The sequence below is a fragment of the Modicisalibacter muralis genome (assembly GCF_900102945.1).
GTDB classification, from domain to species: Bacteria; Pseudomonadota; Gammaproteobacteria; order Pseudomonadales; family Halomonadaceae; genus Modicisalibacter; species Modicisalibacter muralis.
Map to the genome: position 1 here is coordinate 228,485 of NZ_FNGI01000003.1, position 56,127 is coordinate 284,611.

Here is a 56,127-nt window from a genome sequence, read left to right on the forward strand (position 1 = left end):
TACGCCGATCAGCGGTCGCCCGAGACCGAATGCCAGCCCCTGAGCCACCCCGGCGGCAATACGCAGGCCGGTGAAGGAACCCGGCCCACGACCATAGGCCAGCGCATCGAGATCGGCGGGGACCAGCCCGGCCTCGGTCAGCACCTCGTCGATCATCGGCATCAACCGACGAGTGTGCTCGCGGGGAGTCAGGGCAAAACGGGAGAATACCTCGCCATCGCGCCATACAGCGCAGGAACAGGCACTCGAGGAGGCATCCAGGGCCAGCAGCGTCGGCATGGGCGCTCATGGTTAATGAAGTGAAGCGCGGATTATACGACCGCCGCCGGTCTGGCAAAAGCCCTGCCAACCAATGCCAGCGGTTCGGATCGCGCAGCCCGAGTCATGGGTACTCGGGCGTCATGGATCGTTCGATCAGCCTTCCAGCGCTGCGATCACCTGGGCGCGAATGTCGCTGACGCTGCCCACGCCTTCGATGCGATGGCAGGCCGGAGCGGCTGCCGGCTCCTGCTCGGCCCACTGGCGATAGTACTCGACCAGCGGCGCGGTCTGCTCATGGTAGACCGACAAGCGGTTGCGCACCGTCGACTCGCGGTCGTCGTCGCGCTGAATCAGCGCCTCGCCGGTGACATCGTCCTTGCCCTCTTCCTTGGGCGGGTTGTATTCGACGTGGTAGACCCGCCCCGAGCCGGGATGCACGCGACGCCCCGCCAGACGCTTGACGATCTCTTCGTCGTCGACGGCGATTTCGAGCACGTGGTCGAGCTTGACGTTGGCTTCCTTCATGGCATCGGCCTGAGGAAGGGTGCGCGGGAAGCCGTCGAACAGGAAGCCGTTGGCACAATCGCGGAGGCTGATGCGTTCCTTGACCAGGGCGATGATGATGTCATCGGAGACCAGCCCACCGCTGGTCATGATCTCATTGACCTTGAGGCCCAACTCGCTGCCTTCCTTGACCGCCGCGCGCAACATATCGCCGGTGGAAATCTGCGGGATGCCGAAACGCTCGCAGATGAACTGAGCCTGAGTGCCCTTGCCGGCACCGGGGGCGCCCAACAGAATCAAACGCATCTGTGCTGCTCCTTGAAGTTCGAGTCGTTGCTTATTATCGAATTTTAATAGTATTAAGCGGACGCGGGGCCGCCCATCGCAAAAAATGAATGGCCTGAGACGATACCTGTGGCGCCCAGGTCAGACAAGCCGCTAAATCGTCGCGCGCGTCACGATGCCGCATGTCATTCACTGTAACGGTCAACACCGGGCATGCCATTAACCCTTGGTCTGGCACCGCGTAACTCGCAGCGACCCGCGCTGGATGCGAGCCCGGCGAAGAAAAAAGGCGGCCCCGCGAGGCCGCCTTGCTTGCACTGCCGGTGTGCCGCTTACATCAGCATCCTTCTGACATCGCTCAGCACCTGGGAGAGGAGCGCCGTGAAGCGCGCCGCGTCGGCACCGTTGACCGCGCGGTGATCGTAGGACAGGCACAGCGGCATCATCAGCCGTGGCACGAAGTCGCTACCATCCCATACCGGTTTCATCTGCGCCTTGGAGATACCCAGAATGGCGACCTCCGGGGCGTTGACGATGGGCGTAAAGGCGGTGCCACCAATCGAGCCCAGGCTCGAGATGGTGAAGCAGCCACCCTGCATCTCCTCGCGCTTGAGCTTCTTGGTCTGGGCCTTCTTGGCCAGCTCCACCGATTCCTTGGCCAACTCGATCAGCGACTTCTTATCGGCATCGCGGATCACCGGCACCATCAACCCGTTCGGGGTATCCACGGCGACACCGATATGCACGTATTTCTTCCATACCAGGGTCTCGCCGTCGGGGTGCAGGCTGACGTTGAACTGCGGGAACTTGCGCAGCGCGAAGGCGCAGGCCTTGACCAGGAACGGCAGCGGGGTGAGCTTGGCGCCCTCGGCTTCCGCCTCGGCCTTCATCGACTTGCGGAAGGCTTCCAGGTCGGTGATGTCGGCCTCGTCGAATTGCGTGACGTGCGGCACGTTCAGCCAACTGCGATGCAGGTTGGTGGCCCCCATCTTGAGCAGGCGCCCCATCGGCTGCTCCTCGACCTCGCCGAACTGGCTGAAGTCGACCGCCGGGATCGGCGGAATGCCGGCGCCACCGGTGGCTGTCGCGGCTTGCTCCGGCGCTGCCGAACGCTGCTGCATCGCCTGCTTGACGAAGGCGTGAACGTCTTCCTTGAGCACACGATCCTTGGGGCCACTGGGCTTGACCTGAGCCAGATCGACACCCAGCTCGCGCGCCAGCATGCGCACCGCCGGACCGGCATGCACCAGCTTGCCTTCGCGTGGCTTGTGCGCGGCCATCTGCGCCTCGGGGCTCGGCTTGGCCTCGGCCTGCTTGTCGGCGGATTTCTTCTCGCCGCTCGGCGCCGCTTCGCGCTTCGGCGCCTCGGCGTTTTTCGGCTTGGCGGCGCCAGCCACCTCTACATAGCCGATCAGGTCGCCTTCGGAGACGGTGTCGCCTTCCTTCACGCTGAGCCCGACAAGCTTGCCCTTGAACGGGCTGGGCACGTCCATCGAGGCCTTGTCGGATTCCAGGGTGATCAGCGCATCTTCCTCGTCGATCTCGTCACCCTCGGCGACGGCGACCTCGATGATCGGCACGTTCTCGCTACCGCCGATATCGGGAACGCGAATCTCCTTGCGCTCCGGCTCACCGCTGGCGGCTTCGTCACCTTCCTTGTCGCTGTCAGAGTCACCGTCGTCGGCAGGCGCTGCGTCGGAGGATTCGTCCGATGCCTCGTCGCCCTCGGGTTCGTCCTCGCCACCCTCGCCGGCAATTTCCATGCTACCGATAACGTCGCCCTCGGAGACGGTATCGCCCTCCTTGACCGCCAGCGAAACGAGCTTGCCGCTATGCGGGCTGGGCACGTCCATCGAGGCCTTGTCGGACTCCAGGGTGATCAGGGCATCCTCGGCATCGATTTCGTCGCCCTCGGCCACCGCGATCTCGATGATCTCCACATCGGTGCTGCCACCGATGTCGGGAACCTTGATCTCCACGGTGCGCTTGCCGCCGCCCGAGGCTTTTTCCTTCGCCGGTTTGGCGTCGTCGCTCTTCTGCTGCTTGGCGGGCTGCTGGTCGGCTTCTTTCTCGTCATCCGCTGCGCCGTCGTCTTTCTCGGCGTCGTCCTCGCCGCCGCCCTCGGCTTCCAACTCGAGGATATCGTCGCCCTCGGAGACGGTATCGCCCTCCTTGACCAGCACCTTGACGACCTTGCCGCCCTTGGGCGCCGGCACATCCATGCTGGCCTTGTCGGATTCGAGGGTGATCATGGTGTCTTCCGGCGCGATCACGTCGCCTTCACTCACCGTGACTTCGATGATTTCGACATCGGTGCTACCGCCGATGTCTGGGACTTTGATGATTTCGCTACTCAAGGTCGCGCTCCTTTCAAATCGTGCTTGCCGCAGGCGCAAATCGTGCTGGGGCGGGCAGGCTACATCCAAGCGTAGCCTGCCTTGCCGCCTCGCCAGCAGTCATCGCGCCCTCAGGAGACCAGCGGATTAGGCTTGTTCGGGTCGATGCCATACTTCTCGATGGCATCCGCGACGACCTTGCGGTCGATCTCGCCACGCTCGGCCAACGCCTTGAGCGCCGCCACGGTGACGAAGTAGCGGTCGACTTCGAAGAAGTAGCGCAGCTTCTCGCGGGTATCCGAACGGCCGTAACCGTCGGTGCCGAGTACGTGATAGTCGCTGGGCACCCAGGCCCGCACCTGATCGGCATAAAGCTTCATGTAATCGGTAGCGGCGATGACCGGACCCTTGCGACCTTCCAGGCACTGCGTCACATGCGCCTTGGCTGGCTCGTCCTGCGGCTTGAGGAATGCCTGGCGATCGAGTCCGAGCGCCTCGCGCCGCAACTCGTTGAAGCTGGTCACGCTCCAGATATCGGAGCCGATACCGTACTCCTCCTTGAGCATCGCGGCAGCGGCCTCGACCTCGCGCAGGATGGTGCCCGAACCCAGCAGTTGCACATGGCCCTTGCCTCGCTTGCCCTTCTCTTCGCGCAGCAGATACATGCCCTTGATGATGTCGTCCTCGACCCCCTCCGGCATTTCCGGGTGTGGGTAGTTCTCGTTCATCACGGTCAGGTAGTAGAAGCAGTTTTCCTTGTCCTGATACATCCGCTTCAGGCCGTCCTGGACGATGACCGCCAACTCATGCGCATAGGCCGGATCGTAGCTACGGCAGTTGGGGATGGTCGACGCCTGGATATGGCTGTGACCGTCCTGGTGCTGCAGGCCTTCGCCGTTGAGCGGCGTGCGCCCCGCGGTACCGCCGACCATGAAGCCACGCGCCTGCATGTCGCCGGCCAGCCAGGCCAGGTCGCCGATACGCTGGAAGCCGAACATCGAGTAGTAGATGTAGAACGGCAGCAACGGCAGGTGATGGTTGGCATACGAGGTCGCCGCGGCGATCCACGCCGACATGGCCCCGGCTTCGGTGATGCCTTCCTCGAGGATCTGGCCCTGCTTGTCCTCGCGGTAGAACATGATCTGGCCGGAATCCATCGGCTCGTACTTCTGGCCTTCGGAGGTATAGATGCCGAGCTGGCGGAACATGCCCTCCATGCCGAAGGTGCGCGCCTCGTCGGGAATGATCGGCACGACCTGCTTGCCGAAGGTCTTGTTCTTGACCAGGCCATTGAGAATGCGCACGAAAGCCATGGTGGTCGAGATTTCGCGATCGCCCGAGCCCTTGGTCTGACTGGCGAACATCTTGTCGTCGAGGCCGGGAATCTTGATGGCCTCGAAATCGCTCTTGCGTGCCGGCAGGTAACCGCCGAGCTGCTCGCGACGCATGTGCAGGTACTTGATCTCGGGGCTGTCGTCGGCCGGCTTGAAATACGGCATGTCGCCGCTGTCGAGCTGCTCGTCGGTCACCGGGATGCCGAAGCGATCGCGGAATACCTTGAGCGCCTCGGTATCCATCGACTTGATCTGGTGCGCTTCCATGTCGGCTTCGCCGGAACCGCCGCCCATGCCATAGCCCTTGACGGTATGCGCGAGGATCACCGTGGGGCGGCCGTTGGCATTATTGAACGCCTCGTGGTAGGCCGCATAGACCTTGTAGGGATCGTGGCCGCCACGGTTGAGCTTCCAGACGTCCTCGTCGGACATGTCCTTGACCATCGCTTCGGTTTCCGGGTACTTGCCGAAGAAATGCTCGCGCGTGTAGGCGCCGCCGTTGGCCTTGCAGTTCTGGTACTCGCCATCGACGGTCTCGTCCATGAGCTTCTGCAGCACGCCCTTGGTGTCCTGCTCGAACAGCGGATCCCAGAAACGCCCCCAGACCACCTTGAGCACGTTCCAGCCGGCGCCACGGAACACCCCTTCGAGCTCATCCATGATCCGCGAGTTGCCGCGTACCGGGCCGTCGAGACGCTGCAGGTTGCAATTGACGACGAAGATCAGGTTGTCGAGCTTCTCGCGGCTGGCCAGGTGCAGCGCGCCCAGCGATTCCGGCTCGTCGCACTCGCCATCGCCGAGGAAGGCCCAGACCTTGCGGTCGTGCATCGGCTGCAGCTCACGCGCATCGAGGTACTTCATGACGTGGGCTTGATAGATCGCGGTGATCGGACCCAGGCCCATGGAAACCGTCGGGAACTGCCAGTAATCCGGCATCAACCAGGGGTGCGGGTAAGACGAAAGACCGTTGCCATCGACTTCCTGGCGGAAGTTGTCCATCTGCTCTTCGGTCAACCGGCCTTCGAGGAAGGAGCGCGCGTAAATGCCCGGGGCCACATGGCCCTGGATATACAGCAGATCGCCCTTGAAATCACCATCGGCGGCGCGGAAGAAGTGGTTGAAGCCGACCTCGTAGAGGGTCGCACTCGACATGTAGCTGGCCAGGTGGCCGCCGAGGCCCTTGTGCTTCTTGTTGGCACGAATGACCTGCGCGGCCATGTTCCAACGAATCAGCGAACGGATGCGCCGCTCCATGAACAGATCGCCGGGCATGCGCGCTTCGCGATGCACCGGGATGCTGTTGCGATGGGGTGTCGTCACCGAGAAGGGCACCTGCATGCCATCGCGACGGAACCGGTCGGCCAGTCGGCTCATCAGGTACTGGGCGCGCTCTTCGCCCTCACGATCCAACACCGATTCCAAGGATTCCAACCATTCCGTGGTTTCGGTCGGATCGAGATCTTCTCTTGCCTCCAGACTCATAGACGTCTCTCCGGGTGAAGATATTGTGTCAGTCTGCCCTCCACCTCGGGCGGAGGGGCATGTGGCGCTCTTCAGTGCGGGCGCGACCTTCTATGGGTCGTGTCTCCGAAAACAACCAGGTAATTTCTTTACAAACAGTCGCTCGATACGCAGCGATTCTGGCCACGAAGATACCGTAAACGCTGCCCGCTGCCAATCGGACCATACGTGAAAATTATTTCCACAACAGTTGTCGCGGCGCAGCATCAACGCCCTCCACGGTATCGGGCACGCCAATTGGCCAAGGCGGCGGCCTGTTGTAGTTCAACTACACGATCATCGATATCACGCGGGTTTTTCCGCAAGCAGGCATTGACGAAGATAGGCCCAGTCGAAGGCCGGTCCCGGGTCGCTCTTGCGCAGCGGCGCGATGCGGGCATGACTGGTGATGCGCTCCTGAGTCAGTGCCGGATAAGCCGCCATTAACGCATGAATGGCCTTGGCCAGCGTACGATATTGGCGGTCCTCGTAGGGGTGAATTTCGTCCCCCTCCAACTCGATGCCGATGCTGAAGTCGTTGAGCTCGACACGCTCACGCCGGCCATCGAACCAGCGCGAGCGTCCGGCATGCCAGGCGCGCCCTTCAAAGGGCACGAACTGCACCGCCTCGCCGTCGCGACGAATCAATAAATGCGCACAAACCCGCAAACCGCTAAGGCTAGCGAAGTAGGGATGCGCGGCGGGGTCGAGGGTGTTGGTGAACAGACGCTCGATGGCATCGCCATCGAAACGGCCCGGCGGCAGGCTGATGCTGTGTAGTACCAGCGCCGAAATCTCGTCATCGGGACGGGCGTTCGCATTGGTCGACGGCACCCGCCTGGCGCCTTCCAGCCAGCCCTCTTTCACTTGCATGCCACAGCCTCCCTGCCGAATCCTGCCGGTATTCTCTATAATGAGCGCATTGTCGCACATACCGGAGCCAGGACCGCATGCACTATTACGAAGCCCTCGCCGAAGACATTCGCACCAGCGCCGCGCGCCTGCTGGCCGAGGACGTTGGCCCCGGCGACATCACCGCGCAACTGATTCCCGAGCGTCAATGGGCTACCGCGCAGGTGATTAGCCGGGAAGACGCCGTATTGTGCGGCGTGGCCTGGGTCGATGAACTGTTCCGCCGCCTCGATGCCCGGGTCAACCTGACCTGGCATGCCGCCGATGGCAATGCGCTGAGCGCCGGCGAGGTGTTCCTCGAACTGGAAGGTCCGGCACGCAGCCTGCTCACCGGCGAGCGCGCCGCGCTCAATCTGTTGCAGACGCTATCCGGCACCGCCACCCGCGCGCGCCACTACGCCGAGCGGGTCGCCGACACCGGCGTACGCCTGCTGGACACGCGCAAGACCCTGCCGGGCATGCGCCTGGCGCAGAAATACGCGGTCACCTGTGGCGGCTGCCACAATCATCGCATCGGCCTGTACGACGCCTTCCTGATCAAGGAAAACCATATTGCCGCCTGCGGTGGCATCGCGGCAGCGGTCAAGGAAGCGCGCAAGATCGCCCGCGACCTGCCGGTGGAAGTGGAGGTGGAAAATCTCGAGGAGTTGGCCCAGGCCCTCGAGGCCAAGGCCGATACCGTGATGCTCGACAATTTCTCGCTCGACGACCTGCGCGAAGCGGTGCGCATTACCGCCAAGCGAGCCACCCTCGAGGCGTCGGGCAATGTCAGTGAGACTACGCTCGAGACCATCGCCGCCACCGGCGTCGATTGCATCTCGATCGGTGCGTTGACCAAGGATGTACAAGCCATCGACCTGTCGATGCGCGTGACACACAGCGATTCACGCTAACGCGGATTGCCGACGCCCGTTCAGGGCGTCAGGCGCTTCTCCAGACGCTTTTCAAGACATACGCGCGCCAGGCGTTCACCCTGTCGTTCGACCCACTCGTCGCCGAGCCGCCGCCAACCGCGACTCTCGAGCCCCGCGGCCAGCATCAGGCTGGCTTCGATGCGCAGCGTGCCGACCCCCTGCTCGTGCATCGCCGTTTCGGCATAGTCGAGCAGCCGCAAACCGATACCTTGTCGGGCAAGCGATGGCCAGACGTAAAGCGTTTCGATGCGCTTGCCGCTGACATCGAGTTCGATGAAGCCCACGCAGCGTCCATCGCAGGCCGCCACCAAGGTCGGATAAAGTGCCTGGCGCGCCGCCCAGGCGCTGGCCTCGCGGGGCAATGCGCAGGCCCAGGCCTCGCGTTGCGCCAGGCTGTAATGGCCGGCGGCACCCTTCATCACCGCGTGATGAAACACTTCGGCCTGATCCGCGGCGTCGCGCGGCAGCGCGCCGCGGTAACACACGCGTTCAATCATCGGGAAAACGCACCGCATCGAAGCTGGCGGCGACGGGATGATCGCCCGTGATCATCCCGGAATCACGCGCCAACTGCACCGTATGGAAACCCGCCGCCGCCGCCGCGTCGAGTTCGGCGAGCGCATCCGATAGAAACAGGATCTCATGGCCGGCCAGCCCCAGGTGGGCGGCGATTCGCCGGTAGCTATCGGCCTCCTGCTTGGGACCGGTGGTGGTATCGAAGTAGCCGGCAAACAGCGGCGTCAGGTCACCGACATCGGAATGGCCGAACAGCAGTTTCTGCGCCTGTATCGAGCCGGATGAGTAAACGTAAAGTGCCAGCCCGGCTGCTTGCCAGGCCGCGAGATGCTGAACGACGTCGGAATAGACATGGCCGGTGAAGTCACCGCGCCGATAGCCGGTCTCCCAGATCATGCCCTGCAGCGCCTTGAGCGGCGTGGCCTTGCGGTCGGCATCGAGCCAGCCTTCGAGAATCGCGATCACGCGCTCGCGATCGGCTTCTGGCTCACCGGCCAATTCACGCACGGCTTCGAGTTGCTCGGCGAACGCCGGCTCATTGCCCCGTTGGCGCACGAAATCGCTCAGCCGCTCACGCGCGTAGGGGAACAGCACCTCATGGACGAAGCCGATCGAGCCGGTGGTACCTTCGATATCGGTGACGATGGCGCGAATCATGCGGCGCGGCTCCCGTGCAGCGCCTCGAAGCGCGGAAAGCGCGACGCAATCGGGCTGCCGGTCATGTTCGCCACCCAGCCTTCGGTATTGGTGAACAGACGAATGGCGGTGAAATCCGGCGCGGGCCCCATGTCGAACCAATGCGGGGTACCCGCCGGCACCGACATCAAGTCGCCCGTGGCACAGCCGATCACGTAGACCCGCGTGCCCAGGTGCAGGTAAAAGATGCCCTCGCCACGCACGAAGAAGCGCACTTCGTCCTCACTGTGGCGATGCTCGTCGAGAAACTTTCGGCGCAGGACTTCGCGGTCGGGATGATCCGGCGTCAGACCGATGACATCGGCGGTGGCAAAGCCCGATTCGGCCTTGAGACGCGCCACATCGTCGGCGTAGGCAGCCAGCACCGCGTCCTGATCGGCATCGGTATCGAGCGCCGCCGGCGTCGCCCAACGCTCGAAGCGCACGCCGTGGGCGCTTAATTCGGCGGCAATGCGCTCGCCATCGTGGGTCGACAGGAGCGGCTGCTCGCCGTCCGCTTCGTGGTAGACGTGTAGAAAGCTCATGACAGGCCCCTCCTCAACTCCAGCTCACAATCGAACAGAAAATCCAGCGCCTCGACATGCCGCAGGCAGGCATTCATGTCGCGCGCCCAGGTATACAGCCCATGACCGCGGATCAGGTAAGCGCAGCAGGCCTGCTCGTCAAGCCGCTGGCGCACCGCGTCGGCGAGTGCCGCGATGTCCTGGGTGTTGTCGAAGATCGGCACCGCCACCCGCGCGTCGTGGCTGGCCACTCCCTCCAGTGCCTTCTGCAACTCATAACCGCTCAACCACAGCGTATCGCTCCGTTCGACCCGCGAAAGCAGCGTCGCCGACTTCGAATGCGTATGCAAAACGGCCCCGGCCAGCGACAGGTCCTCGTAGAGTTGACCGTGCAGACGCGCCTCGTCGGACGGTTTCAGCGAGCTGCCCAGTGGGCGGGTCGCGAAATCGGTGACCATGATATCGGCAACGCTCAGGCGCCCCTTGTGGCGACCCGATGCGGTCACCGCCATATGGCTGCCATCGAGGCGTACCGAGAAGTTACCGCCGGTCGCCGGCACCTGCCCGGCGGCGTAAAGCTGTCGCCCGGCCTCGACGATGGCCTGCTGGGCGCGGGCCAGTTGTTCCAGATCGATCAACCTAAAATGCCTCGCCTCGATTAACGATTCGACTCGTGAAAACCCCAGTGCAGCCTACACATGTCAGCCAGACGAAGGCCAGCCTCGCTCCTGGCCGCCAAGCTCGGCATAATGCCGCCATGAGCGAGCACACACCAGCCCCGCCGTCAGCCACCGATTTCACGCTCAGCGCCGTGGGCCGCATCGTCAGCGACTACCCCGACAAGTTCGGCGTGCCTCGTCAGCCCGGGCTGGCGCCGGCCGGGCGCGCGGTGCTGCATCTATTGCCGCCGTTCGATGATCCGCACGCGGTACGCGGTCTCGACCGGGTCAGCCACCTGTGGCTGACCTTCATCTTTCATCGTAGCCCCGAACGCTGGACCGCGCTGGTGCGCCCACCCCGCCTGGGGGGCAACGCCCGGCTCGGCGTGTTCGCCACCCGCAGCACGCACCGCCCCAATCGTCTGGGGCTGTCGCTGGTCGAGTTGGAGAGAATCGAAACCAACGGCGGGGTACGTCTGCATCTACGCGGTCACGATCTCATCGACGGCACGCCGGTGCTGGATATCAAACCCTATTTGCCCTGGGCCGAGGCACGCCCCGATGCCCGCGCCGGTTTCGCACCCGAGGCGCCACCGCGTTATGCGGTTCGCTTCGCCTCGCAAGCCAGGGCGGTGCTGGCGCAACGCAGCGATGGCGACTCGCTACGCGAACTGATCGAGCAGGTCGTGGCACAGGATCCCCGCCCGGCGTATCGACAGGGAGCGCAGGCGCGTATTTATGGCGTGGCGCTGCGCGATGTGGATGTGCGCTTTCGTGCAGAGAAGAGCGAAAATAGCGAGGTAACCATGCGAGTCATCGAGCTGGTAGCCATCGCCTAGAAGACGAGGTCACCACCACGTTAACTAAACGGTATTGGAAGACGCGAGGCTTCAGGCGCTTGTAGCTAAACCGAAGCGAGTCGCATAGTGCAGTTTTGTCATTGAGACAGCTCTCTCCAGCGACGCACAATACCCAACTCGATATCGAAAAGATCCAGTATACGACCAAGACTGTGATTCACGATATCATCCAGGATTTCAGGCTTGGCGTAAAAGGCGGGTACGGGTGGCGCAATAATGGCGCCGACTTCAGATAGCGCCGTCATGTTACGCAGATGATTGGTGTGCAATGGCGTCTCACGCACCATTAGTACCAGTCGGCGGCGCTCTTTCAAGACGACATCTGCCGCCCTGGCCAGCAGCGAGGAAGTCGTGCCGACGGCAATTTCCGACATTGAGCAGATCGAACAGGGCGCGATGACCATTCCCATGGTCCTGAAGGAGCCGCTGGATATGGCAGCGCCGATGTCCCTGTTCGAGTGACAAGTGCTCGCCAGCGATTTGACGTACTCCAGTTTGTACTGGGTTTCATGTGCCAATGTCACCACAGCTGAATCAGTGATCACCAAATGGGTCTCAATTGGCGTGTCCTGAAGCAATTCGAGCAGCCGGATGCCATAGATCACACCTGAAGCTCCGGAAATACCTACCACGAGCCGCTGTGATTTATCCGATTTTACTACATTCATTTTCATCTCTTCTGGGGGTCATCGCGCCTGGAGAAAAACGTTAGCACCCTTGTAGAACTCGATCGCCTCGATCGTGGCCAGCATGTTCTTGCTGATGCTTTCGACAAACAGGCGCGCTGCCGGACTCAGTGGACAGCGGTGCGAATGGACGCAAGCTACATGACGGCTGATACCGGGCGACTCGAGTGAATGTACATGCAGCACACCGGCCTTGAGGCCATCATGGATAGCGATTGCCGGTAGAATAGAAACCCAGTCACTGTGCCGCACGAACTCCTCGATGGCCAAGAGATCATCAATTTCGAGCCGCGGCTTCAGGGAAAGTCCGCAGGCCGCGAAGGCTTGATCAATCAGGGTACGTAAACCGTGACGCCGGGATGGCAGCACGAGCTTCATCCGCTGCAGATCCTGAAATCTGACATTCGCGATTTCATCCGATAGCCGGCTGGGCCCCCCAGTGACGACAAAAAGCGATTCATCGGCCACGCCAGTGCTGGCGAGTGAATCCAGCTGCCGATTCTGGTTGATAACTGCTAAATCCAGAGTGCCACTCAGGACACTGTCGATCAGATCCTGGGTGTAGCCTGTCGTCACATAGATCTCCACCTCGGGATGGTTTTGAGTAAAGAACTGCAGCACATCCGGCAGCGCCGTCGTTGTGGCAGAAGCGATCAAGCCAACCGATACCCGGCCGGTAATCTCTCCGGCGAGATTGATCATGCCGTGGCGGGCTTCGAGAAGCTTGCTCAGCAAGGGCTGAAAGGTTCTGTAAGCCTGGTTGCCGGCATCGGTTGGCTTCATGCCCTTTGGAGTACGCTCGAACAGCACTTGGCCGAACTCTTCCTCGAGTTTGGCGATCTGAGCGCTCAGGGCCGGCTGCACGATATTCAGACGCTGCGCCGCACGGGTCACCGAGCCCTCCTCATACAAGCAGATAAAATATTTCAGCTGTCTGAGTTCCATTACGCCCCCTGGCCTGGCTCTTACCTGGCAGTCTTCATGGTTATCAGCGGCGGTTCGGTCTGTGACCTGCCAGCGATCGCCAGGCCGAGCAAATAGGAATCATGTGATCAATGCATTACCGAGCCGCCGTCCACCACCAGAGTCTCACCGGTCATGAAAGCGCTGTCATCAGAGGCGAGGAACAAGAGTGGAGTGATAAGGTCCTCGGGCAATTGGTCACGTTTGATTGCCCGGCTGGCAATTACAGGCGCGGTCAGCCGATCGCGTAGTTCCGCATTTTCGATCACACCCTCACTAAGTACCAGACCGGGCGCCAACGTATTGACACAGATACCGTGGTCACCGAGCTCACGAGCCAGCGCGCGCGTCAAGGTCAAGATGGCCCCTTTGGATGTGACATAGTGAAGAAGGTTAGGCGTGCCCTTGAAGGGCGTGCCAGAGGAGATATTGACGATGCGTCCGTAGCCGTTGCGCTTCATATATGGAACGACTGCCTTGGCACAAACGAAAGGGCCACGCACGTTGACCGCCATCACCTTGTCCCACTCCGCGACGTCTATTTCTTCGAAGGGTTTCAAGTTCAGCGAGGCATAGATAGCTGCGTTGTTGATCAGCACGTCGATACGGCCGAAGCGCTGGGTGACGGCAGTCGCCATCGCCGCCGCAGAGGTTTCATCGGCGACATCGGTCTTGATAGCGATGGCCTTGCCACCTTTCGCCTCGATCTCACGCACGACGCTCGTCCCATCCAGGATGTCGGCAATAACGATATCGGCCCCCTCCTCGGCCAGTGCCTTAGCATAAGTCGCGCCTATCCCCTGGGCAGCGCCTGTGATAATCACAACTTTGTCTTTCATTCGGCTCATAACAATATCTCTTGGGTAATGCCCGGGTAGCATGCCCGGGGCAGGTCTCAGCTAATTAGGGCCTAATCGGAAATGAGCCACGTTGCCAGGCCAGGCTGCCAAGCGATCAACACCATGATCAATATGGTCGACAGCAGGAAGGGCATCAATGGCCGGAGAATCTGACCGGGGCTGCAGCCAGTAACGCGGGAGGCGACAAAGAGGGCCGCGCCGACAGGAGGGGTGAAAAGACCCAAGGTCAGATTGATACACATAAGGACCCCCAGGTGGTAGGGGTTTATGCCGTAGACGCTCTCAGCCACGGGTAGCAGTATTGGCACCAGCAGAATCAAAGCTGCAATCCCGTCAATAACCATGCCCACTACCAGCAGCAGAGCCATCAGCAGCAGCAAGTAGACAAACGGATCCGACGTCATGCTCAGCATCAACTCGCTGAGTTGCTGCGGTATCATCTCGTAGACGATAACCCAGCCAAATACGGCAGCAGCAGCGACCATGGCCAGAACCACGCCGGTATTGATACCGACCCGTAGCAGCATTCCTCCCATGCGCTCGAATTTCATCTCTTTATGCCAGAACCGGCCCACGCCGGCCGCCATTGCCGCACCCACAGCGGCGGATTCGGTAGGCGTGGTGAAGCCGCCGAGGATACCGCCGATCATCACTACCGGTACGCTGAGCGACGGCATGCCAGCCAGGATATTTTTCAGCTTCTGCGCGCGGCTGAGATGCTCGCTGGCAGGATACTGATACCGCAGGCCGAGCAGTGCGATGAGGACAATGAAGCTGGCGGCCATCAACAGACCCGGGACGATACCGGCCAGAAAGAGATCGCCGATGGAAATCTGAGCCAACACCCCGAAGATGATGAACAACATGGACGGCGGGATCACCGGCGCAAGTAGGGCACCGGCTGCGGTAGTCGCTGTCGCGAAGCCACGGTCGTAGCCTTGCCTGTCCATCTCGGGCACCATTACCTGCCCCATCACGGCAACCTGGGCGTTCGCGGAGCCGACGATTGATGCCATCATCATGTTAGCGATGATGTTAATGTAGGCAAGCCCGCCACGGACCGCTCCGAGAAAGACTGATGCGAAAGCGACCAGGCGCCGGGTAATACCGCCCTCGTTCATCAGCTCCCCCACCAGCATAAACAATGGAATCGCCAGCAGGCCATAATTCTCCAGCCCGCCAAAGAACTGCTGAGGGTAGGAAAGAAAGAGCACGCTGTTGTCGCTCAGATAGATGTAAATCATTGCGGTGATCGCGAGCACGAGCGCGATCGGCAGACCTATGAAAAGCAATACAATAAAGCTGATGGCAACCATGGGCTCAACCTCCGGATTCGATGCTTTCATGACCTAGTGGCTTGGTCATGGGAACTGCCAGTGTCTGCAGGAGATTCGCCAAGGCGTGAATACTGCTGGTCAAAGCCGTAAGCGGAAGAATCGACCAAAACCATACTTTGGGGATCCCAAGAGTCGCGGTAGGGGCGCCATAGATGAAGTTGAAGGACTTCGAAGAGAACTGCTCAATATCGAAACCGGTGCTGATCAACAAAATAGGGTCAAACCACAGGTAGCAAAGCACAAAAAGGGCCACCGTGAACACAAGGACAAGAAGATCGCTGATACACCGAAGAGCCTTCTTTGCAGCCAGGGGCACGGCATCCTGTAGTAGCGTGACCGAGACAGCGTCACGGGACTTCAGGGTTAATGAAAGGCCTATCATGGCGAGCCAGACCATAGACAGTACGGCCAGTTCATCGAGCCAGAAGATCGGCGCTCCTAGGGCACGGCCAGCGACGTTGGTCAGGACCATTACCGGAAGAGCTAGTACCAATGCCCGCAGCACGCCCCGCTCGCACCGGTTCACCACATCGCTCAAAGCTTGGATTGAATGGATCATAGAGCCCCCTTGGAATTATTCGGTGTGGGCAGCCGGGCCGGCGGGCGTATGAGCCTGCCCCCATGGAGAACTCAGCTATTCTAGCTTGTCGGCTTCGCGGCGTAGGTCTGCCAAAACCGAGCTCTTCTTAAGCCAGATATCCTCCCACTGCTTCAGTTTCCCCTCAAAGAATTCGGGGCCGGCCTCGATCACATTGATCTCGGTCTTCTGGATCTTCGCTAGCATCCGGGCTTCGATCTCAGTGTACTGGTCAAACAATCTGTTCAGGTGCTTTTTCGCCACCTCCGCGATTAGGGCACGGTCCTCCTCGCTCAGTTGAGCCCAGAGACGGCCCGAGATTAGTCCGACGACCGGGAACATCATATGTCGTGAATACAGTAGCGTTTCTCCGCGTTCGTAGAGCTTCAGTTTCCAGACCAATTCCAAATCCGCATCTATTCCGTCAACCTGCCCATTGGCTAACGCGTCGTAGACAGCAGGCAATGGCATGGGTGTTGGAGCAGCTCCGAGTACCTGATAGAAGTCCTGTACTGGTGCAAACGGAGTGACCCTTATTTTCCGGCCGTTAAGCGAGTCCACATTATCCACAGGAAACGCCGTAAGCATTAATCGCATTGCAGCGATGCCATAGCCCAAGCCCACGGTGCCAGTTTCCCTTGGCAGCCTGTTGAGTAGGCTCTGTGCAGTCGGACCGCTTAGCAGCTCGCCGGCCTGCTCGACATTCGTCACAAGATACGGGGCGAACAGAGCGCCAAAATCGGTGATGCGGTTAGTAAGTTCGGCCGCAGTCAGAAAGGCCATGTCCAAGGCACCAGTCTGCAGTTGCTGCATCATCTGTGCCTCGCTGCCGAGTTGGCCTGCTGGGAAGATCGATACGCTGAACTTGCCATCGGAGCGTTCTTCCAACTCCTCTCCCATAGACGTTGCGGCGATTGACCATGCGTGGGAACCCGGCACAATAAGACCAAGCCGAAGTTCTTTCGCGCTTGCTATTGAGCTAAAGGCAACTGTAGCAGCAAGCAATGTACCGATGATTCTTGTTCTTAACTTCATCGCGATTTCCTCTTTCAATCAGTTAGGACGTTATTATTCTTCAGCCAATTTTTTTGTTTCTCTTTCTCCCCGTGGTGGCCATGGGTCACGTGCGCCTTTTCCTCTGTAGAAATTCTCATATCGCTTGCGATCTTCTTCGCGCATGCCCTCATGCTTGGCGCCATTAAACATGGTTCGCCAAAACCCGTGTTCCAAGTCACTTGTACCAAATATCGCATCACATATAGGAAAAGTAAGATTGAAGTTCCGTTGCTGCATGAGGCCCGGATGGTGATGGATAACATGCATCCTTCTGACCGTGTTGACCAGCGGAATATTATCAAGAAATCTACTGTTTTCCACATGAGATAGTGTATGGAGTCCTTCATACATAAGATAATATCCAGCCATAAATATAACCGCGATATATGCTGCGTTGGCTGACCACACGGCTCCCAGTACCAGCGCTATCGGAACAACGCTTAGCACGAACATCACTGGAGCGAATGGTGGGAACAATAGCGCTCTCCAATCCTTCTGGTCCTGAAAAGATAAGTCGTCATGGGTAAAGAATCTATGATGAGAATTTACATGACGCTGGTAAACCATTCGTAGCCCCTTAATGGGACGGTGAAGAATATAGCGGTGAGCCGCCCACTCAATATAGTTTCCAAAAAGGAACATCGGAATAATTAGCATCCACTCCCAGGCAGTAGGGGATTGTAACTGGCCCCAACAGTAGTAAATGGTGCCAATCGTGAATATGAGAGTGAACCCGAGATGCAATTCACCGCGGTACCAGCCCGGGGTAGAATCGCGGTATTCCTGACGATATGTCTTTTGTTTTTCTAACATTGACCTCTCTCCTTCGCGGCGTAATTAAAACCTCCCAGGCAGGACAATCTGCCCGAGAGAGGCTACTTAACCAGCCCACAATTCTGATAAAAATGTTTCACTTCAGTAAAATCATTCAACGCATCATAACCGTGCAAGCGTCCGATGCCACTTTGCCGGTAGCCGCCCGTCTCGGCTTCGGCAAACAGCTTATTGTGGTCGTTGAGCCAGACGGTACCGTTAGCCAAGGCCCGAGCAACACGCAGCCCACGGGCCCCCTGCTCGGTCCACACACTGGCGGAAAGCCCGAATCGCGTATTGTTCGCCTTGGCGATCGCTTCGGCTTCGGATGTGAAGCTCTCCAGAATCAGCAGCGGACCAAATATTTCTTCCTGGCAGAAAAAAGCGTTGTCATCGCCGTGAGCAATAAGGCCAGGCATCAGGTAGGCACCTTCTGCCAATCTCCCCCTGGGTATCTGGCCTCGCAGCACCACCTCATCGCTAAGTTCGTAGGCTTCGGCCATCTGCTGTGCCACCCGGTCGCGAGCCTGCCAGTCAATCAACGGTCCCATCTGACTGGACGGATTCAACCCAGGACCAACCTCCAACTGATCCAGCGCCTGGCCCAGCAGATACTTCATCTCCTTGAACCGGCTCTCATGCACCAGCACCCGACGCGCAGCCGTGCACTGCTGACCGGAAATAATGGTCGCAGCGACGGCTAGTCTCGGCGCGATGCTGGCCGTGTCAGCATCCTCGAACACCAAAGCGCAGGACTTCCCACCAAGCTCCAGCGACAATTTTTTCATCGTCGGTGCGGCATTCGCCATGATCTGCTGTCCCGTGGCGGTCGAGCCAGTGAAGCACAGCACCTCCACTTCGGGGGTGGCGACCAGATACTGCGCCCCAGAGTGGCCGGTTTCGGCAAACAGATTGATGACCCCTTTCGGCAACTCCGTGATGTTCGCCAGCGGGGCAAGCAACGCCGCAGTGATCAGCGGCGTCTGCGGTGCCGGCTTGACGACAACCGTGCAACCGACCGCAAGTGCAGGGGCGATCGCCCGTGCCAGCAGAGTCGCGGGGGCATTCCAGGGGATGATCAAAGCCGCCACTCCTGCGGGCTCGCGCAGCATGGTCGAAAATTCACCGGGCGCGATTTCCAGCACATGTCCAGGGTTGTGCCGGGCAAGCCCTGCGTAATATCGAATCTCCGAAACCGTCGCTATCAACTCGCCACGGGATTGGGCGATTACCTTACCGTTCTCCCGAGTCAGTAGTTCAGCGAGCTCCTCGCTATTGGCTTCCAGGCGACTAGCCCACTGCAGCAGTACTTGCTGTCGCAAGCGTGGATTCTGCGACCATTTCGGCGCCTGAAAGGCACGCCTGGCCGCATTGACCGCCGCTCTGGCTTCGCGTTCACCACCATCAGCAAAGCGACCGATACGCTCACCGTTCGAAGGATCCACACTCTCGGCCCATTGGTCGTCGACCGATGGATACCATTCGCCACCGATCAGATGCAGCGCTTCAATACCGTTACTCATGAAGATACTCCTTTGCCTGTTCAGCACCGATCCGTTCGCGCCAATTACTCGCCGAGCTATCAATGACCCCAGCGAGATCCAGCTCGGTTTCGCCCGGCACGCGGATTCTCAGAAACTTGAACGGCGGTGCACTGAGCGGCACCGTGGCATCGAACCCCAGCTTGGCACCCACCCCATCCCGGGTGGAGGGATCGAGCTTGGAACCTTGGGACTCACTGACCAGCAGCAGGTCTCGGTCGGCCTGAAAGCGGGTAGCAAGAGCCCACTCGACTTCGGCCGGGTCGTGAACATCGACATCACAATCGACCACAGTGACGTGCTTGACGTCGTAATGGCCGGCCAGCGCCCCGAGAATAATGTTCTTGGCCTCCCCTTCCGAACGTTTGTCGATCTGCACATAGAGGTGGTAACGGCAAACGCCGCCTTTCGAGAGATGCACGTCGCGCACGCTGGGGAAGCTGCGCTTGAGATGTGCCAGTAAAGTGGCTTCGCGGGGTATACCTCCCAGCAGCAGATGCTCCAGGCCACCACCGACGATAGTGTGATATAGGGGATTCCTTCGATGCGTCACGGCATCCACTTCGATGACGTGACGTTCCGCTCGCTCACCATAGTACTGTGGAAACTCGCCAAAAGGCCCTTCCAGCTCGCGAATCCGGCACAGCAAGCGACCTTCGATCACGATTTCCGCCTGCGCCGGAACCCTCACCTGATTGGTGATACAACGCACCACATCCAGCGGCTGGCTATGCAGCGCTCCGGCAATTTCCAGTTCGTCATGATCAATTGGCACGATGGCTTGTGATGCCAGCAGGGTCAGAGGATCTGCCCCGATCACAATGGCAACCTCAAGATCATCGCCCTCGGCTTCTGCTCGCTGGTAAAAAGACAATGCATGGCGTGGCAACAACAACGCCCCCAAACGATTCTGGCCCGTTACCTGCAGTCTATGAATCGACACATTCTGAACGCCAGTGACCGGGTTCCTGATGATCATCAGCCCCGCAGTGATATAAGGGCCGCTGTCATGCTCGTTATGGGTCGGTATTGGCAACAACGCCCCCAGATCCAGCTCATCGGTATGAACGACTTCCTGGCAAGCAGCTTCGGATGTCTCGTTCCAAGGCAATGGGTTCAGGGATGCCTCCAGATACCGGCTCAGCACTTGTGATGGGGCGACGCCCATCGCCTCGGCCATCCATGCCCGATCTGACAGCAAACCGGAAACAACGGATACCGGATGCCCCCCCGGCTCGATGAAGAGCGACGCTGCGGTTCCATCCAACCGGTTGGCGACTGCGGCAACTCCAAACTTCAGGTCCACGCCGGGCCGAATGACGCTCAGGCGATGCTGTCGTTGCAAGTGATCGAGCCACTCGCGCAAGTTCTTACCCAAGGGGTATCTACGGTCCGGCCTGGGTACACCGGGGGGCGAATATCGGGACAGAACCTTTTGCATAGGCAGCACCTCTGAATCGCTGTTCTTGTTACTGTCCCGGCTCAAGATCTGCTTCATAAGACCAAGCGCCAACCATAGGTCACGGGGCAATATCTGTTAATCTGAAAGATAATTATTTGGCACTACCAAGAACGTAAAATAACCATCCAAAAGTTTCCATTAATAAATAATGATACCTGCTATCAGCAACCGCTATATAAAATTATTTTATGAAATGCCCATTGAAGTTAAAAGCAAAAAATAATTAAGAAAAGTTTAGCCAGCAAGCGGAAAACTCATACGCGCTCTTCACTAACGACTATACAAAACAATTTCATTGTCGACCTTATCGCTGAATATCATTATTACCCTTGGAGTCCAGGAATTTACCTTTGCGTCTGATCCCCTTCTATATGATTTGCATGAAAATTCCGCAGTCTTATTCAATTAGTTTCTTATCTAGATCACCAGAACATCAGCGAATCAATAAAAAAGCGACTCATATCGAGTCGCCCATCATGCTCGCAGTGCTGAGATACCAAAGCCTGCCTCAATAAATATTGAGCATCACGAGAATGCTCCTCAATGCACGTAACTATCGGTCACCCTCTGATACTGACTGGGCGAAGCGCCGATATGCCGGCGGAAGAAGCGCGTAAAGTGCCCTTGTTCGGAGAAACCCAACGTTTCCGATAGATTGCCCAACGTACCGGCCCGATTATCCGACAGCCAGTCGAAAGCCGACTGCATCTTGCCGATATTGGCCAGCATCTGCGGTGTCATGCCGGTGTTTTTCTTGAACAGCGTGAAGAAGTGCGCCCGGGACAGACCACACTGCCTCGCGATGATCTCCAGATCCAATTCGCCCTGGGGGTGGTTCAGGATAAAGTCACTGGCCTTGCGTATACGGGCATCGTAGAAGTCGCTCGCCAGCCCGACCCGCAGCTTGGTCAGATGACGCCATTCGGAGTGTTTTTCGGTAATCCCGATCAACAACTCGAAAAGCAATTCCTCGACCTTTTCCTGCGGCACCGTGCCGAATGTCAGCATGGCCGAGATCAGCAGGTCGGCATTGTGACGCATCTTCGGTGTCAGTTCGATACATGGATGCGAGAAGAAGTCGGGACGGCCACTCAGCACTAGACTGTGCTGCAGGGCAGCAAGCCAACGCGGCTCGATATACAACGCCAGAATCAGGGTATCGGCGGCACCGCTCTGATGATCGTAGAAATGCGGTTCCCACGCATTCACCAGAACCGCCGTTTTATCGGTCAGCGGTTGTTGGCGGTTGCGTACCGAGAAGAAGGTATCTTCCCCAGATACTTTGAGTAGTACATGGCACTCGGAATGCGCGTGAAGCACCAGCGACTCATCCATGTCCAACAATGCAACGCGCCCGAATCCTCCATGAAAGATACGGTAGGCACTCGACATAGCGTCCTCTGTTGCTCCCCCGTGGATAAGCCATGGAATATAGTTTCATCCTAGCAGGTCCGTGCTTGGCATCGGAGTACCTTACACTAAAGACGCAGCCTCTCATCCACCCCATTATTCGATTCTGTAGCACCTGCCTAGGGCGGGTCATCTCGGCATATCCTCGGGGCGATCGATATCACGCAGAACACCGGAATCAAGAGTCTCGATCTCGATACAGGCGGCTCGATGATCGCGCACCACGCCGCGTGCGCCCGTGTCGCCTTCAAGGCAGCATAAACGAGGCCAGAATTGACGCCCAAAGACCACGGGGTGCCCACCCTGCCCCTGGAAGACAGGGCGCACGATCAACCCCGCATGCGCCTGGGCGCACAAGGCGCGAAAGATCGCACCTTGTACCCAGGGCATGTCTCCGTGCATTACCGCGACTGCCTCGGCATGACTGTCACGACTCAAGGCACGCAGGCCGGCTGCCAGGCTAGCGCCCATGCCCTGCTCCGCTTCAATGGCGGGAATAGTAGCGATATCCGCGGGTATCCCGAGCAATCGGCGGTCGTCGTCGTGTCTCAGCACGACTCTGATATCGGTGAAGTGAGGGCGCAGCGTTTCGAGCGTGGCCGCCAGCAGCGGCCCCCTGCTCGGCAGGCAGGTACGACGCTTGTCACTGCCGAAGCGCCGTGCCCGCCCGGCCGCCAACACCAGGGCCACGACAGATTCACAAGGCATCGCGTGAGCACCCGTTGTGAACTCGCATGACGTCGGCCACTACCGCCAAGGCGATCTCAGCGGGGGTCTTGCTGCCCAAATCGAGGCCGATCGGCATCCTGATCCGCGCGATATCCTCGTCACCCAGTCCGCCCGAGCGTATCAACCGCGTCGCGCGAGCGTCCGAGGTTCTGCGCGAGCCCATCACGCCAATATAAAAAGCCGGCGTACGTATCGCTTCGATCATTGCCAAGTCGTCGATCCGTGGGTCGTGGGTGAGCGCCACCACTGCGGTAGCGGCGTGGCAGACGCCGGAGGCGATGAACAGCGACGGCAACAACGGCTGAACCTCGACATCCTCGATAGCGAAGTCCGCGCAGGCCTGCTCACGCGGATCGCAGACGATCACCTCGTAGCCCAGTGTACGAGCGAACCCGGCACAAGCCTCGGCTACCGGAGAGATGCCCGCCAGAATCAACCGTAACACCGGGCCGATGCGAATCCACGCGACGCCGGGGGCCGTTGCGACACGCGGCCCCTGAGAGGCCTCATCGGATGCCAGACTATAACGCCCGGCGTCGAGTTCGACCCGCCGAATCAGCTTCTTCTGGCCCAGCAGTGCGCCATGCAAGGCTTCCAGATGATGACACCAGTCTCCGTCGGCCTCACGCCGCTCTATGAGTATTTCGAGCACGCCCCCACAAGGCAGCGCGAAACGCCGGCTTTCCTCGCGGCTCTCCCCATAGCGCTGAATCGCCGCCGGCCGGGTAAAGGCGCCGTCGCGAAGCCGCGCAATGAAGTCTTCCTCGACGCAACCACCCGACAATGAGCCGACATACTGACCATCGCCCCGCGCAACCAACAGCGAGCCCGGCGCTCGGGGTGACGACCCATAGGTCGCCAGCACCGTACACAGCCAGATCGTTCGGCCTTCCCGCGCCCATTCGAGCGCCTGGGCCATGACCCGCAGATCGAGATCACGCATGACACACTACCTCTGGCCTGCCTCGGATCTTCCACCCCGGAGAAGAGCGTTGCAGCTGTTTAACGTTCCGCTTCCAGCGTATTTTCCGGCTCCGGCTGCATGGCTTTTTCACCCAACAGCAGCGATACCACGATACCGAACACCAATGCCCAGAACGGCGAACTGATATTGAATATCGTCAGATTGCTCATTGCCACGACGAGTGCGACGAAGGCGCCGATCTGATAGCCGAACTGCTTGGAAAACGCCTGCTGAAAGGCAGCCAGCAGAACGCCGATCATCGCCAGCCCCGCCACGCTGGCAATCAATGCTCCGGGTAGCGCGAGAATCAACGGCACCACGATACCGGCAAACAAGCCGAAGGTGCAGAATAGAACCCCATTCACGAGTGTCGCGCCGTAGCGCTGCCGCTTGTCTTCCCCGGCTTGCTCCGATGAGCAGATGGCGGTCATCGGGCCGGCGATATTCGCATTATGGCCACCCAGAAAACCCGCAACCATTCCGCCAATGCCGCTGATGATGGTCATCCTGTCGACCGGGGGGCGATAGCCCTCCGCCAGCAGAACACCCGTCGCCTGGGCATTCTCCGCACCGATCACCAACGCCGTCAGCGGTATGGTAATCACCAGGAAAGCATTCAACGTAAAACTGGGCGCTGTCAGCTGGGGGGCAATGAAGGCAATGTCAACCTCGGCAGGTTGAATCGCACCAATCAGTAAAGCCGCGATCAAGCCTGCCAGTGCGGCGGCCAGCACTGGCGGCACCGAAGCCATAAGGCGAGAAGTGAGAAAGAAGGCCACTACTGCGACACCGGCGACCAGCGGTGCCGAGCCGACCGCCTCCACTGCACCGATACCGAAGCGAATCAGCGCTCCGGCGATCATCGCCATGATGATCGGCATCGGCAACCAACGCATGATGCGTCCGATCAACCCGCTCACACCGAGCAGCAACACGAGTGCGCCGCTCATGATGAATGCGCCGACGGCTTCGTTGAAAGGGATGGTAACCAGCGCGACACTCATGATCGCCGCGCCGGGAATCGTCCAGGCTCCGGTGATCGGCTGGCGATAGCGCAGGGCCAGAATCAGACTGATCAGGCCACCCACAAAATAGACCGCAAATAGCCAGGCCGCCGTCTGGGCACCACTGAGATTGCCCGCTTCCGCCGCGCTGATAATGATCAACGCGGGGCCCGAGCAACCGAAAATTGCCGCGACCACCCCGGCGGTAACGGTTTTTATGGTAAACGCCTGGGACAACCCATTGAGCGAGAACCGGGACATGGGTCGATCTAGCGAGCCATTGTCTTTGTTGGTTTGCATATCGTACCTCCCAACTTGCTATTGTTCGTTGTGATGGGTTTTTCGAATCAATTGCCGCAAAAGTCGGCCTTGCGCTTGGCGTGAAAGGCCTCGACACCCTCGCGGAAATCGTTGGAGCCACGCAGACGGCTGTAACAATGCCCTTCCATCTCGATGGCCACCGACAGCGGAGCGTCTTCGTTGTCGTTGATCAGCCGCTTGGCGGTACGCTGCGCAAGCGGCGAGAAGCGCCGCAACTCGTCCACCAGCGCCTGGGTGGCGCTTTCCAGTTCGTCGTCGGCGACGCATTCGGTGGCGATTCCCCAGTCGAGCGCCTGGGCACCGCTGATGCGCTTGGCACGCATCACCATGTGCTTGGTACGGGCGATACCGATGATCTTCTGTAGACGCGCCGAGCCACCGGAACCCGGAATCTGGCCCAGGTTCTGCTCGGGTAGCGCGTAGCGCGTGGTCTCGGAGGCAATGCGAAAATCGCAGGCCAGCGACAGCTCGAAGCCGACGCCGAAGGTATAGCCACGATTGGCGACGATCACCGGCTTGGTACAGCGCGCCGGGGCGGCGACGTTATCGGCGAGTTTCGATACATGCTCGGGCGAGGCTTCGAGAAAGCCCTTGATGTCTCCGCCACTGGAGAAGTGCTCGCCCTCGGAGCGCAGTACGATCACGCGTACATCCGGATGCGCGTCGAGCGCCTCGAAGACTTGCCTCAACTGATCACGCTGGGCCATCGAGATCACATTCAGCGGTGGGCGGTTCAAGACGATGTCGGCGCGCTCGCCGGCACTGTCGACGCGCACGGCGAAGCCATCGAAATCGGACGTCAGAAAATCCTGCGCTGTGCTGCTGTTCATGGCGATAGTCCTTGAGTTGGGTAAACGATCACTGCGGCTGGGCGGCATCCTGCTGTTGCGAGCGCAAGACGCGGCGCAACACTTTGCCTACTGCCGACTTGGGAATCTCATCGACGAAGACGTAACGCCGGGGGCGTTTGAAACGAGCCAGTCCCGAGTCGATGCAGTGGCCGTCCAGCGTCTCGTCCTGCAACGTCTCGCGACACTTGATGAAAGCGGTAATGACCTCGCCCCACTGCTCGTCGGGCAGGCCGGCCACGACGACCTCTTCCACCAGCGGATGCATCGACAGCACGTTCTCGATTTCCACCGGACTGACGTTCTCGCCGCCGGTGATAATCAGGTCATCGACCCGGCCGGTGACGAACAGATCGCCCTCAGCATCGAAATAGCCGGTATCGCTGGTGAAGTACCAGCCCTGCTTGAGCGACTTCTCATCGGCATCGGGGCGGCGCCAATAGCCTTGAAATGCCTCGTCGCCGGTCATGTCGGCGATGATCTCGCCCTCTTCGCCGACCGGCACGACCTCATCGGGAGAATCGGCGCCGATCCTGACGACCCGAATGCACTGATTGAGCGATGAACGCCCGGAGGATCCGGGCTTGCGGCTGGCGTTCTGATCGATGGTGAAGGTGTAGATTTCCGAGCTGCCGTAATGGTTGACGAACAGACTGGGCTTGAAGGCCTCTTCCACTCGCGCCATCAACCCTGCACTCATCGGCGCACCGGCAAAGCCGAGCTTGTCGACGCTCTTTACGCGGGAGGGGGAAAACTCGGGATGCTCGATCAACATGTGATAAAGCGTCGGCACCAGGTAAAGGTTACTAACGCCCTCACGCTCGATGGCCTCGATGGTCGCCTTAGGATCGAACTTGGGTATGCAGACGAAATGCCCATCGATCAGCGCCATCGACAACAACGAGCGCACGCCCATGGTGTGATACAGCGGCATGACGCCCAGCGTGCACTCATCGTGGCGATACAGGTTCTGCGCCACGTGGGCCAGTGCTGCGGCGCGTTCGACACGATGCAGGCGCGGTACGCCCTTGGGCTTGCCGCTGGTTCCCGAGGTATACAGCATCAACGACACATCCTCGGCGCCGGCACGCAGAATTGTCTCGCCGGTGCCGTCGAGTAGACTATCGAAGAGGACCGCCCCGGCATCGTCGACTTCGCCCGCCACGATGCGTAACAGCGACTGGGCTTCGCGACACGCGCTCACCGCTTCGAAGGCCGAGGTATCGTAGGCGATCGCCTTGACCTCGGCATCTTCGATGCAATAACCGATATCGCTCATCGTCGATCGCCAGTTCAGTGGTGTGACGATGATGCCGGCGAACTGGCAGGCCCAGTGCAAGGTCGCCATCTGCCAGCGGTTCTGCATCACCACCAGCAACCGATCACCCTTGCCTACGCCGAGTCGCCCGAGGGCACGGGCCACGCTCTGAATGTCCGCGTACCAATCGGCATAGCTCTTGTATTGATTGCCGTCGGAAATCGCCGTCGCCTGGGGACGGCGTTCGACCGTAGCGAGAAAACTGCGTCCAAGATCAAACATTGTTGTTCTCCTGTTCGGTATCGCCCTCTTGGAACTGGCGACGCGTAGCAGCCACCTCGAGCACCGCGTTCACGATGCCGGTGTAGCCCGTGCAACGGCATAGATGGCCGGACAGCATGTCGCGTACCTGCGTCTCGGTGGGGGCCGGCACGCGGGCCAGAAATTCACTGCATGACATCAGGATGCCCGCCGTGCAGAAGCCACATTGCAGGGCATGGTGATTATGGAAAGCCTGCTGCAGATCGTTCAGGCCACCGTCTTCGGCCAGCGATTCGACCGTTTCCAGCCGCCTGCCGTGGACCTGTACCGCAAGCATCAGACAGGCGCGGCTGGCGCGGCCGTCGACCAGCACGGTGCAGGCGCCGCAAACGCCATGTTCGCAGCCGATATGGGTGCCGGTGGCACCCATCTCATGGCGCAGAAAATCGCTGAGCTGCATGCGCGGTTCGGCATGGCCGCTGCGTTCGCGGCCGTTGAGGGTAAAAATCACCCGAGTGCGTTGATCAGACTTGACGTGCATTGGCGCCGTCCTCCTGTGGTGTCTCACCGTCGATCAGGCGGATGCCGAGTTCGCGTACCAGATGGCGGCGATAGATCGCCGAGGCGTGGGCGTCATCCTGAGCGTTAAGCGACCAGGCAAACTCGTTGAGCGCATCGGCAAGCTTCTCGCCGTGGGGTAACGTGCGCATGACCGGGCGATCGGCGACGCCGCCCACGCCGAGCTCCACCGCGTCGTCAGCGATGACCGCGGCCAGTGCGACAATCGCGAAATCGCCATGACGCATGGCGATTTCCTGGAAGCGGTAAGCGCGGCCTGGACGCTTGAGGGGAAAGCGCACTTCGGTGATCAATTCATCGGAACGTCGGGCAGTGGTGAGGACGCCCTGGAAGAACTCGCCGGCAGCGACCCGCCGCGATTTGCCCTTGCGCGTCTCGAGCACCACTTCGCCGCCTAGCGTCAGCAGGCACAGCGGCAGCTCGGCACTCGGATCGGCATGCGCGATCGAGCCGCACACCGTGCCGCGATTGCGTGTCTGGGCGTGACCGATCCACGGCATCGCTTGTGCCAGCAGCGGTACCTCGTCGGCCAGTGTCGGGTGCTCCAGCAACTCGGCCTGGGTCACCCCGGCGCCCACCGCCAGGTAGCCCTCGCGGCGCTCGATCGTGCGCAGATCATCGATGGCGGAGATATCGATCAATAGCCTGGGCTCGGCGAGGCGCATGTTGAGCACCGCCATCAGCGACTGACCGCCGGCGATGATACGCGCGGCGTCGCCGGCATCGAACAGCAGATCACAGGCTTCCCGACGCGTCGTCGGCCGGGCGTAATCGAAAGCGGCGGGTTTCATGACTGGCCTCCCTTGCCGGTGACCAGACGCTTGATGCGTTGCCACAGCGAGGCTTTCGGCGCTGCGCCACCCAAATGCCGGGACAGGCGGGTAAATATCTGCGCGATGATCATCTTCGAGGCGCTTTGCAGCATTCGACCGCCTACCGAAGCGACCTTGCCGCCCACCGACGCTTCGTAGTCGTAGTCCAGCCGCGTCTTGCCGCCCTCGATCTCGGTCAGACGAATCTTCGCCGAGCCCTCGGCCGAGCCCATCGAACTGGTACCCGCTCCCGACAACCGCAACGCATGCGGCGGATCGAGATCACGCAGCGCGACGCGCGCATCGAAGCGCGCCCGGATCATGCCCACCCCGACGGTGACGTCGGCGCGGTAGGCGTTCTCGCCGGTCAATTCCAGCGCGTGGCAGCCGGGGATGATGGCCGCCAGGGTGTCGGGATCGAGCAGGTTATCGAAGACCTGGCGAGGCGTTCCGGGTATCTCCACCGAATCACTGGCAGTGAGCAACGATCCGCCCGGCGTCTGCTTGGCTACTTCTTCGCCCACGCCTTCGGGGCGTGGCGGTTCGTCGAACCCCATAAGCGTGCGCACCTTCGAGGGTGTCAGGGGCAGCTCAATATCCTTGATCCCCAGCGCATCGGCCACGCCGTTGGCGACACACACCGGGGTACTCATATTGTTACCCTCACCCACCCCCTTGGCACCCAGCGGGGTGAACGGCGATGGCGTTTCCATGTGCAGAATCAACGGTTCCGGCACCTCGACGGCGGTGGGTACCAGGTAGTCGGCGAACGTGCCGGAAATGAAACTGCCATCGTCGCCGTAGGCGAACTCCTCCATCAGCGCCACGCCCAGCCCCTGAGCGAAACCGCCACGCACCTGGCCGTCCACCAGATCAGGATTGAGCATGCGCCCGGCATCATGCAGGGTGACGTAGCGATCAATGCGCACCGCACCGGTGATTCGGTCGATCTCAACACCGCAGTAATCGAAGATGAAGCCATAACACAGCGAGCTGTTGATCAGGTCGTTATCGTCTGGCGCGACCAGTTCCGGCGGGGTCCAGAACGCGGTTTCACGTAGCCCGCCGGATTCGCTTTCCGGCAAGGTTCCCGGCGACCAGTGGGTGGCGCCGGCGATGCGATGAAACGAGGCCGACGCATCGCCACCGTCGACGAACACCCGCCCTTCGCCGAAACGCACGCGCTCGGCGTCGACGCCCCACTGCTCGGCGGCGATAACCGCCAGACGCTGTTTGATCTTGAGCGCGGCGTTGTAGACCGCGCCGGCTACCGCGCCGGAGAAGCGGCTGGAGTAGTTGCCCGAGGCAATCGACCAGGCGTCCTTGCCGGTATCCAGCTCGACGTTGACGCTAATCGATTCCAGTGGCACACCCAGCACCTCGGCGATGACCTGAGCAACCACCGTGCGATGCCCTTGCCCCTGGGGCGTCGAGGAGACATGCGCGCTGATATCGCCAAGTGGCCCCACGCTGATCGTGGCCGTGCTCACCGCGCCATTCTTCGGCCCGGCCTTGCGCCGCTCCTCGGGGGTCATCGCCGTGGTGATATAGCCCATATTGGAGATCGACGGCTCGACCGCCACGGTATACCCGATGCCATACAGACGCCCGGCACGGCGCGCGGCTTTGCGGCGCTCGAGGAGTTCCGCCAGGCCGCCCTCTTCGATGCCTAGGGCCACGGCCTTGGGATAGTCGCCTGAATCCAGCAACGCGCCGGCAGCGGCGCGGTAGGGAAAGGATCCGCTGGGAATCAAGTTGCGACGAATGACCTCGAGGGGGTCCAGATCAAGCTCGGTGGCAATGCGCTGCATCAACCGCTCGAGCGCGAAATACACCTGCGGACCACCGAAGCCCCGGTTGAGCCCGGTCGGGGTCTTGTTGGTCATTACCACGCGGTTGCGTACTTCGAGATGGCGAATCGCATAGGCGCCCGTCAGGTTGCCATGCATGCGATAGAAGGTGGCCGGCTCCGGCGCGCGCAGGTAGGCGCCGCAATCGTCGAGCTGATCCAGGCGCAATGCGGTGACCCGGCCATCATGCGTGACGGCGGCTTCGACCTCGGTGACCCGGTTGGTGCTCGACGATGACGCCTGCAGGTGTTCGAGACGATCCTCGACCCACTTTACCGGTGCGCCGACCTTGCGTGCAGCCAGGCCCATCATCACCACATAGGGAAACACGCCCTGCTTGATGCCGAAGCTGCCACCGGAATCCGGCGGGGTGCGCAAGCGCAGCAGGTTGCCGGGCACTTTCAAGGCACGCGTCATCACCGAGTGCAATGCGAACGGGCCCTGGAAATTCGATGTTACATCGTAGCCGCCGCTAGCAACGTCGTACTGGGCGAGCACGAAATAGCATTCGATGGGTGTACAGGAGCTACGCGGAAAACGCACCTTGAGAGAAACGCGCCGCTCGGCGGTGTCGAAGGCCGTTTGCGGATCGCCGTAGCAAAAGCGGCGATCGTTGACCACGTTGGCCCCTACCGCCTCGTGGAGTATTACCGCACCGTCAGCAATCGCGGCTTCGGTATCGACCGCCACTGGCAAGGGTTCGTAGCCGACGCACACGCCTTCCAGAGCGTCCTCGGCCAGATAACGGTTCTCGGCGATCACCACGGCGACCGGCTCACCGACATAGCGCACCTTGTCGACCGCCACGCACCAATGATCCATTGGCTGACGCACGCCGACCGGGAAGGGCTGCGCCCAGCGTTTGACGTCGTCACCGGTCAATACGCCATGCACGCCGGGCATCGCCAGCGCCCGGGAAACATCCAGCGATGTCAGCCGTGCATGGGCATGCGGTGAACGCAGCACCGCCGCATGCAGCGTGCCGGGCGGCGTAGCGAGATCGTCGCCATAACGCCCCTGGCCACGCAGCAGCGCATCGTCCTCGACGCGTGTCTGGCGTTTGCCGATATGGCCACTACGCTTATCGAGTGTGGGAGACTCGAACGCGTTCATCCTTTCCTCCACGGTGGCGTTGTTGGAAAGCTGGCCACCTGGAGAGGAGTCTACGAAGGCTGCACGTACTCGACCTTGCCCGTCGGAACGGATGCTGGTCCGTGAATCGGGGCGTTTGCCCGAGAGTCTGATTTGCGACCAATGGACGAAAAACTGTCAAACATCATTCGGTCTACCACGCAGTCTCTAGAAACGCCCAACAAAAAGAGCGGCCCGTAGGCCGCCCCGTCATGCTATCGCTTGCGTGCGATTCAACCGAAGTCGATGCCGATCCGCCGCCCGACTTCCTCGTAGGCTTCGATCACCCCGCCAAGGCCCTGGCGGAAGCGGTCCTTGTCCATCTTCTCGCGGGTCTTTGCATCCCACAAACGACAGCCATCCGGCGAGAACTCGTCGCCGAGCACGATCTCGCCCTTGAACACGCCAAACTCGAGCTTGTAATCGACCAGCAACATGCCGCCATCGAGAAATAGCCGTTTGAGCACGTCGTTGACCTGAAAGGTCAGCGTCTTCATGCGCGCCAGTTGCTCGGGCGTCGCCCAGCCGAATGTCTCGGCCAGCGACTCGTTGATCATCGGGTCATGCAGAGCATCGTTCTTGAGGAACAGCTCGAAGGTCGGCGGGTTGAGTTCACTGCCCTCCTCGACACCCAGACGCTTGACCAGCCCGCCGGCGGCGATATTGCGCACCACGCACTCGACCGGAATCATATCGAGCCTCTTGACCACACATTCGGTGTCGGATAACTGGCTGTCGAAGTGGGTGGGAATACCCGCCGCCTGTAGCTTGCCCATGATGAAGGCGTTGAAAGTGTTGTTGACCATGCCCTTGCGTGCCAGCGACTCCACCCGCTGCCCATCAAAGGCACTGGTATCGTCGCGAAAATGCAGAACCAGACGGTCCGGGTCGTCGGTCAGGTAGACGGACTTGGCCTTGCCGGCGTATAGCGCTTCACGTTTTTCCATGGTGGGGCTCCACAAATCAGTGTCTGAAGACCGCTGCGACTGGGCCTCGGTCATTTTATCCAATTAGCGTCTAACGGTTGTGAGCCACGTTCATGCGACGACCTGCCACTCGAAGCCGACATCCTGCGCGGCGATCAATAGCCGCGTTTCGTCGCCATCGAGCAGTGGCGCCAAGGACTCTCGCGCCAGTTCCGGCCGATTGTTCTGCTCCGAGAGATGCGAGCAGACGATACGCTGCAAGCGATCCAGCCCGACCCGGCGCAGCAGCTCATGCGCCTGGGCATTGGCCAGATGCCCCCAATCGCCACCCACGCGGCGCTTTAGGTGCGGTGGATACGGGCCTTCGGCAAGCATTCTCGGGTCATGATTGCATTCGAGAATCAGCGCATCGCAGCCAGTGAAGGCGTCGATCACATGTGCGCTCGGATGTCCCAGATCGGTCAGTACGCCAAGCCGCCGATCACGGGCGCGAAAACAGAATTGTACCGGCTCGCGAGCATCGTGAGGCACCGTCACCGGGTCGATCTCCAGGCCAGCGATGGCGAAACGCACCTGAGGCACGATCAAGCGATGCCGAGGCACGTCGCCGAGACGACCGGACAGCCAGGTGCCGGCACTCAGATAGACCGGTAAGTCATGACGCCGGGCCAGCATGCCGACGCCACTGATATGATCGCCATGCTCGTGAGTCACCAACACCGCCGCCAGTTGGCGCGGGTGCAGACCGAAACGCGCCAGGCGCCGCTCGGTTTCACGCAAGCCGAAGCCACAGTCGACCAGCACATGCGTCTCGCCATCGCTGACCAGCGTTGCGTTGCCCTTGCTGCCGCTGCCCAGCGAGGCGAAGCACAGCGAGCTTCCTGGCGGCAAGGTCATGTCATTACGGCCACGCTCTTCGGCAAGCAGCATCGCTTTCGGCAAGCCTCTTTGTCATCAGCGCAGTGTGGCGGCCAGCGTATCCAGCAGTTCACGCGCCTCGCCATCGGCGAGCGGCGTGTCTCCCGCCGAGGCAACGGTGACACGGGTTGCATTCTGGCCCGCATCGTTAACCATCAGTCGATACTGGCGTGGCTCGGCGTCACTGCCGAACAGACCGAAGAAGCTGCCGCCGTCGCCTCCATTCGGGGTGTACTCGACCAGGAATTCACCGGCGCTACGGTTCTGATCGAGGAGTTGGCCCTCGTCATCGAAGCTGTTATCAAGCTGATACAGCAACTCCGACCAGGCGCGTTCGAAATCCAGCGCCAACCACAGCTGCCATTCGCCCTGCTGGTTTTCAAGCCGCACCCGATCGACACGTGACAGGTCCTGCGCCGCCAACGATACACTGCGCTCGTCTTCATCGACCGCGCCGAGATAGCCCTGCAACGCCCTCAGACATTGCCCATTGGCGGCGGCCGGGCCTTCACAGCGCACTTCACTGGTGTTGCCACGTAGGCCCTGGCGCACGCGCAGCACCGCCTGGGTCGTTGCGATGCGCCCACGGGAGGCGTCCAGCGCGGTCACCTCGAGCCCATGATCCTCGACGAAGCCCTGCAGCTGTGGCCACACGCTGGCTGGAGCGGAGCTGACCAGCAGCCAGCGGTCGTCGCCGGCTTCGCGCAGCTCGACGAAGCGCTGGTCGCTCTGGGAGCTGACCGCCAGCGATTGCGGGCGCGGCACTTCGAATTCGCCGCTGGCCAGGAAGTCGCTATGCGCATCGGGCACCGGCATGGCGTTCTGGTAACGGCGCTCGGCACGCGTTTCAGGCAAGTCCAGCGGCGCGGTCATCTCGGCGCTGCGGTATTCCTCGTTGCGATTGTAGTAGTAGCCGTCACCGCCACAACCACTTATCACCAGCGCCATGGAAACGGCCAGCGGCATCCATTTGAACAGGGGTCTCATGCATCTACCTTCGTTTGTACGTGCGGGCCGGCTCGGCCTTTAGTCTTCCAGCACACCGGCAAGCTGCAGCGCCTCGCCGACGGTGGAGTGGTATTTCTCTGACAGCCAGGTCAGCGGCAGGCGGATACCCTGCTCGGCATAGCCCATGCGATTGAGTGCCCACTTGACCGGAATCGGGTTGGCTTCGACGCCCAGCCCGGTATGCAGCGGCATCAGACGTGTATTGATCTGGTGAGCCTTTTCGCTATCGCCGGCGACCGCCGCCTTGCACAGCTCGTGCATCGAGCGGGGCGCGACATTGGCGGTCACCGAGATATCGCCATGACCACCCATGAGGATGAATTCGCAGGCGGTGGCGTCGTCACCGGAATACAGCGCGAAATCGCTGCCCTTGAGGCGCTCGACGAGTTCCTCGGCGCGCTCCAGGTTGCCGGTAGCGTCTTTCAAGCCGATGATGTTGTCGACCTCGGCCAGGCGAAAAACGGTCTCGTTGTACAGGTCCGAGCAGGTGCGTCCCGGCACGTTGTAGAGAATCACCGGAAGATCGCCACCCTCGGCCACCGCCTTGAAATGCTGGAACAGCCCTTCCTGGGTCGGTTTGTTGTAGTAAGGGCAGACGGAGAGGCAATAATCGGCGCCGACTTCCTTGGCATAGCGCGCCAGCTCGACGGCCTCGGAGGTGGCGTTGGCGCCGGTGCCGGCGATTACCGGAATGCGCCCGCGGACTTCCTCGACCACGCTGCGGATGACGTCGAAATGCTCGGCGAAGGACATGGTGGTCGGCTCGCCGGTCGTGCCGGCGGCGACGATGGCATCGGTGCCGTTGTCGAGGTGAAAATTCACCAGACGGCGCAACGCCTCCCAATCGATCTCGCCTGTCACTTTCATCGGGGTCGCCAGCGCGACGATGCTGCCTGTGATCATCCTCGAATGCTCTCCTGTCAATCGGGACCCAATCGCCCCTTGGCCATCGTAATCGATATCCAGCCCACGAGCCTGTCGGACAAATGGTACTCAGGCAACGAAAGTCTGTACAGTTACCATCATGCATGAAGCCGTGTTGCGGTCCTGCCTGGTGGCTTTACAGATCGTGCGCGATTGCATGTAATCGTCGCCATAGCTTGCCACGCGACACGACAGATCGCCCCACCATAGTAAGGAGACCGCCATGAGCGTCAGCATCGGACAACCGGTAGCCGATTTCAGCGCAGAGGCCACCAACGACACCGCCGTGGCCCTATCGCAACTAAAGGGCCAGCAAGTGGTGATCTACTTCTACCCGAAAGACAGCACGCCGGGCTGCACCACCGAAGGCGGTGACTTTCGCGACAACAAGGCGGCCTTCGACGACGCCAACACGCTGATCTTCGGCGTCTCGCGCGATGGCATGCGGGCACATGAGAATTTCAAGGCCAAGCAGGCCTTCAATTTCGAACTGATCTCGGACCCCGATGAATCGCTATGTCGACAGTTCGACGTGATCAAGCTCAAGAAGCTGTACGGCAAGGAGCATCTCGGTATCGAGCGCAGCACCTTCCTGATCGACAAGGACGGCAAACTCGCCCGCGAATGGCGTGGCGTCAAGGTGCCGGGGCATGTCGACGAGGTGCTTGAAGCAGCCCGCGAACTCGCTGCCCAATCACGCTAGGCCGTCGCCATTCTTGCGTATCCAGTAGCGGTACTCATCGCCGGCTTCCTCGCGCGCCAGCATTTCGTGGGCACTCTGCGCGATGAACGACTCGAAGTCGCGCCATGAACCGGGATCGGTCGCCAGGACATGCAATACCGCGCCATCGTTCAGGCGCGCCAACGACTGCTTGGCCTTGAGCAGCGGCAACGGGCAGTGCAGGCCGCGCGCATCGAGCACATCATCAGGTTGCAAGGCCATGCTTCCTCCCGGAAAAATGAAAAACCGCTCCGATTTAAAGGCACTTTGTGTGTCGATTCAATGTCCCATGAAGCAATCTCGTACAGAAGCGCTTCATGCTTGAGAGAATGGCCATGCCGCATTCGCTAAAAACAACCTTGCTGGCCGGCGTCCTCGCGCTCGCTCCGCTATCCGCCGCGGCCGAATCCGTTTACGACTACGGGTTGCCCGAACTCGGTAGCGGTGGCACCAGTGTTTCCGGCGGGGAGGAATTTCGTCTCGGTCGCGCCTGGCTGCGCCAGTTTCGCGCCCAGACCCAGAGCTGGCACGATCCCATTGCCCAGGCCTACATCGAATCGCTGATCGCTCGCCTGCTGCCGTATAGCGAAATCGGCGATACTCGACTGATCGTCACTCTGGTCGACATTCGCCTGCTCAACGCCTTCGCCGTGCCCGGCGGCGTGATCGGCGTCAATGCGGGGCTATTCACCTTTGCCGCCGACAAGGATGCCTTCGCCTCGGTATTGGCCCATGAGTTGGGGCATTTATCGCAGCGTCACTACGCACGCCGAATGCAGCGCCTCGAAGAGACCCAATTGCCGACCATGGCCGCCATGCTGGCAAGCATGGTCATCGCCGCCGGCGGCGGTGGCAGCGCCGGCGTAGCAGCGATGATGGGCACCCAGGCGGCCTTCATGCAGGATCAGCTCGCCTATTCACGGCGCTTCGAGCAGGAAGCCGACCGCGTGGGGCTCGAAGCCATGGCCTCGGCCGGCCTCGACCCGCAGGCCATGCCGGAAATGTTTCGCGCCATGCAGCGCCTGACCAACCTGCAAGGCGGCAACCCGCCGGAATTTCTGCTCACTCACCCGGTTACCGAATCGCGCGTCAGCGATACCCAGGCGCGCGCCGATCAACTGACAGCGCGCGGCGCCGCTACCGACGCAGCCGATGGCGAATCGGCCTATGCCATGGTGCGCGCCCGCGCATTGCTCGAACTCAACCGCAGCAACCCCTCGCTGGCGATGGCACAGTTGCGCCAGGATGAGGCACCCAAGATCGCGCTGCGCTATCTGGAGGCACTGACCGCCGCCCAGCGCGGCGATACCGACACCGCGCTCGAGACGCTCGATGCCCTGGCCCGCCAGATGCCCAACCTGTCGATGATTCCGGCCAGCGCCGCCGAAGTCGCCCTGGATGCCGGGCGTCGCGATGCCGCGCTAAAGCGCGCCGAGCGCATTCTGCGCCTGTCGCCGGGCTATCTTCCGGCGCAGATGGTGCGTGCCGAGGTATTGCTACAGGACGCGCCGGCAGAAGCCTTTGAAGTACTGCGCGACATGAGCCAGAGCGAGTCCGAAAACCCGCATGTGTTCACGTTGCTCGCCGAAGCCGCCGGGCGCAGCGGGCACACCGCCTGGGGGCTTCTTGCGCGCGCCGAACAGCTACAGCTGACGGGTCACATCGATCACGCCATCGAACAGCTCGAGGTGGCCGAGGACGCCGCCACCCAGGCCAACGATTTTGTCATGGCCAGCCGCATTCAGGAGCGACGCGAGGAGTATCTGGAGTATCGCGAAACGCTACGCGAGTTCTGAGAGAAAAGCGCCTGCGCTCGCGGGAGCATGCCGAATCGGCCCTATCCACGCGAAACATCAGGGAGCCTATAATGATACAAACGGGGTTCACTCCTCTGTTTCGGCCGGGAAAATGCAATGGTCCTGCAGTGGTTGTCACGGCGGCTCGCCGCCTATCTTACCAAGCCAATTACCAGTCCTTCGATCAGAACGTCTACCTATGAGGCGCTTGGCAAAAGTCTTCAACCGGGTGATGTTCTATTGGTGGAAGGCAACGCCCGCATCAGTGTTGCTATAAAGTACCTTACCCAATCCACCTGGTCTCACGCAGCGTTGTACCTGGGTCCGGGCTGCGGATTGGGTGACGCTGCGAACGGCGAGCCTCATGTCCTTATTGAGGCCGACCTGGAGCAAGGAATACGCCGCTTACCCTTATCGTTTTACCGACAAACGCATACACGCATATGTCGCCCGGTGGGGTTGGATGAAAGAGACATTGCCACTCTGCGAACTTATGCACTGGGCCGCCTGGGAGATCAATACGATCTGAAAAACGTCTTCGATCTCGTTCGTTACCTTTGGCCAACGCTACCCGTGCCGGCCAGACACCGGCATAAACTGATGGTTTTCGGCAGTGGCGATCCCACAAGAACCATCTGCTCGACTTTTATTGCAGAGGGGTTTCAGCTGCTGCGTTACCCGGTCTTGCCCATTGTCGAATCGTCGCCATCAGGCGACCCGGCTTGCCGGAATGGTGGGCCTGAACGCTTCAGTCTCCGCCCCTACCGGCTCTTCACGCCCCGGGATTTCGATGCCTCCCCTTACTTCCGGATTATCAAACCAACCCTGGAGGAAGGCTTCGATTACCGGACCATCGAGTGGCAGGACACATAGCCCCGCGCAATTTACGCCTGGCTCAGCGCTTGAAATTGAGCATCCGCTCCAGCGGCTTGAGCGCACGTTGACGCAGGAGCTCGTCGACGAACACCTCGCCACTGTGATCGCGCAGCGCGCCGGCCAGATTGTCGAGCGCGTTCATCGCCATCCACGGACAGTGGGCGCAGCTCTTGCAGGTCGCGCCGTTGCCGGCGGTAGGCGCTTCGAACAGCGTCTTGTCGGGCACCGCCTGCTGCATCTTGAAGAAGATGCCACGATCGGTGGCGACGATCAGCTTGCCATGGGGCAGCGTTTTCGCCGCATTGATCAACTGCGAGGTGGAGCCCACCACGTCGGCGATCTCTACCACGCTGGCCGGCGACTCCGGATGCACCAGTACCGCGGCGTCGGGATACAGCGCCTTGAGGTCGTCGATGCCCCTGGCCTTGAATTCCTCGTGGACGATGCAGGCGCCGTCCCACAGCAGCATGTCGGCGCCGGTTTTCTGTTGGATATAGCCACCCAGGTGCTTGTCCGGCGCCCAGAGGATCTTTTCGCCACGCGCCTGCAGGGTCTCGATCACATCGACGGCGATGGAAGACGTCACCACCCAGTCGGCGCGCGCCTTCACCGCCGCCGAGGTATTGGCGTAGACCACCACGGTTCGGTCAGGGTGTGCATCGCAGAAGGCGCTGAACTCGTCGACCGGGCAGCCGACATCCAGCGAGCAGGTCGCCTCGAGCGTGGGCATCAATACGCGCTTTTCGGGCGAAAGGATCTTGGCGGTCTCACCCATGAAGCGCACACCGGCGACCACCAGGGTCGAGGCCTCGTGTCGCGCGCCGAAGCGGGCCATTTCCAGGGAATCCGCCACGCAACCGCCGGTTTCCTCGGCGAGTTGTTGAATGGCGTCGTCGGTATAGTAATGCGCCACCAGCACGGCGTTACGCTCATGCAGCAGACGCTTGATCTCATCGATGCGCGCTTCGTCCTCGGCGGGAATCCGCGTCGGGCAATAAGCGCGAGCCAAGTGCTCTCGCACCAGGGCGTGGGAAGTCATGGTCGTCATCGTGTCTACCACTGCGACAGGCAGGGGCTCCCCCTGCGGTTACCACAAGCGCCCGAGTTCGATCGCTTCGATCTCCGACGCACCTGCTGGCATGATACTGCGCGACGCATGCGCTGCACAGCCTTGCCATATAATGGGACAGTAACACGCCGCCACCGATCCATCGCCATGGATCGGGGAATGCCCTGAAAGCAAAGCGCCCTCGCATCGATAATGCGAGGGCGCTTCACGAAAAGCATTGGTGGGTCGTGTAGGATTCGAACCTACGACCAATTGGTTAAAAGCCAACTGCTCTACCAACTGAGCTAACGACCCATCGCCGACCCTCGGACCTCCCATGATCGGGAGATGGTGGGTCGTGTAGGATTCGAACCTACGACCAATTGGTTAAAAGCCAACTGCTCTACCAACTGAGCTAACGACCCTCCGACAGGGCGCACATAATACTGACAGCACCCTAACCTGACAAGGATTTTTCGGCACCACACGCGTCGCGAAATGCCCGTTTGCCGCCTGTCGGTATCCGCTCAGTGCGACGCGATCATCGCGGTCAGATCCTCGGCGACCAATGGCAGTACCTCGAACCAGGAGAGGTATGGCGTGCCGCCCGTGCCATTGACCAGCACGCTGAACGAACCCCAGCGCCCGCTCTCGGTGCGAAAATAGCCGCCCAGCGCGCGCACCGAGATCGGCTGATTGAGCGTGCCGGTCTTGAGCATCACATGGCTCTGGAAAAGGTCGCTGCCACGGCGGATGAAGGTCATCGGCCCGTTGACCGGCAACTGCATGCCGGCGACGAAGGTCGGGAACAGCGCCGGGCGATGATACATCGCCTCGAGCAGCGCATTGACACCCTGCGCCGAGGTGCGGTTTTCGGGCGTCAGGCCACTGCCGCTAAGCAGGGTCAACGGCCCATGACCCGGCAACCCACGGGCGAAGCGCTCGAGTTCGGCACCGGCCTGGGGCAGTGTCGCGCGTGGCGACTCGACCAGGTCCAGGGCAAGCATGTCGGCCATGAAGTTGTTCGAGTAATTGAGCGTGCGCAGCAACAGCTCCTGCAGCGGCTTGCCATCCACCGCGGCTAGCTGGCGCGCGCTGGCCGGTGGGCGCGTGTCGCTGGTCGTGGCGCCGCCGGCGACTTCGATGCCGGCATCCTCGAGCATGGCGAGCAGCGTCTGCGCCGTCTGTCGGGCAGGGTCGGAGCTGGCGCGATAGATGCCTCGCGGGTAGGTTCCCAGGGCGATCTGACCACGCACGATCATGGTGTCGCCTTGCGCGTCGGTAACACGCTCGGCACTAAGCGAGGTCGGGCCACCGCGGGTGGTCGTGGTGACCCGGTTATCGACACGCATGGAGGGCGTGACGGTATCGCAACTGCGAACCCGCGCCTCGGCACCGGCTTGCCTGCCCGGCACCACCTTCAGGCACCAGCTACCGTAGTTGACCCCCGCCGACGAGAGCAGCGCGCTGTAGGCGTTGTCGCTGCGCGTGCGCGATTTACAGCGGTCGGTGGTAATGCACTTGACCGGACCGAAGCGCCATTGGCTGATCACCAGTTGACCGTCGATACGCGTGACATCATGCATGCGCAAACGCTGAATCAGGCGCCACAGGTCCTCTGAAACCAGCGCCGGGTCGCCGCCGCCAACGAACACCAGATCACCTTGTAGAACGCCCTGAGCATCGATAACGCCGGTGGTAACCAGCTGCGTGGAAAAGCGATGCTGCGGCCCCCACTGATCGAGTGCCGCCGCCGCGACATAAAGCTTGGAGACCGAGGCCGGCGACAATTGACGTTGCGGAGCGATGGCACCCAATACCTCGCCGGTGTCGAGCAACTGTGCCTTGGCACTGATCAGAAAGCCTTTTTCGGCAAGGCTCGAGACATGCTCGAAGCCGGCGGCAAGAGTCTTGAGAGGCGCAGCAATCAGCAAACCGGCGGCAAATAGTGCGGCGAACGGGCGTAGCATGATGGATGATCCCAATAATGACAGTGCCCCTAGACTAGTGGGCCGACACGCTTGAGAAAACCTGTATCACGACTACGCCACCAATAATCATTGCCAGGCCCGCTACCGCCGGCAGATCGAGCTTCTCGCCGAAGGCCACCACGCCGATCAGCGTCACCAGCACGATGCCCAGCCCAGCCCAGAAGGCATAGGCAATGCCCACCGGAATCGTGCGCAACACCAGCGTCAACATATAGAAGGCCACCGCGTAGCCCACCACCACCACCACGCTGGGCCAGAAGCGGGTGAACTCCTGAGAGGCTTTCAGTGCGCTGGTGCCCAATACTTCGGCAACGATCGCCACGAACAGATAAACGTATGCCATCAGCCACCTCCCTGCGCCAGCCGGCGGCGCATCCACACGTCGAATAGGGTATTGAAGACCAGCGCATAAACCATGAAAAACAGCATGAAGCCCAGATCCAGCCAGAAGGCCTCGATGAGTCCCATGTCCAGCCACCAGGCGACACCGGGCAGCGTCATGACCAGCAGGCCGACCTCGAAGCCCAGCGATTGGGCGATACGCTGCATCAAGCTACGCTTGCGCGTCGGCACCCAATGGTCGAACAGTCGATTCCAGACCAGGTTCCAGAGCATGGCAAACGTCGCCAGCACGACCGTCAACATGCCCATCTGAGCGATCCCATGACCGGTCAGCCAGCTCGCCAACGGCGTTGCCATTAGCAAACCGCCGGCTTCGAACAGCGTCGTGTGCAGCAGGCGCTCACCCCAGCTACGCATTTTTAGCTCCGATTAAGCAGATGAAATAGAGACCTGCCCGCATTCTAGCCGCTATATTGATGGGAACGAGTTAATACCCATCAGGAAAGCAGATAGCTCAATGCACTGGAATCTCGATCAACTGGCCTGTCTGCTGGCAGCCGCCGAGCACGGCTCCTTCTCGGCGGCGGCGCGCAAGCTGGGCAAGGCGCAGTCGGCGGTCAGCACCGCCATCGCGCATCTCGAAGTCGATCTGGGTCTGACGCTGTTCGAGCGCAGCGGGCGCACCCCGACGCTGACTGCCGCCGGCGCCGCAATGGTCTCGGAAGCCAGGGAGATCCTGCGCCAGTGCGATCAACTTCAGGGGCGAGCCCTGGCGCTAGCCAGTGGCGAGGAGCCGCGCCTGACTCTGGCGGTGGACGAAGCGCTGCCCTACCCGCCGTTGATAGACACCCTGCTGGCCCTGGCGGAGCGCTGGCCAGCGCTGGAGCTGTCGCTGCTCAACGGCGCGCAGGCGGAGATTCCCCACTGGGTCGATGACGGCACCGCCGATCTCGGCGTGCTGTTCAGCCAGCCGACCCTGCCGGCCACCCTGGCGGTGCGCCAGATCGCCCGCCTGTCGCAGACCGTGATCGTGGCCGCCAGTCACTCCCTGGCGCGTCGGCCAACGGTACGCCTCTCGACGCTCAGCCGCTATCGCCAACTGGTGGTGGCCTCGCCCTTGGGCGGCAATCGCCAGGTGCGCCTGTCACCCAGGGTGTGGCAGCTCAACAGCTACTACGCCATCGCCGAACTGGTCGCCCAGGGCATCGGCTGGGCGCTGGTGCCCGAGCATATCGCCGCCTACCCGATGTACCGCGAACTGCTGCGCAGGTTGACCATCAGCGAACTCCCCGACCCGCCCAGCGTCGGTGTCGAGCTGGTGCATCGCCGTGCCGGCGCGCAGGGGCCTATCGCACGCTGGCTGCAGGATGAACTCAGCGCCCGGCTTTCACGCTAGGGCTATTCTGGTAACAGGGACGGGCAGTGCGGTAGAGCGACCGTCAGTCGCCATAGCGCTTGCCCGCTCAGGTGATATTTGCGCTCGAAGGGGCTGAGATACGCGTTCGTCGGCTCGTGTTCGAGAATGGCCGCGCGCAGGCCGGTAGCCTGCTCGACCGCCAGCGCGAATTCCTCGACATACAATCGCCAGTTGGAGCGCAGTTCGAGCCGCCCGCCCAGCGCCAGAATCGTCGGGAACACCGGGTGGCCGTGCCAGCGCATCTTGAGATGCGACGCCTTGGGATAGGGGTTGGGATATAACAGATAATGCTGCAGCGGCCGCCAGCCGGCCTCCAGCGCCAGGCGCCAGAAATCGACCAGATCGGCGCGCACCAGCAACGCGTTGTCGGACAGCGTGCCGTGATCGCGAGACAGCCGGTCGGCGCTGCGGTCGATGCCGATGACCGCGCAATCGGGATGGCGCTCGGCCAGGCAGCGCGTCGACAGCCCCACCCCGCAACCGGCATCGAGGATCAACGGTGCCTGACGCGCGGCCAGCCAGGCATCGGCCTCGACGAACGCCGCGCGTGTGTGTTCGGCGACCGGCTTGCGTAGCGGATGCTCCAACGCCCGCGCGACGCGACGCGACACGTCGTCATGGGGTCCGGTCTGGTTGGTAACGATGGAGCGAGACGTGGCATGCATACGGCGATGGGCAATCAATGGCATGGCTAATGAGCGGCCAGTCTATCAGCTTGCCTTCATGGCATGGCAATCTCTCTCACCCGCCCGCATGACGGAGCTGTGGACCGGGTGCTATCATCGCGCACCAGATTCGATTCGCCATAGTCGCTGCCGGCCCGGCGAGCGCTCGCTTACTCGGCCATGCAGGACTCGATGACGCGTAAAGACTTAACAGCAGCGAGGGACGCGGCTTGTCACAGTTACCGGTGATTGTCGGCATGGGCGGTGTCAACGCCGCTGGCAGAACCTCGGGCCACCAGGCGTTTCGGCGCACGGTGCTCGATGCCTTGCCCGTGGAAGACCAGACACGGACCCTGATCGGCCTGGCGGCCATGATGCAAATAGTCGTTCGCCAGGAGGACGGCAGTTGGCTGGATACTGACGGCAATCGCTTGATGGATAACGAGGTCGCGATTCGCTATCGCCAGCGGATTCTCGATCACACCTTGATCCGACGCATCGAGAAAGCGCATTTCGATGTCGACGGCATTGCCGCCAATCGCCACGCTCAGCTCAATCTCGACGCCCCACTGGTCTTTCACACTCGTCGACGCCAACTGCCCGAGCCGCTGCCCGCCAACTGGCAGGTACGCGAACTCGACCGCCGCCAGGTGGAAGTCAGCGTGCCGGCCGGCGCACTCGACGTGCTGTTGCCCGAGCGCCGCCCGGCGCCGGTTCGCGCCGCCGGACAACTGCCCAGCGGCTTCGAGCCCAGCCTGCTGTATCGCAGCGTGCACCATCCGCGTGGGCTGTCGATGGCGGTGTTCGGCGCCAGCGACTGCCTGGGCCAAAGCGGGCTGGACTGGAACACGCTACACGACCGCCTCGATCCCGATCAGATCGGCGTTTATGCTGGCAACTCCATCGGTCAGCTCGACGAACAGGGCTGGGGCGGTCTGCTCAGGTGTTTCGTTTCCGGCAGCCGCGCCACCTCCAAACAGATGCCGCTGGGCTACGGTCAGATGCCGGCCGATTTTCTCAATGCCTATGTGCTGGGCAGCGTCGGCTCGACCGGCGCGGTGCAGGGCGCGTGCGCCAGCTTTCTCTACAATTTGCGCCAGGGCATCGAGGACATCGCCAGTGGACGCTGTCGCGTGGTGATGGTCGGCACCAGCGATGCACCGGTGACCCCGGAGATCATCGAAGGCTTCCGCGCCATGGGTGCGCTGGCCGATGACGATAGCCTCAAGGCATTGGACGCACTGAGCCTGCTGACCGATGCCGATTACCAACGCGCTTGCCGACCCTTCGCGCGCAACTGCGGCTTCACCATCGCCGAGGCCAGCCAGTTTATCTTGTTGATGGACGACAGCCTGGCACTGGAAACCGGCGCGCAGATTCTCGGCTCGGTGCCCGGCGTGTTCGTCAATGCCGATGGCTGGAAGCGCTCGATCTCGGCGCCGGGTATCGGCAATTACATTACGCTTGGCAAGGCGGTGGCGCTGGCTCGCGACATGCTCGGTGAACAAGCCGTGCGCGAGCGCAGCTTCGTGCATGCGCATGGCACCAGCACACCCAAGAATCGCATTACCGAATCCCACGTACTGGATTGCATCGCTCGCGCCAACGGCATCGAGTCCTGGCCGACAGTCGCCGCCAAGGCCTTCGTCGGCCATTCTCAGGGCAGCGCCGCCGGCGATCAGTTGACCAGTGCACTGGGCAGCTTCGCGCATGGGCTACTGCCGGGTATTCCAACCCTCGACGCGGTAGCCGATGACGTGCATGACGAACGTCTCAAGCTGTTTCGCGAGCCGCTGGCCTTCGACGCCGATGCGGCCTTCATCAATGCCAAGGGCTTCGGCGGCAACAACGCCACCGGCCTGCTGCTGTCGCCCAAGATCACTGAGCGGCTATTGATCCAGCGTCACGGGCAGGCCGCCGTCAGCGACTGGAAACGGCGCCGCGAGGCGACCATCGCCGCCAGCGAGACCTACCAGCGACATGCCGACGACGCGCATTTTGCAGTCATTTATCGCTTCGGTGAAGGCGTGCTCGAAGGCCCGGAATTGCAAATCGACGCCCATGACATCCATATTCCCGGCTATGCGCGGCCAGTCTCGCTGGCGGTGGATAACCCGTTCGGCCGGCTCGACGAAACACCGGACCCAGAATAGCCGACACCACGCATGCTGCGGCAAATGCCATCGCGCTTTATTGTCGCTATGCGAGGCTTCGAGTACCCTGATTGCCCGGCTCCACGAGCCGGCAATGCGATCCGATCCGGCATAGGACGCGCCCATGAACACCGTGGTTTACCCCGGCACTTTCGACCCCATTACCAATGGCCATTACGACCTGATCGAGCGCGCCGCGCGCATCTTCGATACGGTAGTGGTGGCCGTCGCGGAGAGCCCTGGCAAGCAGCCGACGCTGGATATCGACACCCGCGTCGCGCTGATTCGCGAGGTGACTCAGGATCTCGGCAACATCGAGGTCACCGGCTTCAGTTGCCTGCTGACCGAGTTGCTCGATCAACAGGGCGCTCGGATCATCCTGCGCGGCCTGCGTGCGGTCTCCGACTTCGAGTACGAACTGCAACTGGCCAATATGAACCGCGCCCAGGCACCGCATGTCGAAAGCCTGTTTCTGACTCCGGCGGTCGAGAATTCCTACATTTCCGCCACCATCGTGCGCGAGATCGCACGCCTGGGCGGTGATATCAGCCGGCTCGTGCATCCACGGGTCGCCGACGCGCTACGCGCGCATTATCATTTGGATAAACCTTCAGGCCAGTGATGGTCGCTCATCACGTAGCGAGGATTCGAACCATGGCCCTGATCATTACCGACGAGTGCATCAACTGCGACGTCTGTGAACCCGAATGCCCCAACGGCGCCATCTCCGCCGGGGAAGAAATCTATGTCATCGATCCCAACCTGTGTACCGAGTGCGTCGGGCATTTCGACGAGCCGCAGTGCCAACAGGTCTGCCCGGTGGACTGCATTCCGCTCGATCCCGAGCGTGAGGAAACCCGCGAGGAGTTGATGCAGAAATATCACCTCATCACTGCGGCGTGAGGCCACTGGGTTTTAGTGCAACCATTGAGAAGCCCCTGCGGGGGCTTCTGCATTTCCAGCCTCGTTCGAATCCCACTTACCGCTAAGGCGACCCAGTGCCCACCAACTCGCGTTCCCCCTTCCAGCGCGTCTGGATACTCGCCTGGCCGATCATCCTGTCGAACATCACCGTGCCCCTGCTGGGGCTGGTCGACACCGCCGTGGTCGGCCACCTGCCCGATTCGCGCTATCTGGCCGGGGTGACATTGGGCGCGACGCTGTTCGGCTTTCTGTACTGGGGCTTCGGTTTCCTGCGCATGGGCACCACCGGGCTGACCTCACAGGCGGTGGGTCGCGAGGACGACGGCGCGGTGCGCAACCTGCTCGGCCAGTCGCTGCTGATGGCAGGGATGATCGGCGCGCTGCTGATCATATTTTCCGGGCCGCTGGTCGCATTGGGCCTGTGGCTGCTCGACGGTAGCCGGGAGGCCACCCGGCTGGCCGGCGAATACGCCGGAATACGGATTCTCTCGGCGCCGGCGGTGCTCGCCAATTACGCCATTCTCGGCTGGTTTCTGGGTCAGCAGAACAGCCGCGTAACGCTTGCGATCATGGTGCTGACCAACAGCGTCAATATCGTGCTCGACCTGGTGTTCGTGGTCGGCCTGGGCATGACCGTCGACGGCGTGGCCTGGGCCACGGTAATCGCCGACTACAGTGCGTTGGCGTTGGGGCTGTGGCTGGTACGGCGCCAGCTCGAGTGGCTCGAAGGGCGCTTCCTGCGTGAACGGTTGCTGCGCATCAAGGCATATGCCGAGTTGTTCCAGGTCAATGCCCACCTGTTCGTGCGCACCCTGGGGCTGTTGTTCGCGACGGCTTTCTTCACCGCGCAGGGGGCGGGTCAGGGCGATGTGATTCTCGCCGCCAATGCCGTCCTGCTGCAGTTCATCATGCTCACCTCCTATGGGCTGGATGGCTTCGCACATGCCGTCGAGGCGCTTACCGGGCGCGCCATCGGGCGTCGCGACTGGCAGGAATTCGGCGCGTCGGTGGGCGCGGCGACGCGCCTCTCGCTGCTCACCGCCGGGGCCGCGATGCTGATCTTCGCGCTGGGTGGTAACGCGCTAATCGCCTTGCTCACCGATCTGGCGGCGGTGCGCGAGGCCGCCGCCGTCTATCTGCCCTGGATGGTGCTGATGCCGGCGCTGGCGGTATGGAGCTATCTGCTCGACGGCGTCTTCATCGGCGCCACCGCGACCCGCGAAATGCGCAATAGCATCTTCATCGGCCTGGCCATCTACCTGCCCGCCTGGTGGCTGACCCAGCGCCTGGGTCTGGGCAATCATGGCCTGTGGCTGGCCTTTTGCTTGTTCACATTGGTGCGCTCGATGACCCTCGGCGCCTATTACCTGCACTACCGGCGTCACCGCTGGCGCTTCAGCGCTCGTTAGCCCGTCACCGCAGAACGATACGCGCCGCCATCGCGCGCCAAAATATGGTAAACCTGAGCTTTATGCCCAACTCAATGGATCGCGACCCGACATGACGCCAGACGATCTCCCCCGCCAGCACGAATTGACCATGACCGTGCTGATGACCCCCGACATGGCCAACTTCAGCGGCAAGGTACACGGCGGCGCCATCCTCAAGAAGCTCGACGAGGTCGCTTACGCCTGCGCCAGCCGCTACTCGGGCAGCTACGTGGTAACGCTGTCGGTGGACCAGGTGCTGTTCAAGCAACCGATCAACGTCGGCGAGTTGGTCACCTTCCTAGCCTCGGTCAATCATGTCGGCAGCTCGTCGATGGAGATCGGAATCAAGGTGATCGCCGAGTCGATCCAGGAAAAGGTCATCCGCCATACCATCAGTTGTTACCTGACCATGGTCGCAGTGGACGAACAGGGCCGCCCTGCACGAGTACCACCGCTGCAACTCGAAACGCCAGTGCAGAAGCTGCGCTTCGAACAGGCGGCGCTGCGCAAGAAGCTACGCAAGCAGGCCGAGGAGGAGTCGCGTCGCACTCACCGCAATCACTTCGCCGAAAAGCCGCGCTGATATGCAGCAGTTGCGTCTTGCGTCACGCCCGCAAGGCGAATTGCGCAACGAGCATTTCGCGCTCGTCGAGACACCGGCGCCAAGGCGCGATTCGGCCGCGCTGCTGCTACGGCCACGTTATATCAGCGTCGACCCCTACATGCGCACGCGGATGCGGGCCGAGGGCTACGACTATATCGAACGCTGGGACGCCGGCAGCGTGCTCTCCGGCTGGAGCTTGGCCGAGGTCGAGCACAGCCGCCACCCCGCTTGGCAACGCGGCGACTGGGCGATCGGCCATCTGCCCATGCAGACGCTCGTCGCTCACGATGGCACGGCGCTGCGCTGCCAGCCGCCCGGCGACCCGCCGCTGGCCTTCATGCACCCGCTGGGCATGACCGGCTTTACCGCCTGGCTGGGCATGTGCGTGCTGGGTAAACCGGGGCCGACCGATACGGTGCTGGTATCGGCTGCCGCCGGCGCGGTGGGCTCGATCGCCGCGCAGCTGGCGCGCAACGCCGGCGCACGGGTGATCGTCACCGCCGGGCGCGCCGACAAGCGTGACTGGCTGCGCAGCCTGGACTTTGCCACGGTTCTCGATCATCGCCGCGAGGATTTCGCCGAACGCCTGGCCGAAGCCGCTCCGCAGGGCATCACGCTGAACTTCGAGAGCGTCGGCGGCGGTGTTTTCGCTGCCGCTAACGATGTCATGCGCACCGGCGGGCGGGTGGTGGTGTGCGGTTTGATCAGTCAATATCAGCAGGCCGACCCGCGACGCGCACCACCCAACATGGCGCTGCTCGGCGAGCGCGGGGTCGCGGTGATACCGTTCGTAGCGCCGCACTTCAGCCAGCGCTACGCAGACTTTCTGGCCGAGACGACGCCACGCGTTACGCACGGCGAACTGCACTGGCGGCTGGATGTCGTGCAGGGCGGTCTGGCCGCGCTACCCGAGGCATTGATCGGTCTGCTGGCCGGCGCCAATCTCGGCAAGCGGATCGTGGCACTCTAAGGCTCTGCCCGAAAAGTCGGCGAGCGACGATCAAACAAGGCAAAAATCGGCGAAAAGACGGAGTTTACTGAAGTAAATGAGTATTTCGAGCCGATTTTTAACGCCGTATGGTTGAGCGCAGGCAGTTTTCAGGCAGAGCCTTGGACGGGGCGAGGAGTACGACAGATGCAACGGGAAACGCGTAGGCCGTCACGCAAGACTACCGGCGAAGCCCTCGCCAGGGGGGAGGAACCGCTACCGCAGTTGTCATATCGCAACCGCTCGCCGCGCGGCGAGCGACTGCAACTCGGCTGGGACCTGCTGATCATCGTGCTGGTTATCGCCAACCTGGCACTGCTGCTGTTCGATAGCCTGTTCCTGATACCGCCCTTGAACAACGCCTTCGAAGCGCTGGCACCGGGTCTCTACGCCGCCTATGACACGACGATTCACGCCAACTTTCTGGCCATCGACCTGGCCTTCGTCGCGGTATTCGTTTTCGACGTACTGCTTGGCTGGTCGGTGGCGATTGCCGAACGGCGTTACCACCGCTGGTTCTTCTACCCCTTCGTGCACTGGTATGACGTGATCGGCTGTATCCCGCTGGCCGGCCTGCGCTGGCTGCGCGTGCTGCGCGTGATTTCACTGCTATATCGCCTGCAGCGCCTGGAACTGATCGACGTAAGGCGCTGGTATCTGTACGGCGTGCTGGCCAAGTATTACACCATCGCGCTGGAAGAACTCTCCGACCGGGTGGCGATCCGCCTGCTGGGCAGCGTTCAGGATGAAATTCGCCACAGCGACGTCTTTTCGCGGCGTATCGCCGATGAGGTCGTAGCGCCGCGCAAGCAGCAACTGGTGCAGGAGATCACCCAGCGCCTGGAGACGTCGCTGAGTGGTGTGTACGCCGACAATCGCGCGCTTATCGCCCGCTACATCAGTGCTCTGGTCGGGCGTACCATGCACGAAAGCCACGAAATCCAACGTCTGCGTCGCTTGCCCTTCGGCAGCCAACTGGCCAATGCCATGGATCAGACGCTGAGCGACATCGCCGGCAAACTGGTCCAGGAAGCCGTCGCTGGGCTACGCTCCCCGGAGTTCAGCTCGCTGCTCGAGCGCCTCGCCGACAGCGGCTTCGACGCCCTGGTCGCGACCGATACGCGCAGCGAACGCATCACCGAGCAGGTGCTGATCGACGTGCTGGAGATCCTCAAGGAGCAGGTCGCCACCAAGCGCTGGCAGGACCGGTACGATTGAACCGTCAGCCCTGCATCTCGAGTATCGTATACGGCGCCTCGCAGGCATGGCGTTCGTCACGCTCGTCGATCGAACCCAGCCCCATATGGCGGTCATTGTCGTAGGCAACGAATAGCCGCTTGCTGTCGATCACCGCCAGGCCCTCGGCCTTGTGCTCGAACTCCAGCGGTCGTCCCTGCTCGTCGCCGACCAGTTGCGGCGCGTGGCCGGCGGCGAAGTCTTCCAGCGAGATTGCCCACAGATAGCCGCCGATGCGCTCGACACCCCCATCTTCGGTCTCAAAGCTGGTCAGCAGGTAAAGGCGCTCGTTGAAGGGATCGTATTCCAGGCTCGACAAGCCGCAAACATGGCGCACGCCGTCATGGCGGCCCGGATCGAAGTCATAAAGGCTGCGCAACTCATCGAGGAACGTCAGGTTGCCGTTGGCATTGACGCGATAATGCGCTCCCACCACCCGACAGACATAGTCAAAATCGTCATGCGCGTTGCCCTGCTCGCGCACCCCAAACAGCAGTAGACCATCGCCGCGCTCGCCGGGAATCGACGCCAAGCCCTCGATCTTGTAATAGGACGTACCGATGGCGCCATCCAGCTTGTTACGCAACTCCAGCGAGCCTTCGATGCCATCGCGGGGATCGGGGTCGACGACGCGAACGTTATGCGGCTCGCCCAGCGGCCAGATCAGGAAGTGGTTATAGGCATTCAGATCGTGACTGACATCATCGATGCGATCGAAGCCGGTCGTCGCCAGTACGTGCCGACCATCCACGGTCAGCGCGAAATCCTCGTATTTGGTGGCGCGTGCGATGGCCCCGTCAGTGAAATATTCCAGAGTGGAGTCGTCGGGCAGCCCACTGCTGTCGATACTCACCGCGAACACCGCTGAACGCCCGGCGCCGGGAATTGGTTTATCGCTGGCCAAAATCAGCCGCGAGCCATCGAAGACCACGGCCGAAACCTCGGCATTGGCCAGTTTACCCCGTTCATCGCGCAAACCGGCCGGAAAACAATGTAGCGTGCCATGAGAAAGCACTTTAGCCTGGGTCATGACGGATTCCTCGTAAACGGGTTCATGATCAACCTGAGGGCCGTCACCAATGAATGCAAGTCACGCAGCTACAGCGTTCGCCAGGGCGTGCTCGGCGCGCCTTCCAGGGCCGTGGCGATCGTCTCCAAGGCATGGGACAGCGCGGCACGATCGCGCGCCGCGCCAGTGCACAGCCTGATCGCCTGAGGCGCGGGTTCGCTACCCACGCAGAACGGCTCGGCGCTGGTCACCCGCACGCGCTGGCGCTCGAGCTGCTCGAGCAGGGCCGCCGCGCGCCAACCCGCCGGCAGTTCCAGCCACAGATGAAAGCCATGCGGTCGCCCGCGCGGCGCGAAGGCCGCCAGCCGCTCGCAGGCCATGCGCTGGCGCGCGGCGAGTTCTTCGAGTTGCCAGGCCAGCAGCTTCGCGGCAGCGCCGCTTTCGATCCAGCGACACGCCGCCTCGACCATCAACGGTGGCACCATCCAGCTCTGCGCGCGCTGCGGGATCGCTAACCGCTCGCGGAGTGCCGGCGGCGCTCGCAAGGTACCGATACGCAGCCCGCCGGCGATCACCTTCGAGGTGCTGAACAGGTAAATCGTACGCTCCGGGGCCAGCCGGTAGAGTGGCGTGCCACGCTCCTCGGCCGGCAGGTACTGCACACCGTCTTCGACGATCCAGAAATCGTATGCGCGAGCCAGCTCGACGAGCCGCTCACGGCGCGCTTCGGGCAGGCAGGCGCCGGTAGGGTTGTTCTGATCCGGCGTGACGTAAACCAGCCGTGGCGGCTGCTGGGCGCACAGCCGGGCCAGCGCCTCGACATCCATGCTGTGATCGTCGAGCGGCACGCGTAACGCCTTGAGGTGCAATTGCTGGGCGGCGTTGATCAGCCCCGGATAGGTCAGCGCGCCGGCAGCAATTCGCTCACCGGGCTGGGTCAGCGTCTGCAGCGCCAGATAGATGCCGTGCTGACCGCCCTGGGTGACCACCAGTTCCTCGGCATCGACCGGCATACCCAATCGCGTCATCCACCTCGCCAGGGCCTCGCGATGCCGGGGCATGCCCTGTTCGGGCTGATAATTCACCGCTTGCGTCAGCGCTGCGGGGTCGCGGCCGATCGCGTTTAGCACCTCGCCCAGCGCGAGTGGGCGATCGGGATGGGGTGGCGCCAGACTCAGGCTGAGATCGACGATATCGGTGTCGCCGCCAGCGGCGATCTGGTGGAAGGCCAAGGCCGGCGACTCGGCGCCACGTACGTAGGTGCCACTGCCGACCCGCGCCTCGACCAGTCCGCGCCGCTCGACTTCAGCGTAGGCGCGGGTCACCGTGCCCACGGTGACGCCAAGGGCATCGGCCAGCCGCCGCTGGGGCGGTAGGCGAGCGCCTGCGTTCAGTTCACCCCTGGCGATGGCATCGGCGACGGCATCGGCGAGCAGGCGATAACGCGTGCCGGATGCCGGTAGTGCTGGAACCCATATTGTCATGGTGACAATAAACTCATTGACGGCCTTGTTAGGTACATTATGCTGCAATCAGTGAAACATTCCAGCCTTTAAACAAATATTGTATGGGCACAATACAATGGAAGGATTGGCCTTTCTGGGTCCCGCGGCGCTGTACATGATTTCGATGACCATCACGCCGGGGCCCAACAACCTGATGCTCACGGCATCCGGCGCCAACTATGGTTACTGGCGCACGCTGCCGCACATTCTCGGCATCATGTTCGGCTGCCTGGTGTTGTTTTCGGCCATCGCGCTGGGCCTGGGTTTGTTGTTCGAACGCTATCCGCTGTTCCAGATGGCGCTCAAGATAGCCGGTAGCGCCTACCTGCTCTACCTGGCCTGGAAGATCGCCAGCGCACCACCGCCGGATCTGAGCGTGCGGGGTACCGGGCGGCCACTGACGTTCTGGCAGGCCGCCGCCTTCCAGTTCGCCAACCCCAAGGCCTGGGTGATGGGTCTGGCCTTGATGGCGGGTTTCCTGCCCGCCGGGGGCAATACCTGGTGGAACGCCCTGATGCTGGCCGGCTTCGCCGAGTTGATCGCGCTGCCTTGCATCTCGCTATGGGCAGGTTTCGGCATGGCGATCGCCCGCTACATCCGCAGCCCACGCAGCTGGCGTATCTTCAACGTCGGCATGGGCGCGATGACCGCCGCCTGCGTGGTTTTCATTCTCGGCTGATAGTCATCGGCGATAAGGCCGGGCTTCGTGATTACGAGAAAAGTCTTAAGCCCGGCCAGGATTCGCCGATACAATGGGTTACCTATCCAGGTTTGCAGTACCGGGGCTTCCGCCATGGCGTCAAGCGAGTCTACTCGTACCACCGTACTGTTCGCCCGTCAGCCGATCTACGATCGCCAGCGAGGGCTCGTCGGTTGCGAACTGCTGTTTCGACCCTGCCCCGACACCAATGCGTGCAGCATGCCGTTCGATGGCGATATCGCGACGCTGCAGGTCATGATCAGTGCCTTCACCGAGACCAATATCCGTGAGGTTTGCGAACATACCCCGGCCTATATCAATTTCACCGCCAGCACGCTGAAGACGGAACTGCCCTTCTCGCCAAACGATATGGTCGTCGAGATTCTCGAAACGGTCGAGGCGGACGCTGAGGTCATCGCCGCGATTCGGCGCTGCCAGGCCCAGGGCTACCGAATCGCGCTAGACGATTACCGCCTGAAGGATATCGACCACCCGCTGCTGCCCTTCGCCGATATCGTCAAGCTCGACTATCCCCATTTCGATACCATCGAGTTGACACGGCTAGTCGTTGCGCTGAGGCAGGCCTCCCCCCGCCTGCTGATTCTCGCCGAGAAAATCGAGACCCATGAGGATTTCCTGTGTTGCCTCGAGGCCGGTTGCGACCTTTTCCAGGGTTATTTCCTGGCGCGGCCGGCGCCGGTGCAGGGCCAGCACATGCCACAGAGCCGGCTTTCGGTCATGCAGTTGCTGGCCAAGCTCAACCACCCCGATGTCAGTATTCGCGAACTGACCGACATCGTCCAGCGCGATCCCTTCATGAGCGTCAGGCTGATGAAAATGGCCGATAGTGCCTATTATCGGCGCGCTCACGACATCACCTCGGTACAGATGGCCGTGACGCTGATCGGCCAGCGTCGAATTCGCAACCTGGCCAGCATGCTGGCGCTGACCAAGCTGGACGACAAGCCCCACGCCCTGCAAAAGCTGGCATTGATACGCGGTTATCTGTGTGAGGAACTCGCCGAGCACCTACCCGACAGGCCGACATCGGGCTTCACGGTGGGCCTGTTTTCCTGTCTGGATGCCTTTTTCGATCTCCCGCTCGATACCATTCTCGATGACATTCCGCTGCACGACAGCATCAAGCAGGCCATTCTCGCGCACAGCGGTTCCATCGGGCTGATTCTGTCGACGGTGCTGCATC

The 56,127-nt window shown here is 61.4% G+C and carries 54 protein-coding genes and 2 tRNA genes (2 of these 56 only partly in view); 15 read left to right on the plus strand and 41 right to left on the minus strand.

Translation table 11 applies throughout. The features are described 5' to 3' along the window. From tsaB to ampD, 5 genes are all read right to left on the minus strand, one after another. A protein-coding gene (gene tsaB, locus BLR92_RS08120; protein ID WP_089727362.1) for a tRNA (adenosine(37)-N6)-threonylcarbamoyltransferase complex dimerization subunit type 1 TsaB crosses the window boundary here: on the minus strand, positions 1-279 show its beginning. Its footprint begins 408 nt before the window's first position; 279 of the gene's 687 nt are visible here — the first part of the coding sequence; it begins with the start codon at positions 277-279; its stop codon lies beyond the left edge, outside the window. A 135-nt stretch (positions 280-414) separates the two neighbouring features. Continuing rightward, positions 415-1,071: an adenylate kinase gene (adk, locus tag BLR92_RS08125; RefSeq protein WP_089727364.1), complete on the minus strand. Its 657-nt coding sequence runs from the start codon at positions 1,069-1,071 to the stop codon at positions 415-417. A gap of 311 nt (positions 1,072-1,382) precedes the next feature. Beyond that, positions 1,383-3,407 (minus strand): pyruvate dehydrogenase complex dihydrolipoyllysine-residue acetyltransferase, encoded by a 2,025-nt coding sequence (gene aceF / locus BLR92_RS08130; RefSeq protein ID WP_089727366.1) that lies wholly within the window; start codon positions 3,405-3,407, stop codon positions 1,383-1,385. Between the two features lie 110 nt (positions 3,408-3,517). Next, complete coding sequence (aceE, locus tag BLR92_RS08135) at positions 3,518-6,202, minus strand: pyruvate dehydrogenase (acetyl-transferring), homodimeric type (RefSeq protein WP_089727368.1); 2,685 nt, start codon at positions 6,200-6,202, stop codon at positions 3,518-3,520. Between the two features lie 324 nt (positions 6,203-6,526). Beyond that, entirely contained in the window at positions 6,527-7,093 is a 567-nt protein-coding gene (gene ampD, locus BLR92_RS08140; RefSeq protein WP_089727370.1) for a 1,6-anhydro-N-acetylmuramyl-L-alanine amidase AmpD, read from the minus strand. 77 nt (positions 7,094-7,170) lie between these two features. Here ampD and nadC point away from each other — a divergent pair, with 77 nt between their 5' ends. Next, on the plus strand, positions 7,171-8,025 hold the full coding sequence (nadC, locus tag BLR92_RS08145) for a carboxylating nicotinate-nucleotide diphosphorylase (protein WP_089727372.1): 855 nt from the start codon (positions 7,171-7,173) through the stop codon (positions 8,023-8,025). A gap of 20 nt (positions 8,026-8,045) precedes the next feature. On the opposite strand, the gene BLR92_RS08150 is transcribed toward nadC, so the two are convergent. The 4 genes from BLR92_RS08150 to BLR92_RS08165 are packed head-to-tail and all read right to left on the minus strand — an operon-like array spanning position 8,046 to position 10,399. Further along, positions 8,046-8,543 carry a GNAT family N-acetyltransferase gene (locus BLR92_RS08150; protein WP_089727375.1) on the minus strand — a complete coding sequence of 166 codons (498 nt, stop codon included), beginning with the start codon at positions 8,541-8,543 and terminating at the stop codon, positions 8,046-8,048. After that, positions 8,536-9,219, minus strand: a complete 684-nt coding sequence (mtnC, locus tag BLR92_RS08155; RefSeq protein WP_089727377.1) for an acireductone synthase — start codon at positions 9,217-9,219, stop codon at positions 8,536-8,538. Before mtnC ends, BLR92_RS08150 begins: the two co-directional genes overlap by 8 nt. Next, entirely contained in the window at positions 9,216-9,782 is a 567-nt protein-coding gene (locus tag BLR92_RS08160) for a 1,2-dihydroxy-3-keto-5-methylthiopentene dioxygenase (RefSeq protein WP_089727378.1), read from the minus strand. Before BLR92_RS08160 ends, mtnC begins: the two co-directional genes overlap by 4 nt. After that, positions 9,779-10,399 carry a methylthioribulose 1-phosphate dehydratase gene (locus BLR92_RS08165; RefSeq protein WP_089727380.1) on the minus strand — a complete coding sequence of 207 codons (621 nt, stop codon included), beginning with the start codon at positions 10,397-10,399 and terminating at the stop codon, positions 9,779-9,781. The genes BLR92_RS08160 and BLR92_RS08165 overlap by 4 nt, the downstream gene beginning before the upstream one ends. 119 nt (positions 10,400-10,518) lie before the next feature. Between BLR92_RS08165 and tsaA the strand changes: the two genes are divergently transcribed. Further along, positions 10,519-11,259, plus strand: coding sequence for a tRNA (N6-threonylcarbamoyladenosine(37)-N6)-methyltransferase TrmO (tsaA, locus tag BLR92_RS08170; protein WP_089727521.1), 741 nt, complete (start codon positions 10,519-10,521; stop codon positions 11,257-11,259). Between the two features lie 98 nt (positions 11,260-11,357). Here the strand turns inward: tsaA and BLR92_RS08175 are convergent, their stop codons facing one another. The 22 genes from BLR92_RS08175 to dapA all read right to left on the minus strand — a co-directional run bounded on the left by BLR92_RS08175 (position 11,358) and on the right by dapA (position 35,497). Further along, positions 11,358-11,948 (minus strand): UbiX family flavin prenyltransferase, encoded by a 591-nt coding sequence (locus BLR92_RS08175; RefSeq protein WP_089727382.1) that lies wholly within the window; start codon positions 11,946-11,948, stop codon positions 11,358-11,360. A gap of 18 nt (positions 11,949-11,966) precedes the next feature. After that, on the minus strand, positions 11,967-12,911 hold the full coding sequence (locus BLR92_RS08180) for a LysR family transcriptional regulator (RefSeq protein WP_089727383.1): 945 nt from the start codon (positions 12,909-12,911) through the stop codon (positions 11,967-11,969). A gap of 107 nt (positions 12,912-13,018) precedes the next feature. Then, a complete protein-coding gene (locus BLR92_RS08185) occupies positions 13,019-13,777 on the minus strand; it encodes an SDR family NAD(P)-dependent oxidoreductase (protein ID WP_089727385.1) in 759 nt (252 codons plus the stop codon). A gap of 62 nt (positions 13,778-13,839) precedes the next feature. Then, on the minus strand, positions 13,840-15,105 hold the full coding sequence (locus BLR92_RS08190; RefSeq protein ID WP_089727387.1) for a TRAP transporter large permease: 1,266 nt from the start codon (positions 15,103-15,105) through the stop codon (positions 13,840-13,842). A gap of 4 nt (positions 15,106-15,109) precedes the next feature. Next, positions 15,110-15,685 carry a TRAP transporter small permease gene (locus BLR92_RS08195; protein WP_089727388.1) on the minus strand — a complete coding sequence of 192 codons (576 nt, stop codon included), beginning with the start codon at positions 15,683-15,685 and terminating at the stop codon, positions 15,110-15,112. A gap of 75 nt (positions 15,686-15,760) precedes the next feature. Then, positions 15,761-16,738 (minus strand): TRAP transporter substrate-binding protein, encoded by a 978-nt coding sequence (locus BLR92_RS08200; RefSeq protein WP_089727390.1) that lies wholly within the window; start codon positions 16,736-16,738, stop codon positions 15,761-15,763. Between the two features lie 33 nt (positions 16,739-16,771). Next, positions 16,772-17,572: a sterol desaturase family protein gene (locus BLR92_RS08205; protein WP_089727392.1), complete on the minus strand. Its 801-nt coding sequence runs from the start codon at positions 17,570-17,572 to the stop codon at positions 16,772-16,774. 62 nt (positions 17,573-17,634) lie between these two features. Then, positions 17,635-19,095 carry an aldehyde dehydrogenase family protein gene (locus tag BLR92_RS08210; protein WP_089727394.1) on the minus strand — a complete coding sequence of 487 codons (1,461 nt, stop codon included), beginning with the start codon at positions 19,093-19,095 and terminating at the stop codon, positions 17,635-17,637. Next, positions 19,088-20,611, minus strand: a complete 1,524-nt coding sequence (locus tag BLR92_RS08215; protein WP_217636553.1) for a UbiD family decarboxylase — start codon at positions 20,609-20,611, stop codon at positions 19,088-19,090. Before BLR92_RS08215 ends, BLR92_RS08210 begins: the two co-directional genes overlap by 8 nt. Positions 20,612-21,115: 504 nt before the next feature. Next, positions 21,116-21,967 carry a helix-turn-helix transcriptional regulator gene (locus BLR92_RS08220; protein ID WP_089727398.1) on the minus strand — a complete coding sequence of 284 codons (852 nt, stop codon included), beginning with the start codon at positions 21,965-21,967 and terminating at the stop codon, positions 21,116-21,118. Between the two features lie 147 nt (positions 21,968-22,114). After that, positions 22,115-22,693: a nucleotidyltransferase family protein gene (locus BLR92_RS08225; protein WP_089727400.1), complete on the minus strand. Its 579-nt coding sequence runs from the start codon at positions 22,691-22,693 to the stop codon at positions 22,115-22,117. Further along, the gene (locus BLR92_RS08230; RefSeq protein ID WP_089727402.1) at positions 22,683-23,657 is read right to left on the minus strand and encodes an XdhC family protein; all 975 of its coding nucleotides are present in this window, start codon (positions 23,655-23,657) and stop codon (positions 22,683-22,685) included. The genes BLR92_RS08225 and BLR92_RS08230 overlap by 11 nt, the downstream gene beginning before the upstream one ends. A 59-nt stretch (positions 23,658-23,716) precedes the next feature. Continuing rightward, on the minus strand, positions 23,717-24,982 hold the full coding sequence (locus tag BLR92_RS08235; RefSeq protein ID WP_089727404.1) for a benzoate/H(+) symporter BenE family transporter: 1,266 nt from the start codon (positions 24,980-24,982) through the stop codon (positions 23,717-23,719). A 47-nt stretch (positions 24,983-25,029) separates the two neighbouring features. Beyond that, a complete protein-coding gene (locus BLR92_RS08240; RefSeq protein ID WP_089727406.1) occupies positions 25,030-25,833 on the minus strand; it encodes an enoyl-CoA hydratase/isomerase family protein in 804 nt (267 codons plus the stop codon). Positions 25,834-25,861: 28 nt separating this feature from the next. Continuing rightward, the gene (locus tag BLR92_RS08245) at positions 25,862-27,391 is read right to left on the minus strand and encodes an AMP-binding protein (RefSeq protein ID WP_089727408.1); all 1,530 of its coding nucleotides are present in this window, start codon (positions 27,389-27,391) and stop codon (positions 25,862-25,864) included. Beyond that, the gene (locus tag BLR92_RS08250; protein WP_089727410.1) at positions 27,384-27,911 is read right to left on the minus strand and encodes a (2Fe-2S)-binding protein; all 528 of its coding nucleotides are present in this window, start codon (positions 27,909-27,911) and stop codon (positions 27,384-27,386) included. The genes BLR92_RS08245 and BLR92_RS08250 overlap by 8 nt, the downstream gene beginning before the upstream one ends. Continuing rightward, a complete protein-coding gene (locus BLR92_RS08255) occupies positions 27,895-28,740 on the minus strand; it encodes an FAD binding domain-containing protein (protein ID WP_089727413.1) in 846 nt (281 codons plus the stop codon). Before BLR92_RS08255 ends, BLR92_RS08250 begins: the two co-directional genes overlap by 17 nt. Continuing rightward, positions 28,737-31,724, minus strand: a complete 2,988-nt coding sequence (locus BLR92_RS08260) for a xanthine dehydrogenase family protein molybdopterin-binding subunit (protein ID WP_089727415.1) — start codon at positions 31,722-31,724, stop codon at positions 28,737-28,739. The genes BLR92_RS08255 and BLR92_RS08260 overlap by 4 nt, the downstream gene beginning before the upstream one ends. A gap of 251 nt (positions 31,725-31,975) precedes the next feature. Next, on the minus strand, positions 31,976-32,689 hold the full coding sequence (purC, locus tag BLR92_RS08265) for a phosphoribosylaminoimidazolesuccinocarboxamide synthase (protein WP_089727417.1): 714 nt from the start codon (positions 32,687-32,689) through the stop codon (positions 31,976-31,978). 90 nt (positions 32,690-32,779) lie between these two features. Next, positions 32,780-33,565 (minus strand): MBL fold metallo-hydrolase, encoded by a 786-nt coding sequence (locus BLR92_RS08270; protein ID WP_089727523.1) that lies wholly within the window; start codon positions 33,563-33,565, stop codon positions 32,780-32,782. Positions 33,566-33,622: 57 nt separating this feature from the next. Then, positions 33,623-34,573, minus strand: a complete 951-nt coding sequence (bamC, locus tag BLR92_RS08275) for an outer membrane protein assembly factor BamC (RefSeq protein ID WP_089727419.1) — start codon at positions 34,571-34,573, stop codon at positions 33,623-33,625. A 39-nt stretch (positions 34,574-34,612) separates the two neighbouring features. Next, positions 34,613-35,497: a 4-hydroxy-tetrahydrodipicolinate synthase gene (gene dapA / locus BLR92_RS08280; RefSeq protein ID WP_089727421.1), complete on the minus strand. Its 885-nt coding sequence runs from the start codon at positions 35,495-35,497 to the stop codon at positions 34,613-34,615. Positions 35,498-35,741: 244 nt separating this feature from the next. Here dapA and BLR92_RS08285 point away from each other — a divergent pair, with 244 nt between their 5' ends. Further along, positions 35,742-36,221, plus strand: a complete 480-nt coding sequence (locus tag BLR92_RS08285) for a peroxiredoxin (RefSeq protein ID WP_089727426.1) — start codon at positions 35,742-35,744, stop codon at positions 36,219-36,221. Here the strand turns inward: BLR92_RS08285 and BLR92_RS08290 are convergent. Beyond that, positions 36,213-36,461 (minus strand): sulfurtransferase TusA family protein, encoded by a 249-nt coding sequence (locus BLR92_RS08290; protein WP_089727427.1) that lies wholly within the window; start codon positions 36,459-36,461, stop codon positions 36,213-36,215. The genes BLR92_RS08285 and BLR92_RS08290 overlap by 9 nt on opposite strands. A 113-nt stretch (positions 36,462-36,574) precedes the next feature. Here BLR92_RS08290 and BLR92_RS08295 point away from each other — a divergent pair, with 113 nt between their 5' ends. Together BLR92_RS08295 and BLR92_RS08300 are read left to right on the plus strand one after the other, a co-directional pair. After that, positions 36,575-38,035: a M48 family metalloprotease gene (locus tag BLR92_RS08295; protein WP_089727429.1), complete on the plus strand. Its 1,461-nt coding sequence runs from the start codon at positions 36,575-36,577 to the stop codon at positions 38,033-38,035. Between the two features lie 117 nt (positions 38,036-38,152). Then, positions 38,153-38,908 (plus strand): YiiX/YebB-like N1pC/P60 family cysteine hydrolase, encoded by a 756-nt coding sequence (locus tag BLR92_RS08300; protein WP_089727431.1) that lies wholly within the window; start codon positions 38,153-38,155, stop codon positions 38,906-38,908. Between the two features lie 22 nt (positions 38,909-38,930). On the opposite strand, the gene nadA is transcribed toward BLR92_RS08300, so the two are convergent. From nadA to BLR92_RS08330, 6 genes are all read right to left on the minus strand, one after another. Then, on the minus strand, positions 38,931-39,959 hold the full coding sequence (gene nadA / locus BLR92_RS08305) for a quinolinate synthase NadA (RefSeq protein ID WP_089727432.1): 1,029 nt from the start codon (positions 39,957-39,959) through the stop codon (positions 38,931-38,933). A 239-nt stretch (positions 39,960-40,198) separates the two neighbouring features. Continuing rightward, positions 40,199-40,274 (minus strand) — tRNA-Lys (locus BLR92_RS08310). A 34-nt stretch (positions 40,275-40,308) separates the two neighbouring features. Then, positions 40,309-40,384 (minus strand) — tRNA-Lys (locus tag BLR92_RS08315). Between the two features lie 102 nt (positions 40,385-40,486). Next, positions 40,487-41,929 (minus strand): D-alanyl-D-alanine carboxypeptidase/D-alanyl-D-alanine endopeptidase, encoded by a 1,443-nt coding sequence (gene dacB, locus BLR92_RS08320; protein WP_089727434.1) that lies wholly within the window; start codon positions 41,927-41,929, stop codon positions 40,487-40,489. Positions 41,930-41,963: 34 nt separating this feature from the next. Beyond that, complete coding sequence (locus BLR92_RS08325) at positions 41,964-42,296, minus strand: DMT family transporter (RefSeq protein WP_175488760.1); 333 nt, start codon at positions 42,294-42,296, stop codon at positions 41,964-41,966. Beyond that, entirely contained in the window at positions 42,293-42,709 is a 417-nt protein-coding gene (locus tag BLR92_RS08330; RefSeq protein WP_089727438.1) for a PACE efflux transporter, read from the minus strand. The genes BLR92_RS08325 and BLR92_RS08330 overlap by 4 nt, the downstream gene beginning before the upstream one ends. Positions 42,710-42,809: 100 nt before the next feature. On the opposite strand from BLR92_RS08330, the gene BLR92_RS08335 reads away from it, so the two are divergent. Next, a complete protein-coding gene (locus BLR92_RS08335) occupies positions 42,810-43,688 on the plus strand; it encodes a LysR family transcriptional regulator (RefSeq protein ID WP_089727440.1) in 879 nt (292 codons plus the stop codon). Between the two features lie 2 nt (positions 43,689-43,690). Here BLR92_RS08335 and trmB read toward each other — a convergent pair whose 3' ends face one another. Continuing rightward, complete coding sequence (trmB, locus tag BLR92_RS08340; RefSeq protein ID WP_089727525.1) at positions 43,691-44,374, minus strand: tRNA (guanine(46)-N(7))-methyltransferase TrmB; 684 nt, start codon at positions 44,372-44,374, stop codon at positions 43,691-43,693. A 257-nt stretch (positions 44,375-44,631) separates the two neighbouring features. Between trmB and BLR92_RS08345 the strand changes: the two genes are divergently transcribed. The 7 genes from BLR92_RS08345 to BLR92_RS08375 all read left to right on the plus strand — a co-directional run bounded on the left by BLR92_RS08345 (position 44,632) and on the right by BLR92_RS08375 (position 51,691). Then, positions 44,632-46,527 (plus strand): beta-ketoacyl synthase N-terminal-like domain-containing protein, encoded by a 1,896-nt coding sequence (locus BLR92_RS08345; protein ID WP_089727442.1) that lies wholly within the window; start codon positions 44,632-44,634, stop codon positions 46,525-46,527. Positions 46,528-46,651: 124 nt separating this feature from the next. After that, positions 46,652-47,149, plus strand: coding sequence for a pantetheine-phosphate adenylyltransferase (coaD, locus tag BLR92_RS08350; protein WP_089727444.1), 498 nt, complete (start codon positions 46,652-46,654; stop codon positions 47,147-47,149). A gap of 32 nt (positions 47,150-47,181) precedes the next feature. Further along, complete coding sequence (locus tag BLR92_RS08355; RefSeq protein ID WP_089727446.1) at positions 47,182-47,430, plus strand: YfhL family 4Fe-4S dicluster ferredoxin; 249 nt, start codon at positions 47,182-47,184, stop codon at positions 47,428-47,430. Between the two features lie 95 nt (positions 47,431-47,525). Then, on the plus strand, positions 47,526-48,860 hold the full coding sequence (locus BLR92_RS08360) for an MATE family efflux transporter (RefSeq protein WP_089727448.1): 1,335 nt from the start codon (positions 47,526-47,528) through the stop codon (positions 48,858-48,860). 91 nt (positions 48,861-48,951) lie between these two features. After that, on the plus strand, positions 48,952-49,464 hold the full coding sequence (locus BLR92_RS08365) for an acyl-CoA thioesterase (protein WP_089727450.1): 513 nt from the start codon (positions 48,952-48,954) through the stop codon (positions 49,462-49,464). A 1-nt stretch (position 49,465) separates the two neighbouring features. Beyond that, complete coding sequence (locus BLR92_RS08370) at positions 49,466-50,455, plus strand: MDR family NADP-dependent oxidoreductase (protein ID WP_089727452.1); 990 nt, start codon at positions 49,466-49,468, stop codon at positions 50,453-50,455. Positions 50,456-50,620: 165 nt separating this feature from the next. After that, the gene (locus BLR92_RS08375; protein WP_245704143.1) at positions 50,621-51,691 is read left to right on the plus strand and encodes an ion transporter; all 1,071 of its coding nucleotides are present in this window, start codon (positions 50,621-50,623) and stop codon (positions 51,689-51,691) included. A gap of 4 nt (positions 51,692-51,695) precedes the next feature. On the opposite strand, the gene BLR92_RS08380 is transcribed toward BLR92_RS08375, so the two are convergent. After that, positions 51,696-52,739, minus strand: coding sequence for a hypothetical protein (locus tag BLR92_RS08380; RefSeq protein WP_089727454.1), 1,044 nt, complete (start codon positions 52,737-52,739; stop codon positions 51,696-51,698). 68 nt (positions 52,740-52,807) lie between these two features. Then, positions 52,808-54,202, minus strand: coding sequence for an aminotransferase-like domain-containing protein (locus BLR92_RS08385; protein WP_089727456.1), 1,395 nt, complete (start codon positions 54,200-54,202; stop codon positions 52,808-52,810). A 97-nt stretch (positions 54,203-54,299) separates the two neighbouring features. Here BLR92_RS08385 and BLR92_RS08390 point away from each other — a divergent pair, with 97 nt between their 5' ends. Both BLR92_RS08390 and BLR92_RS08395 read left to right on the plus strand, forming a co-directional pair. Then, a complete protein-coding gene (locus BLR92_RS08390) occupies positions 54,300-54,902 on the plus strand; it encodes a LysE family translocator (RefSeq protein ID WP_089727458.1) in 603 nt (200 codons plus the stop codon). Positions 54,903-55,016: 114 nt separating this feature from the next. Then, on the plus strand, positions 55,017-56,127 hold the 5' portion of the coding sequence (locus BLR92_RS08395; protein WP_089727459.1) for an EAL and HDOD domain-containing protein. The gene runs 119 nt beyond the window's last position; 1,111 of the gene's 1,230 nt are visible here — the first part of the coding sequence; it begins with the start codon at positions 55,017-55,019; its stop codon lies off the right edge, out of view.

What these genes read in the sequence shown, in the direction of transcription:
- adk (WP_089727364.1), bottom strand. Translation starts at nt 1,071, where the DNA reads ATGCGTTTGATTCTGTTGGGCGCCCCCGGTGCCGGCAAGGGCACTCAG.
- aceE (WP_089727368.1), bottom strand. Translation starts at nt 6,202, where the DNA reads ATGAGTCTGGAGGCAAGAGAAGATCTCGATCCGACCGAAACCACGGAA.
- ampD (WP_089727370.1), bottom strand. Translation starts at nt 7,093, where the DNA reads ATGCAAGTGAAAGAGGGCTGGCTGGAAGGCGCCAGGCGGGTGCCGTCG.
- nadC (WP_089727372.1), top strand. Translation starts at nt 7,171, where the DNA reads ATGCACTATTACGAAGCCCTCGCCGAAGACATTCGCACCAGCGCCGCG.
- BLR92_RS08150 (WP_089727375.1), bottom strand. Translation starts at nt 8,543, where the DNA reads ATGATTGAACGCGTGTGTTACCGCGGCGCGCTGCCGCGCGACGCCGCG.
- mtnC (WP_089727377.1), bottom strand. Translation starts at nt 9,219, where the DNA reads ATGATTCGCGCCATCGTCACCGATATCGAAGGTACCACCGGCTCGATC.
- BLR92_RS08160 (WP_089727378.1), bottom strand. Translation starts at nt 9,782, where the DNA reads ATGAGCTTTCTACACGTCTACCACGAAGCGGACGGCGAGCAGCCGCTC.
- tsaA (WP_089727521.1), top strand. Translation starts at nt 10,519, where the DNA reads ATGAGCGAGCACACACCAGCCCCGCCGTCAGCCACCGATTTCACGCTC.
- BLR92_RS08175 (WP_089727382.1), bottom strand. Translation starts at nt 11,948, where the DNA reads ATGAATGTAGTAAAATCGGATAAATCACAGCGGCTCGTGGTAGGTATT.
- BLR92_RS08180 (WP_089727383.1), bottom strand. Translation starts at nt 12,911, where the DNA reads ATGGAACTCAGACAGCTGAAATATTTTATCTGCTTGTATGAGGAGGGC.
- BLR92_RS08185 (WP_089727385.1), bottom strand. Translation starts at nt 13,777, where the DNA reads ATGAGCCGAATGAAAGACAAAGTTGTGATTATCACAGGCGCTGCCCAG.
- BLR92_RS08190 (WP_089727387.1), bottom strand. Translation starts at nt 15,105, where the DNA reads ATGGTTGCCATCAGCTTTATTGTATTGCTTTTCATAGGTCTGCCGATC.
- BLR92_RS08195 (WP_089727388.1), bottom strand. Translation starts at nt 15,685, where the DNA reads ATGATCCATTCAATCCAAGCTTTGAGCGATGTGGTGAACCGGTGCGAG.
- BLR92_RS08200 (WP_089727390.1), bottom strand. Translation starts at nt 16,738, where the DNA reads ATGAAGTTAAGAACAAGAATCATCGGTACATTGCTTGCTGCTACAGTT.
- BLR92_RS08205 (WP_089727392.1), bottom strand. Translation starts at nt 17,572, where the DNA reads ATGTTAGAAAAACAAAAGACATATCGTCAGGAATACCGCGATTCTACC.
- BLR92_RS08210 (WP_089727394.1), bottom strand. Translation starts at nt 19,095, where the DNA reads ATGAGTAACGGTATTGAAGCGCTGCATCTGATCGGTGGCGAATGGTAT.
- BLR92_RS08215 (WP_217636553.1), bottom strand. Translation starts at nt 20,611, where the DNA reads ATGAAGCAGATCTTGAGCCGGGACAGTAACAAGAACAGCGATTCAGAG.
- BLR92_RS08220 (WP_089727398.1), bottom strand. Translation starts at nt 21,967, where the DNA reads ATGTCGAGTGCCTACCGTATCTTTCATGGAGGATTCGGGCGCGTTGCA.
- BLR92_RS08225 (WP_089727400.1), bottom strand. Translation starts at nt 22,693, where the DNA reads ATGCCTTGTGAATCTGTCGTGGCCCTGGTGTTGGCGGCCGGGCGGGCA.
- BLR92_RS08230 (WP_089727402.1), bottom strand. Translation starts at nt 23,657, where the DNA reads ATGCGTGATCTCGATCTGCGGGTCATGGCCCAGGCGCTCGAATGGGCG.
- BLR92_RS08235 (WP_089727404.1), bottom strand. Translation starts at nt 24,982, where the DNA reads ATGCAAACCAACAAAGACAATGGCTCGCTAGATCGACCCATGTCCCGG.
- BLR92_RS08240 (WP_089727406.1), bottom strand. Translation starts at nt 25,833, where the DNA reads ATGAACAGCAGCACAGCGCAGGATTTTCTGACGTCCGATTTCGATGGC.
- BLR92_RS08245 (WP_089727408.1), bottom strand. Translation starts at nt 27,391, where the DNA reads ATGTTTGATCTTGGACGCAGTTTTCTCGCTACGGTCGAACGCCGTCCC.
- BLR92_RS08250 (WP_089727410.1), bottom strand. Translation starts at nt 27,911, where the DNA reads ATGCACGTCAAGTCTGATCAACGCACTCGGGTGATTTTTACCCTCAAC.
- BLR92_RS08255 (WP_089727413.1), bottom strand. Translation starts at nt 28,740, where the DNA reads ATGAAACCCGCCGCTTTCGATTACGCCCGGCCGACGACGCGTCGGGAA.
- BLR92_RS08260 (WP_089727415.1), bottom strand. Translation starts at nt 31,724, where the DNA reads ATGAACGCGTTCGAGTCTCCCACACTCGATAAGCGTAGTGGCCATATC.
- purC (WP_089727417.1), bottom strand. Translation starts at nt 32,689, where the DNA reads ATGGAAAAACGTGAAGCGCTATACGCCGGCAAGGCCAAGTCCGTCTAC.
- BLR92_RS08270 (WP_089727523.1), bottom strand. Translation starts at nt 33,565, where the DNA reads ATGACCTTGCCGCCAGGAAGCTCGCTGTGCTTCGCCTCGCTGGGCAGC.
- bamC (WP_089727419.1), bottom strand. Translation starts at nt 34,573, where the DNA reads ATGAGACCCCTGTTCAAATGGATGCCGCTGGCCGTTTCCATGGCGCTG.
- dapA (WP_089727421.1), bottom strand. Translation starts at nt 35,497, where the DNA reads ATGATCACAGGCAGCATCGTCGCGCTGGCGACCCCGATGAAAGTGACA.
- BLR92_RS08285 (WP_089727426.1), top strand. Translation starts at nt 35,742, where the DNA reads ATGAGCGTCAGCATCGGACAACCGGTAGCCGATTTCAGCGCAGAGGCC.
- BLR92_RS08290 (WP_089727427.1), bottom strand. Translation starts at nt 36,461, where the DNA reads ATGGCCTTGCAACCTGATGATGTGCTCGATGCGCGCGGCCTGCACTGC.
- BLR92_RS08295 (WP_089727429.1), top strand. Translation starts at nt 36,575, where the DNA reads ATGCCGCATTCGCTAAAAACAACCTTGCTGGCCGGCGTCCTCGCGCTC.
- BLR92_RS08300 (WP_089727431.1), top strand. Translation starts at nt 38,153, where the DNA reads ATGGTCCTGCAGTGGTTGTCACGGCGGCTCGCCGCCTATCTTACCAAG.
- nadA (WP_089727432.1), bottom strand. Translation starts at nt 39,959, where the DNA reads ATGACGACCATGACTTCCCACGCCCTGGTGCGAGAGCACTTGGCTCGC.
- dacB (WP_089727434.1), bottom strand. Translation starts at nt 41,929, where the DNA reads ATGCTACGCCCGTTCGCCGCACTATTTGCCGCCGGTTTGCTGATTGCT.
- BLR92_RS08330 (WP_089727438.1), bottom strand. Translation starts at nt 42,709, where the DNA reads ATGCGTAGCTGGGGTGAGCGCCTGCTGCACACGACGCTGTTCGAAGCC.
- BLR92_RS08335 (WP_089727440.1), top strand. Translation starts at nt 42,810, where the DNA reads ATGCACTGGAATCTCGATCAACTGGCCTGTCTGCTGGCAGCCGCCGAG.
- trmB (WP_089727525.1), bottom strand. Translation starts at nt 44,374, where the DNA reads ATGCATGCCACGTCTCGCTCCATCGTTACCAACCAGACCGGACCCCAT.
- BLR92_RS08345 (WP_089727442.1), top strand. Translation starts at nt 44,632, where the DNA reads ATGGGCGGTGTCAACGCCGCTGGCAGAACCTCGGGCCACCAGGCGTTT.
- coaD (WP_089727444.1), top strand. Translation starts at nt 46,652, where the DNA reads ATGAACACCGTGGTTTACCCCGGCACTTTCGACCCCATTACCAATGGC.
- BLR92_RS08355 (WP_089727446.1), top strand. Translation starts at nt 47,182, where the DNA reads ATGGCCCTGATCATTACCGACGAGTGCATCAACTGCGACGTCTGTGAA.
- BLR92_RS08365 (WP_089727450.1), top strand. Translation starts at nt 48,952, where the DNA reads ATGACGCCAGACGATCTCCCCCGCCAGCACGAATTGACCATGACCGTG.
- BLR92_RS08370 (WP_089727452.1), top strand. Translation starts at nt 49,466, where the DNA reads ATGCAGCAGTTGCGTCTTGCGTCACGCCCGCAAGGCGAATTGCGCAAC.
- BLR92_RS08375 (WP_245704143.1), top strand. Translation starts at nt 50,621, where the DNA reads ATGCAACGGGAAACGCGTAGGCCGTCACGCAAGACTACCGGCGAAGCC.
- BLR92_RS08380 (WP_089727454.1), bottom strand. Translation starts at nt 52,739, where the DNA reads ATGACCCAGGCTAAAGTGCTTTCTCATGGCACGCTACATTGTTTTCCG.
- BLR92_RS08385 (WP_089727456.1), bottom strand. Translation starts at nt 54,202, where the DNA reads ATGACAATATGGGTTCCAGCACTACCGGCATCCGGCACGCGTTATCGC.
- BLR92_RS08390 (WP_089727458.1), top strand. Translation starts at nt 54,300, where the DNA reads ATGGAAGGATTGGCCTTTCTGGGTCCCGCGGCGCTGTACATGATTTCG.